Source organism: Sphingobium phenoxybenzoativorans, assembly GCF_018286635.1.
Classification (GTDB): Bacteria; Pseudomonadota; Alphaproteobacteria; order Sphingomonadales; family Sphingomonadaceae; genus Sphingobium; species Sphingobium phenoxybenzoativorans.
In genome coordinates this window covers 2,153,614-2,211,138 of sequence record NZ_CP073910.1, presented here as the reverse complement: position 1 = coordinate 2,211,138, position 57,525 = coordinate 2,153,614, and the positions used below count along the sequence as shown (strand labels likewise).

Here is a 57,525-nt window from a genome sequence, read left to right as displayed (position 1 = left end):
CCGACCAGAGGGGCGCATGCTCCTCGAGCCACTCTTCTCCCAGCTTTCGAAAAGTCGCTTCGGCACCGCGGATATCCTCCTGGCGCTGGCGCTTTCGCTCCCATCCGGGGTCTTTGCCGGAGAGGACCACTCGCTTCGCATCGTCGCGCGCGAGCCTCGCTGCGGCGAGGCCGAGATCGGGGTAGCGCCCGAGTGTGAGGACCTTCTCCCTTCCCTTGTGTCGATAGCGGTAGTGCCAGGTTTTTGTACCGAAGCTCGAAACCTGGAGGGAGAGGCCGTGGCCGTCGGTCAGTTTGTAGTCTTTGGAGGCTGGTTTTGCGTTCTTTACGTCGTTGATGTTGAGGCTCACGTTTATACGCTTTCTGGCGCCGTCTACCCCCTCATTTATACGCACGAGTCGTGCGTGCTCCTGACATCTTATGGTGGCATATGGTTGAACATCGGTCGGTAAACCCTTCTAATTGAAGGGTTTACCGATACCATATGGCGCCGATGAATTGAAGCGCTGGTGGGCCCGGCAGGACTCGAACCCGCAACCTAGCCGTTATGAGCGGCCAGCTCTAACCGTTGAGCTACAGGCCCCACCTGTGCAGCATACTGCCGGGCGGGCAGTAGCCGAGGGTCAGGCCGCTTGGCAAGCCGCTTGGTCACCGATTTGGGCGCGCGGCGGAACGGCTGCGAGAAACCGGGCCAAAGTGGCGGGGCGGACGCCGCGTTGGTCGAGATGCTCCAGAACAATCTCCCACCACTGGTAGAAGGCGCTAAGTTCGGCGGCATCACGCACATAGGGCGTATGTCCGGGTTCCAGCGTCGGCGAGTGAAAGCTGAGATTGATAACCCGCGTGCCGGTTTCGAGCAGCGCGTCGATCGCCTCGCAGGCATCGCGCGCCGGCACGCCCTCCGGCGTCAGGGGCACGCGGCTGAGCAACCGGGCGCGCGCCAGCGCGGCGCGCATCGGTCCCATTGCATGCGCCGCCCAATAGAGCGACTGCCCTGACCCGCGCAGCAGGCCGGTAAAGGCCGTGGACAGCGGTAACTCTATAAGATTGCGCTCCGGCCCCGCCCAGAAGGGACCAAGCGGCATGCCGTAGAAATCCGGGCCATGGTCGGCGGAATAATCAAAACGGCTCCGCACGGACGTATCCAGACGGAAACCCATTTCCTCCAGCAGCCGCGCCGTGTTCGGCCCGGCGCCATACCGGCCGGCGCGATAGGCGATGGGCGCCTGACCAAATGCAATATGAATGCGGTCCCGCAAGGCTTGCAGCTTCGCGCGCTCCACATCCTCCGGCAGGAACCCTGCGTAGCTGTTGGCCCGGTTCACATCCTCAACAAAGGGCGGATTGACCCATGGGTGAAGATGCGCGCCGATATCGGCCGATCCGTCCGACACCCACTCGCTCATCATCGCAACGACCGCTTCATTATCCAGCATTGGATAATCAGTGACATAAATCGGCTTTACACCGGCGGCCGCGAAATACGCCTGGCCCTGTTCCAACCCCTTCAGGGCCGTGACGGTATGCGCTGTGCGGCTGAAAGGCGCATCCCAGTCAAACTCCTCCTCGGTATCGACGAAAAGGAGGAAGCGCGTCCCGAAGGTGCGATCCAGTTCGATAATGTCTTCGGCTGCGGGCGGATGAAGCAGATTGCCGTCGGGGATATGTGAATGCATGCCAGAGTCGATACCGGCAAATGGTTGCCATTGCGTTTGCAAGGGCGCCCTGTCGTGCATGTCAGGAAATATCCGGCCCGTCGTCGGGAGCGACGGCCACTGCCGGCATGGCCAGCAAAAACCGTCCGCCGTCAATGTCCAGGCTGCCCGCGCTGCTGGCGGCCAGGCTGCGGATCAACCGCAGCGAAAAGCCAAGGCCGAGCAGCGGACCATCGGGCCAATCGCCATCGGGCCCATAGCCGGGATCGAGGAGTTGCACTTCATCCATCCCAGCCAGCGTCGAGGGACGATCCATCGCCAGGATGACGCGGCCGGACCCGCTATCCGGCTGGAACCAGCAGGAGCCGGTGATGGGTTCGCCTTCCGGCGCGACTGATATCAGCGTCCGCAGCAGATGCTGAACCATGCGCTCCGCCTGGATCGGATCAAGGCGCGCCTGGGGCAGCCCTTCGGCAACAGAAATGGTGATTGGGCGCGTTTCCTTGCCGCGATCGACCCGGAACCGGGTGGCTATCCGCGCGATCAGCAGCGCTGCATCAACCGGACGCGGCTCCACGACATCCTCGCCGCGCGAAACGCGCGCTGCAAGGTCAAGATCATCAAATGCAGAGAGCAGGCGGCGCGCGTCGCCCATTATCTGCGACGCCATGTCGCGATACTGCCTGCCCGCCGGGCCAAAAAGCTGTTGCTCGATGATTTCGGCAAAACCAAGGATCGCGTTGAGGGGGGTGCGCAGTTCATGCACCAGTTGCCGCACCGAATCCGCGGATAAGCCGCCCAGCGCCAGCTTGTCCCCATCGGACGTCGCAGGCACCTCATGCAGGTGTGGCCTGCGCGCCTGCCCCCGGAAGCCCTGGAACCGCCCGGTTTGCGAATCGAAGAAGGGAACGGCGGACAACCGCCATTCACCGGCCAGCACGCCATCCACGATCGTAAACCGGCCGTGCTGAAACCCGCTTCGGCGGGAAAATGCGCCGGATACATGCGCGTCGGGGCCGCTTCCGCCGGGCAAGGCGGGGTCGGCAATGCTCAAGCCGATCAGCGCCGCGCGGGGACCTTCATCCACCCAGGTAATTGCGCCGTTCAGATCCGTCTCAAAGCTGAACCGGCGTAGCGGCGCGGCTTCGGCCGGGCGCAACGCGGCGGGGGCGGCTTCGCCAGCCTTCTGCCTACTGGTGCTGGTATATTCTTCGATCCGGTCGACAAGACGGCGAATCTGGCTTTCGTCTTCGACCGGCGGCGCAGCGGGAGAAACGAGGGAAATATCTGGTTTGACCGCTGTCGGCGTAACCGGAACGGATTCCTCCACGCCTTCGCTGGTCAGCAGCAGGTCGGCCTGGCCAAACGCCTTCAGCGCCCGGACGGTTTCCGGCCCCAAATCTCTGCGGTTGCGAAGTATGCCGCGCGCCGTTGGTCCCAAAGTGGAGAGCAGGTCCGGCCAAATGTCGTCGGGCAGGCGCGCACGCGCCATCGCCGCAGCGCAGATAGACGGCCGGTCGTCAGCGAAAAAGCGGATGAGAGACGGCGAACGAAGCCGTGTCCCCAGCTCGACAACCGTGGATATGCGTTGCGTTTCAGTCACTTTGGAGCGGAGCGAATCAAGGCGGTCAAGCAACGCATCCCGTTCATTCGCGGGCATGGCGGGCTGGCCCGGCCGGTCATTTTGCGCCAGCAAATCCACGCACTGACGCCAAAGCGTTACCGCTCCGGGGCCGCTCCGTTTTTCTGCGGCCAGTACCGTCTGCATAAGATCATTGAAACGCACGCGAATCCCCGGTGAAAGCTTTTGATTTGATGCTTCCTTGCCAAGTGAATTAAGCTGCGCTGCGGTAAAGGGAAAGCGACGATGCGGTCCCAAAATCGGTCGTCGCATAGTGGGACAATTGCATTATAGTGCAATAATATTATGATGCTGGGCACATCTAGGAAAGGAAATTGTCGGCGAATGGCAGGTTCGAACATTGACGACATCGACATGCAAATTCTGGCAGAATTGCAGGATGATGGCCGGATGACAAATGTCGATCTTGCGAAGAAGGTCGGCCTTACCGCCCCACCCTGTTTGCGCCGGGTCAGGGCGCTGGAGGACAGCGGCACGATCCGCTCCTATCATGCCGACGTCGATGCAGCCTCTCTGGGCTTTACCATCACTGTATTCGCCATGGTCAGCCTGAAAAGTCAGGCGGAAGACGACCTGAAAGCATTTGAGGATCATGTCGCCGCGCTGCCTGAGGTGCGGGAATGCCATATGCTGAACGGAGAGATAGACTTCATTTTGAAGGTCGTTGCGCGCGACCTTCAAAGCTTCCAGCAATTTCTGACCTCGAAGCTCACTCCAGCGCCGAATGTGGTGAGCGTCAAAACGTCGCTCACCATTCGGACCTCAAAAAGCTCGCCCGGCGTACCGCTACGCTAGGCCAAGCATTTCAGGATGTCGGCGCGGACATGGCGGGCGTAAGGCCGGTTTTGGCCTGCGCCTGCTGATCCACCCAGACATTCCAGAAACCGGCGACATTCGTCCAGTTTCCGCCAGCCTGCGCCAGAGCCGCCTTCCCGCCCGGCAGATCGCCAGACCGCGCCAGCGCTACACCCAACCGGCCGTTGACCCGCGTGGGATCTACCCCACCCTTGGACAAGGCGAGGCGATACTGCTCCACCGCTTGCGGATATTGGCCCAGCGAGAAATAGACGTCACCCACTTCCAGCGCAGCCATGCCGTTCGATGCAGCCTTGGCCTTCTTGACCTGCGCCGGCAGGGCGGCGATCGTCTTGGGCGCCTTGACCTTCACGGTCTTTAGCAGCTTGGTGGTTTCCACCTCGGTAGCGTCCAGTTTGCCTGCCGTCCGGCCTGCGTCGATGACCGCCTTGGCTTCCGCATCATATCCGGCTGCCGACGCCAGCGTGGAATAGCTGCGATAGTCTCTCTCGCTTGCCATGGCTCCGGTCGCAGCCTGAAGGCGATACAGGTCAAGCTGCAGTTGCGGGTCGACACCGGGAGCAGTCAGATAATTGGCGAGGCAGGAACGCCAGTTGCCCTCGCTCGGATAGGCCCGGAGCTTGCGTTCGCACCATTTGGCGACTTCGCCCCAGCTACCCTGCTTGTACGCAACCCCGATCGCCCGGTCATACCAGGTGGCGGGCACCGGTTTGCCGGCCGCCTTCTGCTGTTCCATGGCCTGATCCACCAGCGCCAGCCCTTCAGTGGGCTTGCCCGATTTGATCAGGATATCGGCGAGCAGCACGGTGCTTTCGGTGGTGTTATACCCCATCTGCCGCGCATAGTTGATCTGCGCCAGCGCATCATTGAATACGCCCAGATAATAGGAATAATAAGCAGCCAGATAGCGCAGATACGGCTCCTGCCCCGCAGGAACGGCCTTGCTTTCCAATATGTCCGTCAGAGCCTTACGCTTGGCCTGCGGGTCACCACGCTTGGCGGCGACCTCCATGCGAAGCGCAGCCGCCGTGTAATTTTCCAGCGGGTTGGACGGCAGCAGCGCAGAAACCTGCGCCGCTGCTCCATTTACGTCGCCTGCATCAAGCGCCGCGCGCGCCTGACCCGCCGCAACCCGGAAACTTCCGGTCATCAGCGCATCGGTCGGCTTGTCACGCGCAGCGATGCCTTGCGTTGCCGGAACCATGGCCATCGCCGCCGCGATAACCAGGCCACCGCGGCGGACTAAGGCGCGCATCTCAAGCTGCCTGCTTGGTGGACAACCAGAGCAGCCAATATTCGGCGATCGACTTTCGCGCGCCAGTCGTCACCTGCTCGAACGCAGACTTCGCGCCAGCGGCGTCGCCCGACAGCGCCAGGGCGATACCAAGCCGGGTGTTGACTTCGCCCGCATCGACGGAACCCTTCTGCAGGGCGGTGCGATACAGCGAGATCGCCTTGGCATAGTCCTTATAGCCAAGATAGGCATCGGCAGTGGATGCCGCCGGCCGGCCAGTCGGTGCCTTGGCTGCGCTTGCCTCGCCTGCCGCCAGGGAAGCCTTGTCCTTGGCGATACCCTCGTTCGCCTGACCATAATAATCGGCGAACTTGGCAGGCGCGATCTTGCCCGCAGCGCGGCCTTCCTCAATCACGGACTTCACCTCGCCCAGCAAGCCGGACTTGCTGGCGATATCGATATATTCGCCATAGGCGCCTTCGCTCTGGAAGGAACCGGTCTGGCGCATCAGGCGCAACAGATCGAGATTCTCGCCACGCGTGATCGTCTTGTTCGTATCCTGGAAGGTGCGGAGCAAATTGCTCCAGTTCTTGCCCGAAGGATTGGCCATCAGGTTCTGCTTCGACCAATCGGCCGCGTCCGGCGACCCGGAAACATAGGCAATGGTGAAGCCGCGCTCCATCCAGGCCGCAGGAACCGGTTTGCCCGCCGCCTTCTCTACCTCGATCGCCTTCTTGAGCGGGGCCAGACCCTGCTGGGCAACCGGCTTGGACGCAGCATTCAACTGGCCCGTGCCGCCGCTGGCGACGATCGCCTTCTGGAAATAGCTCTCGGCCAGAAGCAGCGGAGAGGAGCTGCCTTCATATCCTGCGTCGGTGGCCTTCTGAAGATAGGGAATGGCGTCATCATAATCCTTCGCATCATAGGCGAGCTTGCCCGCGAAGAAATTGAACTTGGCTTCGTCCGGACCAGCGGTTCCCGTCGCCAGCATCTGCTTGATGCCATCGCGCTGCTTCGCGATGTCGTTGGTGCCGGTGCCGAGCTGCAGCACATAATATCCGACCATATATTTGTCGTCGGGGCTGGTCGCGGCCGCTTGCGCCTCGCCGAGAGCGGCGGCGAGGGCCGCATAATCCTTGGCCTGCGCGGCCTTATCAAGCGGCTGGGCCTTTTCCACAAAAGCCTTGCTGAAATTCCGCTTGGGCGCTGCGGGTTCCTTTTCCTTCTTCGCGGCGAATGCCGGCGTGGCGACTGTCGCAGAACCGGCGACGGCAAGCATCAGGCCGAGAACTACGGGGGAAACAAGACGCATGGTTAATCTCCTCTCAGGGCAGCGGACCGGCACCGTCCTGCTCCGGGGGTTGGAGCTAGGCAGTGGACGGTGAACAACTGTTGAACAGCCATATAGATGCGCAATTCCGGCCTGTCATAAGGAAGTGAACGGTCCATCGCTGCACAGCAACGGTTCGTCGGCAGCGTAACACATCAGCATTCTTTGCCCGTGCGCGCGCGTATGCGCGCGAGGGGTGACAGGGGTGTTTCGCTGGTCTAGGGGAAATGCAGCAACGCTTGCACCCTTAATCCAGATAAAGAGAATTGCCCTTGAGCACCGACGAGCTTCTCGCCGATCCTTCGGATATCAGCCCGATCAATATCGTCGACGAGATGAAGGCGAGCTATCTCGACTACGCCATGTCCGTCATCGTCAGCCGCGCCCTCCCGGACGTGCGCGATGGCCTGAAACCCGTCCATCGCCGCATCCTTTTCGCCGCGCAGGAATCGGGGTTCGTCTACAACCGTCCTTACCGCAAGTCGGCGCGCCTCGTGGGCGAGGTGATGGGTAAATATCACCCGCACGGCGACAGCTCGATTTACGACGCATTGGCCCGCATGACCCAGGACTGGTCGATGCGCGTGCCGCTTATCGACGGCCAGGGCAATTTCGGATCGATGGACCCCGATCCCCCTGCCGCAATGCGTTACACCGAAGCGCGCTTGGCGAAGGTGGCGAACGCGCTGCTTGACGATCTCGACAAGGATACCGTCGATTTCACGCCCAACTACGACGCATCGGAAAGCGAGCCTCAGGTTCTGCCCGCGCGCTTCCCGAACCTGCTGGTCAATGGCGCGGGCGGCATTGCCGTCGGCATGGCGACAAACATCCCGCCGCATAATCTGGGGGAGGTCATCCGCGCCTGCCTCGCCTATATCGACAATCCCGGCGTCACTGTGGACGACCTTATCGCCATCGTGCCCGGCCCCGATTTCCCGACATCGCCCCTGATCCTGGGCCAGTCCGGCGCGCGCAGCGCCTATCACACCGGCCGCGGCTCCATCATGATGCGCGCCCGGCATGAGGTTGAGGAAGGCCGCGGAGACCGGCGCTCCATCATACTTACCTCAATCCCCTATCAGGTCGGCAAGAACGGCCTTGTGGAAAAGATCGCGGAAGCCGCCAAGGAAAAGCGGATCGAGGGAATCAGCGACATTCGCGACGAATCGAACCGCGAAGGCGTTCGGATCGTCCTTGACCTGAAGCGGGATGCAACGCCCGATGTGGTGCTGAACCAGCTCTGGCGGAACACCCCCGCCCAGTCGAGCTTCCCGGCCAACATGCTCGCCATCCGCGGCGGCCGGCCGGAGCTGCTGAACCTGCGCGATATCATCGAGGCTTTCGTCAAGTTCCGCGAGGAAGTGATCACTCGCCGCACCAAGTTCGAGCTGAACAAGGCGCGTGAGCGGGCGCATATCTTGCTGGGCCTCGTCATCGCGGTCACCAATCTGGACGAGGTCGTTCGGATCATCCGGGGATCATCCAGTCCGGCCGAAGCGCGAGAAGCGCTGTTGAACCGCGAATGGCCGATCGCGGAGATCGCGCCCTATATCCGGCTGGTCGAGGCGATCGACACGGATGTTACTGGCGACAGCTATCGCCTCACCGAAATTCAGGTCCGCGCAATCCTCGACCTGCGGTTGCATCGCCTGACCGCTTTGGGCCGGGACGAGATCGGCAATGAACTGGCCGGACTCGCCACCGCCATCACCGAATATCTCGCCATTCTGGGCGATCGCGTGAAACTATACGCAGTCATGCGGGAGGAATTTGAGGCGATCGAGAAGGAGTTTGCCACGCCCCGCCGGTCGGAGATCGCTCCGGCAGCCGATGGCATCGATGACGAGGACCTGATCGAACGTGAGGACATGGTCGTCACTGTCACGCATCAGGGCTATATCAAGCGAACGCCGCTCGAAACCTTCCGGGCGCAGGCGCGTGGCGGCAAGGGCCGTTCGGGCATGGCCACCAAGGATGAGGATGCCGTCACCAACCTGTTCGTGACCAGCACCCACACGCCGGTCCTGTTCTTCTCCACCCATGGCAAGGCATACCGCATGAAGGTGTGGCGCCTGCCGGAGGGCGGGCCGGCCACGCGGGGCCGGCCAATGGTCAACCTTCTGCCGCTGGCGGCGGGAGAAACCATCTCCACCGTCCTCCCGCTTCCGGAGGACGAAGCCGAGTGGGCGAAGCTCCATATCATGTTCGCTACAGCCAGGGGTTCGGTGCGCCGCAACTCGATGGATGCCTTCACCAGTGTCCGTGCGGCGGGCAAGATCGCCATGAAATTTGACGAGGGCAGCGACGACCGGCTCATCGGCGTTGCGCTGCTCGATGAGACAAACGACGTGCTGCTCGCCACGCGTCAGGGCAAGGCGATCCGCTTCTCCGCAACGGATGTCCGGGAGTTCCAGAGCCGCGATTCGACCGGCGTACGCGGCGTGACGCTCAAGGACGGGGATGAGGTCATCTCGCTCTCGATCCTTGGCGGCTTCGACGCCACGCCGCAGGAGCGCGAGGATTATCTGCGCGCCGCACCGTGGAAGGAGAATGAGAACGTCCCGGCCCTTTCGCCCGAACGGATGAAGGAATTTGCCGATGCGGAGCAGTTCATCCTGACGGTCTGCGCCAATGGCTATGGCAAGCTCTCGTCCGCTTATGATTATCGGCGCACCAATCGTGGCGGTCAGGGCATCACCAATATTGACAACATCGCACGCAATGGCTCCGTCGTGGCGAGCTTTGCAGTCGTCCATGATGACCATCTGATGCTGGTCACAGACCAGGCCAAGCTGATCCGCATGGGCCTTTCCAGCATGCGTGTCATCAGCCGCAACTCGGCTGGCGTCCGCCTGTTCAATGTCGCCAATGACGAGCATGTGGTAAGCGCCGCCCGCATCGAGGAAAGCGACGACGCCGAGGAAGAAGCAACGACGGAAGCCTGATCGGTGGCAGAGCTGTTCGCCTACAAGATTCTGACGCGGGAGCAATTTGCCGCCCTGCGTACAGACGGCATATTCGCCGGAGCGCCGGTCGATCTGGCCGACGGCTACATCCATATGTCCACCCGCGCGCAGGCCGCCGAAACCGCTGCGAAGCATTTTGCCGGCCAGGATGATCTTGTTCTGGCGATGGTCGACCTCTCCTCCCTGGGCGACGGGGTGAAGTGGGAGGAATCGCGGGGCGGTCAGCTTTTTCCGCATCTTTACGGCGATTTGCCCCTCGCGGCCGTGACGACGCATGCTAGGCTGCGGATCGGCGCGGACGGGAAACATGAGTTCCCCGCCGGCTTCTGACGCCGTCCGGGAGGGGATCATGGCTGAATTTGAGATATTGGCGTCGGGATATCGTTTCGTCGAAGCCCCCCGCGTGGACGGCAATGATATTCTCTATTTCGCAGACCTGCTCGGCGGCGGCGTGCACCGCCGGGATTCGCAGGGCTGCAAACCCGTCCTGCCCGGCCGGATGTGGGTCGGCGGCGTTCTCATGAATGCGGACGGCCGCATCATCTGTTCAGGCAAGGGCGGTCTTGTCATTGCCAACCCCGACACCGGAGATGCCGCAGATCTTCTGACGGAAATCGACGGTGAGCCAATCATCGCCGTGAACGATATAGAGGCTGCATCGGACGGCGGACTCTATGGCGGCACTATCGACTTCACCGCCGCTTTTGAAACCCATCAGCCGCTTTCCCCCGGCAAGCTTTTCCACCTGTCGTCAAATGGACAGACGACCATATTCCGCGATGACGTCTTCGCCTCCAATGGCATCAGCTACAGCCCGGATCGCGGCACCCTCTATCATTCGGAGACATCCGTCGGCATTTGGGCATGGGATATCGGGCAGGACGCCATGCTCGCCAATGGCAGGATCATCATCGAAGTCGAGGACAGCGACGGGCTGGCCGTCGATACAGATGGCGGCATCTGGGTGGCCTGCTACCAAAGCGCAGAGGTGATCCGCTACATGCCGGGCGGTCAGGTGGACCGGCGCATTCCCTTGCCCTTCCCCAATATCATCAGCCTGGATTTCGGCGGTCCGGGCGATCGCTGGCTCTATGTTTCGACCGGCGGTCAAAATGCCGAGGGAGAGCCTGTGGGCGGCGTCATCCGGTTTGACACCGGTATCCGCGGCATCCGTTCCGCAACCGCGCGATTTGGCCAGACAATCTGACGCTTCATTCCGGCGCGTGGCACACCGCCTCGATATTCATCCCATCCGGGTCCAGAATGAACGCCGCATAATAATGGGCGTGATAATGCGGCCTGACGCCGGGCGCCCCGTGATCCTTGCCGCCCGCCGCCAGCCCTGCGGCGTGAAATGCGTCGACCAACGCCCGGCTTTCCACGGCAAAGGCGATATGCGTGCCTTCGCCGACCCGTTCATTGTCGCCGATCCAGAAATAGGGCTTGTCGGCATGGCCATATCCAAAGGCCGTTCCACCGCTCTCGGTGACCTCTCCGGCTATTTCCATGATCATGCGAATGCCAATCGCGCCAAGCAGGGCGTCGTAGAAACTGCGGGACCGGTTGGCATCGGCGACCGCAAAGCCGATATGGTCGATCATCTCAATTCTTTCCCTATGGCATGGAACTGTCCTACAGGGCCGGTTCTCGTCCGCATCATACATGCATAACCGGTGACTTTCGAAAATGACCCATGCTCTCCCCCAAGTCCATATTATCGGCGGAGGCCTGGCCGGGTCGGAAGCGGCATGGCAGCTCGCCCAGGCCGGCGTGCAGGTGCGCCTTTCGGAGATGCGCGGCGGCGGCGACATGACGCCCGCCCACCAGACCGATGGTCTCGCCGAAATGGTTTGCTCCAACAGCTTCCGTTCCGATGATGGAGATCGCAACGCGGTCGGCTTGCTCCATCGGGAGATGCGCGCGCTTGGATCGCTAATCATGCGTGAGGCGGACAAAGCGAAGGTTCCAGCCGGATCGGCTCTGGCAGTCGACCGCGACATATTCTCCGAAGGCGTAACCCGCGCCTTGATGGAGCATCCCAATGTCGAGATCGTCCGTGAGCGCATCGACACCCTGCCCGCCGAGGGGCTGACGATCGTGGCGACCGGACCGCTGACCGCCATGACTCTCGCCGGCAGCATCGGCGCGGCGACGGGCCTTGAGTCCCTCGCTTTCTTCGACGCAATCGCCCCCATCATCCACCGTGACAGCATAGATATGGACATTTGCTGGATGGCGAGCCGATGGGACAAGGTTGGGCCGGAAGGCGACGGCAAGGATTATATCAATTGCCCGATGAACCGGGAGCAATATGCCGCCTTTCACCAGGGATTGCTCGATGGCGAAAAGACGGAGTTCAAACAGTGGGAAAAGGACACGCCCTATTTTGAAGGGTGCATGCCGATTGAGGTGATGGCTGCGCGGGGTCTGGACACGTTGCGGTTCGGGCCGATGAAACCGGTCGGCCTGGACGACCCCCGCACTGGCCGCTGGCCGCACGCCGTGGTGCAGTTGCGGCAGGATAATGCCCTGGGCACGCTATGGAACATGGTCGGATTCCAGACCAAGCTGAAGCATGGGGCGCAGATCGCGTTGTTCCGCACCATTCCCGGACTGGAGAAGGCCGAATTTGCCCGGCTGGGCGGCCTGCACCGCAATACCTTCATCCAAAGCCCAAAGCTGCTCGACAATGAATTGCGCTTGAAAGCCGCCCCTCACATCCGCTTCGCCGGTCAGATCACGGGATGTGAGGGATATGTGGAGAGCAGCGCCGTTGGGCTGCTTGCCGGGCTATACGCCGCCGCCGAGCTGGCGGGCCGGAAAATCTCGTCGCCGCCATCCACAACAGCGCTTGGCGCGCTGCTGGGCCATATTACCGGTGGCGCAGAGGTGGAAAACTATCAGCCGATGAACGTGAATTTCGGCCTTTTCCCGCCAATGGACGATGTTCGTAAAAAGCAGCGGAAGGAAGCCATGACCTCGCGGGCAGGCGCTGCCCTGGCGGAATGGATCAAGCAAACCCCCATTAAGACGCCAGCCTAACAACCGCATTTCGGATCAGGTTTCGGCTTCGGCGCCGTCTTGGCGAACTCCGCTGGCGTGACCCGTCCGTTCCCGTCGCCGTCAGCAGCGGCAAAGCGTTCTCCGGTCGCAACGGCCCATTCCTCGAATGACAGCAGATTATTGCGATCGGTATCGAGCTGCCTGAACGCCTTGACCCGGCTGGCCATCATCTCGTTGCGCGTGATGATGCCGTCCCGGTCCCTGTCATAACGGTGGAAACGCCGTTCCTCGCGGCTCTCCGGCGTCGCGCTCGCCGGCATTGGCAGCGCTTCGCCAATGGCGTTCGGGTCTCCTACGGGGATCGTATCCGGCGCGGCCTTGTATGCGGCAACGGGTGGCGCGGATTCCTGCTCGACGGCCGCGCGGCCCTGCCACCAGAAAAGCCCGGCTGCGACCATCAATAATCCGGCCATGCCACCCGCCAGAATCCGGCTCATATGATTATCCCCCGAAGGATTTCTCATATGCCGCATGACAGAGAAAGCCAACGGTCACCGGCCAAACAAAGCAATCCGCACCAAATGGAAATACATGCCAGGCGTGAGCGATCCAGGCGCAGCCCTGTCCCGCAGGATATCGTGGCGGGCAAGACCGAGGGCGATCTTCTGCGCCTTCCATGCGCCAGGCCACGGCAGCCCCTTGGTAGCAGGCAGATAATCACGCGCCAGCACGATGGCCCGATCGACGGTCGCCCCGCTGGTCACATGCCCCGACAAGTCCCAAAGCGCCCAGACAGCGCCAGCATTTTGCAGCAGCGCCGATGGATCATCCGGCTCCCCGGCCAAGGCCGAAAATAGCCCGCCACCCCGCCGCTCCGCAAAGGCTCTGAGCGCTTCATCACCCGGCGTGTCCGGTCCGATCAGTTCCTCCCATCCATCGATCATGGCAAGGCATCCCTTGCCCGCAGCCATTCCGGCGGCGCGCCACGCATCAACCAGCGGATCGCCGCGCCCCTTTGCCTGCGCCGCGTCGGTAAGCACCTCATGCCACCAGGTCAGGCGCATCTGTCCGATCACCGGTTCTCTTGTCGTCCGCACAATATCCGCCAGTCGCGCATCAAAGGCCCAGATCAGGCGATGTCTTGCCGCATCCCGGCCGCCATAGGCCGACAGCAAGCGCGCCAGCGGCACAATCTCCAACCCATCCTCATCCATTCCCGCCGCCCGGAATCTCTGTCTTTAGGGTGGAATTAACCATGTCGCTGTAGGCGTCCTTAACTACTTCTGATGCATGGGAAGCGGTGGTTTCGCCCTGTGGGGGGGCGCCCAGGCTTTTGGGTGAGACTGTCTATGACGAAAAACGGTCACGTTTTGAAGGGATTCCTTGGCCGCCTGCTGCAAAGCCAGGCCGGCAACGTCCTTGCGATGGTCGCTGCAGGAGTCTTCCCCATGCTTGGCCTGCTCGGCGGCGGCATCGACATGAGCCGCATTTTTCTTGCCAAGAACCGGCTTCAGTTCGCGTGCGATTCCGGCGCTCTCGCCGGACGCAAGATGATGGGCGGCGGCGCGTGGTCGGCAAACAGCAACAAGGCCAACACCACGGCGGAAAATATCTTCAACGCCAACTTCGTCAGCGGGGCCTATGGCACCAGCGGCCTGACCAAGGCGTTTTCCGAAGATGCCGGCAATGTGACCGGCACGGCATCGGTTGTCGTTCCGATGATGATCATGAAAGTGTTCGGCTTCACGAACAAGACGATCAACGTCACCTGCTCGGCGGAAATGCGCATCCCGAACACGGACGTCATGTTCGTGCTCGACACCACCGGTTCGATGGGCAGCAAGGCCAACTCGTCGGATTCGATGACCAAGATCAACGGTCTTAAGCTCGCGGTGAAATGCTTCTATGAGGCGCTGGCAAAACTCGACATCAACGACGCGAACTGCGGCAGCACGCCATCGGGCGGCAACAGCGCGAATGTTCAGTTGCGCTTCGGCTTCGTCCCCTATTCGTCGAACGTGAATGTCGGTGGGCTGCTCAGCAACGACTGGATAGCCGATAATGCTGATTATCAGTCCCGTGAATCTAATCCTGACGGAGGTTGGGTTTACTACAGCGGAGATTCAACAACAACAACATACGCTTCAAATCAGAATAGTTGTAATCCACCTGCCAATACCAAAACAACGGTAGACAATTCTCCATCATCAGGATTTCGGACCACCAATGGTGATTGGTATAGTTGCACTTATAGCGGTTGGACAGGTAAATATACTGTCTATCAAAATCGTTACACTAATTATGTCGAGCAACCGACATACGCCTACACATATCGAAAAAAGACGTTTGATGTGAGCGCATTGAAAGCGGGCGGCTATAGTTGGAACAGTTCGGTCAACCTGCCGATCGGCTATGCCAATGCGATGACCTCCGTCGCCTGGGACGGCTGCATCGAGGAGCGCCAGACCTGGAAGAACAACGACGGCAACGCCACGGACGACTATAGCCCGGTTCCGGCATCCGCCTATGACATGGACATCGACATGGTGCCATCCACGGGGAACCCGGCGACGCAGTGGAAGCCGCTGCTGCCCAATGCTGTATGGGGCCGGTATAATAGTTCGGGCAACAACAGCTATGCGAACGTCACCTCGACGAGCGATCTGAGCCGCAACTACAGCTATGCCTGCCCCGTCGCATCGCGCAAGCTGCAGGAATATCCTACGGCGAACAACTTCAAAAACTATGTGAATTCGCTGAGCGCTAGCGGCAACACCTATCATGACATCGGTCTGGTGTGGGGCGCCCGCCTCATGTCTCCAACCGGCCTGTTCGCCAGTGAAAACGCCTTCACGCCGGAAGGCGGCCAGATCGAGCGCCATCTGATCTTCATGACGGACGGTGATACGGTCACGAGCAACACCGGCTATACCTCACAGGGCGTCGCCTGGTGGGATCGCCGGCAAACAACTGACTCCAGCGCGCCGTCAAACGGCATTCTCGACGATACCGTCAACGCCCGCACCACCGCGCTTTGCACGGCGATCAAGAACAAGAATATCACGCTGTGGGTGATTTCCTACGGCAGCGGGGTCAGTTCGGCCGCGCAGACGCGATTGCAGAACTGCGCATCGCCCGGCCGCTTCTATTCGGCGTCGGACAGCGCCTCTCTGATTGCCCAGTTCAAGGCGATCGCTGACGAAATCTCGCAACTGAGGCTGACAAACTGATGGCTATGCTCAATCGCCTGAAGCGCCTGCCAAAGGACGAACGCGGCCTCTATGTGACCGAGTTCGCACTGGTCGCGCCTGTGTTCCTCATCACGCTGCTCGGCACGTTCGATATGGCGCACGGCCTGTATATGCAGACGGAGCTGCAGGGCATCATCCAGAAGGCCGCGCGCGACCTCACCCTGGAATCGGGCACCGAAGCCGCGAAGCAGGCAGCCCTGGACGCCAGCGTGGAGGCGCGTCTCAAAAATCTGGCGAAGAATGCGACCGTCACTTTTTCGCGGCGCAATTACAAGGACTTCACAAAGGCGGCACAGGCTGTTGCTGAGCCTTATACCGACACCAACGCCAACGGGCGCTGCGACGCGGGCGAACCCTATCAGGATAACAATAACAACAGCGTCTGGGACAAGGACGGCGGTGACGACGGCCAGGGCGGCGCGAAGGACAATGTCGTCTACACCGTGTCGGTGTCCTATCCGCGCATGTTCAAGTTCAGCCTTATCGGCCTGCCGGCCACGACGACCATGCAGGCCAGCACCGTGCTCGCCAACCAGCCTTATGGCGAGCAATCTGAATATGCGGCCCCTACCGCAAGGAACTGCACATGATGGCGCGCCTTCCACTGTTCCCGCTCTCACAAATCCTGGCTAGGCTGCGCCGCGACACTAGCGGCCTTGCTTTTGTCGAGTTCGCGCTTTGCCTTCCCTTCGTGGTGACGGTGGCGATGGGCGGCGCGGAACTGACCAATTACACGACCACCAAGATGCGCCTCAGCCAGGTCGCCGTCCATATCGCCGACAACGCATCGCGCATCGGCACAGGCACGGTATTGTCGAGCAAGACCATCAGCGAGGCGCAGATCAACGATCTGCTCACCGGCGCCGGTTTGCAGGCGGGCAAGACCAATCTCTACACCAACGGCCGGGTCATTCTGTCCAGCCTGGAACCCGTGGCCAATCCCAATACGACTGACAGGTTCAGGATTCGCTGGCAGCGGTGCAGAGGATCAAAGACCTGGCCCTCCAGCTATGGCACAGCCGGACAGACCAATATGACCGGCATCGCGGTAAACGGGCAGACGCTGAAGGCGCCAGACGATGGCGCGGTGATGTTCGTTGAAATCGCCTACGACTATAAGCCGCTGATCTCGACGGCCTTCGTGCCGAAGTCCCTGATCAGGGAGGTTGCCGCCATGACCGTGCGCGACCAGCGCGACTATACCGGCGGGACTAACGGCGTCTACAATACGGAGAATGTCGTAGCGTCCACCTGCTGACCGGCGTCTACTGGCCAGGGCGCTCTGAAAGTCCGGGACGGCATGAACCGCCCCGGCATTCATTCATTTATAGCAGACCTGCTTGGCCGCCTTCACCACGCGGGCGGCGTCGATCAACGCCGCTTTCTCCAGATTGGCGGCGTAGGGCAGCGGCACATCCTCATTGGTGACGCGCAGGACCGGGGCGTCGAGATCGTCAAAGCCCTTCTCCATCACAACCGCGGCAATCTCGCTCGAAATCGAGCAAACCGGCCAGCCTTCCTCGACAACCACCATGCGGTTGGTCTTTTTCAGGCTTTCGAGCACGGTTGCCGTATCCAACGGTCGCAGGGTGCGCAGATCAATGACCTCCGCCTCGATCCCCTCGCCCGCCAGCGTTTCGGCAGCGTCGAGCGCCAGGCCCACGCCGATCGAATAGCTGACGATCGTCACGTCGCTACCGGCCCGCACGATCCGCGCCTTGCCGATCGGCAGCACATAATCGTCGACTTTCGGAATTTCGAAAGTGCGCCCGTAAACCAGCTCGTTTTCCAGGAACACGACCGGGTCTTCCGAGCGGATCGCTGCCTTCAGCAACCCCTTGGCGTCAGCGGCGTCATAGGGCGCGATCACGATAAGACCGGGAACGCTGGCATACCATGGCCCATAATTCTGGCTGTGCTGCGCACCCACCCGGCTGGCCGCGCCATTGGGCCCGCGGAATACAACCGGACACCGCATCTGTCCGCCGGACATATAATTGGTCTTTGCGGCCGAGTTGATGATGTGGTCGATCGCCTGCATGGCGAAATTGAATGTCATGAACTCAACGATAGGCTTCAAACCGCCCATCGCCGCGCCGGTGCCAACCCCAGCAAAGCCATATTCGGTGATCGGCGTGTCAATCACCCGCTTCGGCCCGAATTCTTCCAGCAGGCCCTGCGTGACTTTGTAAGCGCCCTGATATTCGGCGACTTCCTCGCCCATTACGAAAACGCGGTCATCGGCCCGCATTTCCTCCGCCATGGCGTCGCGGAGCGCCTCGCGCACAGTGACCTTCACATATTCCGTACCTGCCGGAATATCGGGGTCGGCCAATGCGGGCTTCGCCTTGCTCTCCAGCTTTGCCGTACCCGATTCCGCCTTTTTAGGCGCTTCTGCGTCTTCAGCCTTGGCGGGCGCAGCTTCGACGGCTGGCTCGGCCTTGGCTTCCGCCGGTTCCGGTGCGGCTGCTGGCGCAGCTTCCGCCCCGCCTTCACCCGCCATGGTTGCGATGACCGTGCCGACTTTCACGCCGTCGGTTCCTTCGGGCACCATGATCTTGCCGATCTTGCCCTCATCCACGGCTTCGAATTCCATCGTCGCCTTGTCGGTCTCGATCTCGGCGAGAATATCGCCGGATTTGACTTCGTCGCCTTCCTTGACCAGCCATTTGGCGAGCGTGCCTTCCTCCATGGTCGGGGAAAGCGCTGGCATCTTGATCTCGACACCCATCAATATTGCTCCACCAGCACGTCAGTATAGAGTTCGGAAGAATCAGGCTCCGGCGAGGATTCCGCAAAATCCGCCGCCTCGGCAACGATCTTGCGAATTTCCTGGTCGATCTTCTTCAACTCGTCCTCGGTCACGCCCGCAGCTTCCAGATGCTTCTTGGCGCCTTCGATGGGATCGGACTTGTCGCGCATTTCCTGCACTTCCTCGCGCGACCGGTATTTCGCCGGATCGGACATGGAATGGCCGCGATAACGGTAGGTCTTCATTTCCAGCAGGATGGGGCCTTTGCCGGCCTTTACCCAGGCCAGCGCTTCCTCGGTCGCGCCGCGCACGGCCAGCACATCCATGCCATTGACCTGCAGGCCGGGAATGCGGAAGCTTTCGCCACGCCGGTACAACTGATCCTCTGCGGAGGAACGATTGACCGACGTGCCCATGGCGTACTGATTATTCTCGATGACGAAGATGATCGGAAGCTTCCACAGCTCCGCCATGTTGAAGCTCTCATAGACCTGGCCCTGATTGGCCGCGCCATCGCCGAAATAGGCAACGCACACGCCGCCATCGTCGCGGTATTTATGCGCAAAACCCAGGCCCGTGCCCAGGCCAACCTGCGCGCCGACGATGCCATGGCCGCCGTAGAATTTATGCTCGACGGAGAACATGTGCATGGACCCGCCCTTGCCGCGGGAAATGCCGGCCGCGCGGCCGGTCAGTTCAGCCATGATCACCTTGGGATCGATGCCATAGGCCAGCATATGGCCATGGTCGCGATAGCCGGTGATCACGCTGTCCTTGCCTGGCTCCAGGGCGGACTGGATGCCAACGGCAACCGCCTCCTGCCCAATGTAGAGATGGCAGAATCCGCCAATGAAGCCCAGGCCGTAAAGTTGTCCGGCCTTTTCTTCAAAGCGGCGGATAAGCGTCATCTGCCGGTAGAATTCGAGCAATTCTTCCTTGCTCGCTTTGTAATCAACGGGGGTATCGGGCCGTTCCCGATTGTGATCGGCCGGTGCAGGAACAGCCGAAGCGTCCTTTGCCTTGTCGGCGCGCGACGTAGTGGTTTTTGCCAAAGGAAGAATCCTTCTCGCTTTGTCCGGGGAGGAGTGCCGGATATAGGATCAGTGTAAGGGACAATGCAACGGCAACCGCCACTCGGGCGGGCCAAAAAGCCAAATCTTTAAGCCGTTAATTCAGCGGAACGACCACTTCATCGGGATGATTGAGGCCAAGCTCGCGCCGGATGAGCTCATCGGCCATATCCGGGTCCGTCCTGCGCGGATCAAGCAGGTCGACCCGGTTCTTCAAACGGTTCCGGTCGGCCTTGACCACCGCGAGTTCCGCCTGGGCGTTGTGCAACTGGCGGGAATAATCCCCCCAGGCCAGCAATCCGCGCGGACCCAATATCGCGTAGCCCGCAAAGAGGAACAACAGCAGCACTGCCAACGCCGGCCCAAGGGCGGAGAAAAGCAGCATGCGAAGCTTTACGATATGAGCCATATCGCCTTGAATCACAGGCGATTCAGGGTTGCAAGGAAATATTGGTTAACTTGCGACCAAAGGCGCATCATTTGAAGATTGAGCGGCCTGCATAGACAGCAATGTCGCCCAGTTCTTCCTCGATGCGGATAAGCTGATTATATTTGGCAAGCCGGTCCGACCGGGCAAGGCTGCCGGTCTTGATCTGGCCGCAGTTGGTGGCGACGGCAAGGTCTGCGATGGTTGCATCCTCGGTTTCGCCCGATCGGTGCGACATCACCGCCGTATAGGAGGAGCGCTGCGCCAGGCTGACGGCAGCGAGCGTTTCGGTCAGCGAACCGATCTGGTTGACCTTGACCAGCAGGGAGTTGGCCAGCCCCTTCTCAATGCCCATGGCAAGGCGCTTGGGATTGGTGACGAACAGATCGTCGCCGACCAGTTGAACCTTGCCGCCAATCTTGTCGGTCAGCGCCTTCCAGCCTTCGAAATCATCCTCGCCCATGCCGTCCTCGATCGACTTGATCGGATAGTCGGCGCACAGCGCGGCCAGATAGTCGGCCATCTCGACCGGGCTGAGCGACAGGCTCTCGCCCGAAATCTCATATTTGCCGTTCTTGAAGAATTCCGTCGCCGCGCAATCAAGCGCCAGCATAACGTCATCGCCCGGCTTGTAGCCCGCCTTCTCGATCGACAGCATGATGAAGTCCAGCGCATCGCGGGTCGAGGCGATATTGGGCGCGAAACCACCCTCGTCGCCAACCGCCGTGGCCAGCCCCTTGTCGTGCAGGCCCTTCTTCAGCGTATGGAAAATCTCGGAACCGATCCGCACAGCGTCGGCGATGCTCTCCGCACCGACCGGCATGATCATGAATTCCTGGAAATCGATCGGATTGTCGGCATGTTCGCCGCCGTTGATGATATTCATCATGGGCACCGGCAGGACATGCGCGGACACGCCGCCAACATAGCGATAGAGCGGCAGGCCACGGGCATCCGCCGCCGCCTTCGCCGTGGCAAGGCTGACGCCCAGAATGGCGTTCGCGCCCAGGCGCGACTTATTCTCCGTGCCGTCGAGCGCGATCATCGCCGCATCGACATCGCCCTGATCCTCGGCGTCGAAACCGACAATGGCGTCGGCGATCTCCGTATTCACGGCCTCGACCGCTTTCAGCACGCCCTTGCCCAGATAGCGGGCCTTGTCGCCATCCCGGATCTCGACCGCTTCATAAGCGCCAGTCGAAGCGCCCGAAGGCACGGCGGCGCGGCCGAAACTGCCGTCTTCCAGCATCACGTCCACTTCAACCGTCGGATTACCGCGGCTGTCGAGAATCTGGCGGGCGTGGATGTCGAGAATGGCGGTCATCGAATTTCCTCAGCTTCTGACGCCGGCGCGGCGTTTTGTCGGCGTCCGCTTAGCCAGAGGCGGGCGATATGGCAATGGCGGCGGGACACGCAAACCAGATGCTCCCGAAATGCGACAGTATCGGGGTGCATTACGCACGCGGAACTGTTATTTGGCCCATGCATTGATGGCGCACAGATTGCAGGAGTTTACAGAAAATGGCCGATACTGCCGAGTCCACGCCCAAGGCGCCCCGTAAACCACGCAAGCCTCGCACGCCCAAGGCTGCGACGGCTGCGCAGGCTGCGGCCGTGAAGGCGGCACCGGTAAAGAAGGCCGCGGCCCGCAAGGCGGCTGCGCCCAAGACGGCCGCTCCCCGGAAACCGCGTGCGACGAAGGCGCGGACCGCAAAGGCAAGCACCGCCTGGAAGGCGCAGGCAGATCAGATCAAGGAACAGGCCGCCAAGACGGCGCGGTCGGCCGCTGGTTCCGCCAAGGACAAGACCGGCTCCGCGATGCAGGGCCTTGCCAAGCTGATCGCCGACACGGCTGGCACCGTCGATGCGAAACTCGGCCCGCAATATGGCGACTATGCGCGTTACGCCGCCGAAGCCGTTGCAGGCGCCGCCAAGTCGCTGGACGCCAAGGATGTTGATCAACTGGTTGGCGAAGCGCGCGATTTTGTTCGTAAAAGCCCTGCCGTCGCCATTGGCGCGGCCGCCGTGGTCGGCTTCGTGCTGATGCGGCTTGCCAAGGGTTCGGGTTCGGACAACGCCTGAATTTTTCCTGGCGGGACCAGTCGCCGTCTAACCGGGGCATGATTGCGAACCGTGACAGAAGCCAGAGAAACTTCATCTACCGGCCCGTTCGGAAAGAATGGCGCAGGGACGGCCCTGCCGCATGATCGGCCGGTGAAGGAAGAACCCTTGAAGGAGGTGTTGCGGCGGCTGGTCGATGACGGCCGGGCCTATGCCGACGCGGAAATCAACCGGCAGAAAATACGCGCGGCATTCATCGGGTCTGGCCTGCGAACGGTCGTCATTCTCGGCGCGGTCGCGCTGATACTGCTCTTTGGCACATTAGTGACGCTGATGATCGGGCTGGTGTTCGCGCTGGCGCCCTATCTAACCCCGCTGGGGGCGACGTTCGCTGTGTCGATCACCGCTCTGCTGATCGTGGCGATCCTCCTATACGCCGCGAAGCAGCGTCTCCGCCGCCTTTTCCCCGATAAGGACAGGCCATGAGCGATATGGATGATTATCGAAGGGCCAGCGCAGAAGCGGATGTTGCGCGCCAGCGCTTTCTTTCCACCTTTGGCATCGCTCGCGATCGTCTGTCGGCATCCCGCCTGAAATCGCGTGCGCAGGCGGCACTGGTTGAAGCGTTGCAGGATAGCGGAAAACAAGCCCGCTCCGTCGTGACACGCCATCGATTTGCCTTGGGCGGCGCATTGGCCGCTGTCATAGTTTTTGTCTTCCGCCGTCCGCTTACGGCACTTTTCAAGCGCGTATACGTTTTTGGGCGGGACAAATATCGCGAGAGAAAGCTTTCGGAGGATTAATCATGAGCAGCGACATTCACGATCAGCTTGGCCGCATTCGCGAATATGCCGACGGCAAAGCCGGAGCCGCAGTGGAAAGATTGAACGGCGCGCGGAAGGTGGCGGGCGATAGCTATGCGACCGCGCGTGACCAGGGCCTCAAGGCGGCAAGCGCCGCCAATCGCTTCATCGTCGAGCATCCGATTGCGGCCACTGCAGCGGCAGTTGCCGCGGGTGCGCTGATATCCCTGCTGTTCCCGCGCGGCCGTGCGGCGGCCAAGGCTGCTCCCGGCATAGCAACGGCTGTGGGCGCACGCGCTCTGGCGGCAGCGAAATCGGCCAAGGATGCGCTGGAGCAGAGCGAGGCCGCAGAAGCTGTCCGCGTCCGCGCCGGTGAAGCGGCGGCGGCGGCGCGCGCCAAGGCTGCGGAGCTGACCTCCACCGCCCGGACAGCGCTTGCCGATGCAGACATTCCCGCAACTGTCCGTTCGCGCGCAACCGAGGCGGCAGAGGCGGCGCGCGAGGCCATCGAGCGCGCGCGCCTGCCCGAACGCGCATCCCGCCTTGCGGAGAGTGCGGCGCATAAGGCCGGCGACGCGCTCATCGCTGCGGGCAAGGCGGTGAACCAGCGCTTGCCAAAGGCCTGACAGGCCCAAAGCATAAAGGAAAAGCCGGGATTTTCGCGCTACCGCCCCTTGGAAAGGGCGGATAGCGCTGCTAATGGCGGTCGCTCACTCCCCGTGAAAGGAATAGCGACGCCATGAGCAAAATGCATCTGGTGATGGGTGGCCGTGTGAAAGATCCGCAGGGCCTGGAATTTGAAGATCTGAACGCCATCGATTTCGTCGGCGTGTTTCCTGACTTCGCTACGGCGGAAAAGGCCTGGCGCGCCGCCGCGCAGCGCACCGTCGATGATGCGGAAATGAAGTATGTCGTTGTCCATCTGCACCGGCTGCTGGAGCCAGGCGCTTAACTGGCGCCCAAGCCGGCAAATCGATCAGACGCTTGCCGGCCTCTTGCGGAATCTCAGTCTCAGGGCGGGTTTTGTCAGGACCAGTCCGGCCATAAATCCGCCGATATGCGCGGCCACGGCAATATGGCCCAGATCGCCCGCAGCGCCGCGCATCGCCACACCGATCATCAACTGGATCGCCGCCCAACCCGCGGCAAGCCATAGAATACGCATCACATTTGCGGAAACAGGCCCGAACGCGCGGACATTCTGCTCGCTGTAGAGCAAGGCATAGGTGCCGAGCAGAGCCGAAATGCCGCCACTGGCGCCAATCATCGGATTATAGGCCTGCGGTTCCCAGAGCCATTGGGCCGCGGCGGCCGCATAGGCACCTATGGCATACAGCCCAAGCAGCAGTTTCGCGCCCATCACATGTTCGACATGCCGTCCACAGAACATCAGCATCAGCATGTTGAACGCAATATGCATCCAGCCCGCATGGACGAACATGGCGCTGAGCGGAGTCAGCCATACCGGCAACATCCCGGCCGACTCCGCGATCTGAGCAAAGGCGGCCGGATCTGTCGCGCGCAACGGGATGAAGCCCGCCATCAAAGCCGCGCTATCGGTATATCCGGTCAGAAATATGATGAGAAAGGCAAGGGTGGTAATGCCCGCCACCCAATCCGTCGCCCTGCCCCTTGGGATTTTCATCGCAGGGTCAGACGAACTCGATCTTATCGACCAGGTAGAACTTCTCGCCCGACGGCACCGTGACCTCCACCTCATCGCCGATCTGGCGACCGATGAGCGCGCGGCCCAGCGGGCTGTTATAGGAGATCATGCCCGATTTGGCGTCCGCCTCGGCCTGACCGACAAGCTGATAGGTGACCGGCTTGTCATCTTCGTCAAGCAGGGTCACGGTCGCGCCGAACACGACCTTATCGCCCGAAAGCTCCTTGGGATCGATGATCTGCGCACGGGACAGCTTGTCCTCCAGGTCGGCGATCGACGCTTCCACCTGGCCCTGACGTTCCTTGGCCGCGTGATATTCGGCATTTTCCGAAAGGTCGCCATGCGCGCGCGCTTCCTCGATCGCATCCACGATCAAGGGACGCTCTGCCTTCAGGTCACGAAGCTGCGCTGTCAGCTTCTCATAACCAACCATCAGCATGGGCATCTTTTCAACGGTCGCCATCGCGTTCCCCAATAGCCTTCTTCGTCAATAATTCTCTCTGGGCGCCCCGCTATCAAAGCGCCCCGCTGCCTCAATCACTCTTTGGGAGAGTTTAGTCTTGCGACAGGTGATAATAGGATTGGAGGGCGCGTACTTCAAGTGCATGTCCGCGTAACGCCTCAATGGCGTCAACGGCGGCGACGCTGGCGGCCGCCGTGGTGAAACTCGGCACCTTCTTTGTCAGCGCGCTGGCGCGGATGGACTGGCTGTCCTTCAAGGATTGCCATCCCTCCGTGGTGTTGAAAATCAGGTCGATGCCGCCATCGGTGATCCTGTCCACGATGTGCGGACGCCCCTGAGCCACCTTGTTGACGGTTTCGACGGGCAGCCCTTGTTCCTCCAGGTAGCGCGCCGTTCCGCCAGTCGCCACGATGGTAAAGCCCATATCCGCAATCTTGCGCGCGGCGGGCAGGATCACGGTCTTGTCGCTGTCCTTCACCGAGATGAATACGGATCCCTGCACCGGCAATATGGTGCCGGCCCCGATCTGCGCCTTGGCAAAGGCGGTGGAGAAATCCTGATCGATCCCCATGACTTCGCCGGTGCTTTTCATTTCCGGTGACAGGATCGGATCGATTCCGGGGAAACGGGCGAAGGGGAAAACCGCTTCCTTGACCGCCACATGCTGTATGGCGTTCCGGTCGATCTTCGGCAGGCTTTTCAGCTTCTCGCCGGCCATCACCCGCGCCGCGATCTTGGCGATGGGCGTACCGATGGCCTTGGCGACGAAGGGCACGGTGCGGCTCGCGCGCGGGTTGACCTCGATCAGATAGACCTGCCCGTCCTTCACCGCGAACTGGATGTTCATCAGTCCGCGCACTTCCAGCGCATGAGCAAGAACCTCCGCCTGCCGTTCGATCTCCGCCACGATCTCTACAGGAAGGCTGTAGGGCGGAAGCGAACAGGCGCTGTCGCCTGAATGGACGCCTGCCTCCTCGATATGCTGGAGGACGCCCGCAACGACAACATCGTCTCCGTCGCACAGCGCATCCACGTCCACCTCTATCGCGTCGCGCAGATACTGGTCGATCAACACCGGCGAGTCGCCGGACACCTGAACGGCGGTGGCGATATATTCCTCTAGCTGGGATTGCCCATCGACGATCTCCATCGCCCGGCCGCCAAGCACATAGCTGGGGCGCATCAGCACAGGATAACCGATCCGGTTGGCGACCGCGATGGCCTCCTCCCGGCTGCGGGCGATGCCGTTAGCAGGCTGCAGCAGGCCAAGCTTGTTGATGAGGGCCGCGAACCTTTCGCGATCTTCCGCCAGGTCGATGGCGTCGGGCGAGGTGCCAAGGATCGGGATACCCGCATCCTCCAGCGCCTGCGCCAGCTTGAGCGGCGTCTGGCCGCCAAACTGGACAATCACGCCAACCAGCGTGCCGTTCGACTTCTCGACCTCAAGGATCTCCAGCACGTCCTCTGCCGTCAGTGGCTCGAAATAAAGGCGGTCGGACGTGTCATAATCAGTAGACACCGTCTCCGGATTGCAGTTGACCATGATGGTCTCGTAACCCGCATCCTCCAGCGCGAAGCAGGCGTGGCAGCAGCAATAGTCGAACTCGATCCCCTGCCCGATCCGGTTCGGCCCGCCGCCCAGGATGACGACCTTCTTGCGGCCGGACGGCATCGCCTCATTTTCGGGTTCGCCGAAGCTGGGCGCCTCATAGGTCGAATACATATAGGGCGTGCGCGCCTCAAACTCTGCGGCGCAGGTGTCGATGCGCTTGAACACCGGACGGACGTTCAGCTTGTGGCGCAGCGCCCGCACTTCATCCTCGGTGATGCCACCGGTCATCGCCACCACGGCCTCGCGGATCAGGCCCGATCCGCGCGCCACGGCGCGCCGCATGCCGGGACGCAGATTGGCCGACTGCAGCGCCAGCCAGGCGAGCCGCTTGTCGGAGAAACCCATCGACTTCAGGCGACGCATGCCATCGGCATCCTGCGGCAGACCGTTGTCGATGACCTCCTGCTCCGCCTCGACAATCTCCTTGATCCGTTCCAGGAACCAGGGATCATATTTGGCAATGGCGTGCACTTCCTCGACGCTCAGCCCTTCCCGCAAAGCCTGGGCCGCGACAAGCAACCGGTCGGGCGTCGGCAGCGCCAGAGCGGCGATGATGTCGTCCTTGGGCGCACCGACCAGATGGTCGACCACATTGAAGCCCGACAGACCCGTCTCCAGTCCCCGCAGCGCCTTCTGCATGGACTCATGAATCGACCGGCCAATGGCCATCACCTCGCCGACCGACTTCATGGCGGTGCCCAGCAGCGGCTCGGCGCCCTTGAACTTCTCAAAGGCGAAGCGCGGGATCTTGGTCACGACATAGTCGATGGTCGGCTCGAAACTCGCAGGCGTCGCGCCGGTGATGTCATTCTCGATCTCGTCCAGCGTGTAGCCGACGGCCAGCTTCGCTGCGACCTTTGCAATAGGGAAACCCGTCGCCTTGGAGGCGAGCGCAGAGGACCGCGAAACGCGCGGATTCATCTCGATAACGACCAGGCGGCCATCGGCGGGGTTCACCGCAAACTGGACATTCGACCCGCCCGTCTCGACGCCGATCTCGCGCAGCACAGCGATGCTGGCGTTGCGCATGATCTGATATTCCTTGTCGGTCAGCGTCAGCGCCGGCGCGACGGTGATGGAATCGCCGGTATGGACGCCCATCGGATCGACATTCTCGATAGAGCAGATGATGATGCAATTGTCGTTCCGGTCCCGGACGACCTCCATCTCATATTCTTTCCAGCCGAGCAGCGATTCCTCGATCAGCACCTCGGTCGTGGGCGAAGCGTCGAGACCGGACAGCACGATCTTCTTGAACTCGTCGCGGTTGTAGGCGACGCCGCCGCCGGTGCCCCCCAGCGTGAAGCTGGGCCGGATGATCGCGGGCAGGCCAACGAAGTCCAGCGCGTCCATCGCTTCCTCGATGGTGTGGGCGATGCGCGACTTGGCGCTCTCCAGCCCGATCTTGTCCATCGCGTCGCGGAATTTCAGGCGATCCTCCGCCTTGTCGATGGCGGCGGCGTCCGCGCCGATCATCTGCACGCCATATGCCTCCAGCGTGCCGTCATGCCACAGCGCCAGCGCGGTGTTCAGCGCCGTCTGCCCGCCCATGGTCGGCAGCACCGCGTCCGGTCGCTCCTTGGCGATGATCTTGGCGACGATATCGGGCGTGATCGGCTCAATATAAGTCGCGTCGGCGAATTCCGGATCGGTCATGATCGTCGCCGGGTTGGAATTGACCAGGATGATCCGGTAGCCCTCCTCCTTAAGCGCCTTGACCGCCTGCGTGCCCGAATAATCGAACTCGCACGCCTGCCCGATAATGATCGGCCCCGCGCCGAGGATGAGGATGGAGGAGATGTCGGTTCTTTTAGGCATTAGAAATGGCTTTTCCCGAGCTGAATCAGCTTCTCAAAAGCTGCTTTATCAAGACGAATGGTTTGAGAGCATTTCCCAGGAATTTCACGCCCTGGCCGCCCATAAGTATCAATTTGAATGAGCTTTTCTCGACCGCAATCGATTAGACGCACCACGGCTTCGACATCTTCATGAGGTCGCGCATTATCCAATGGCTCAATCTTGAAATCGCGAACCGTCGCCATTGTTTAGCCTTTCGCTAGTCCCGCCACAAACCGCTCAAACAGATAAAAGCTGTCCTGCGGCCCCGGTGACGCTTCGGGGTGATATTGCACCGAGAAAGCCTTGCGGTCCGTCAGTTCCAGTCCGCAATTGCTGCCGTCAAACAGCGACACATGGGTCGCCTTCGCATTGGCGGGCAGCGTGTCGCTGTCGACCGCGAAGCCGTGGTTCATGCTGGTGATCTCCACCAGCCCATCTTCCAGCCGCTTGACCGGATGGTTGGCGCCGCGATGGCCCTGATGCATCTTGATCGTCTTTGCGCCAACCGCAAGGCCGAGAAGCTGGTGGCCAAGGCAGATGCCGAAGATCGGCAGGTCCGCCTCCAGCAGCTTTGCGATTACCGGCACCGCATATTCCCCCGTCGCCGCCGGGTCGCCCGGACCGTTGGACAGGAACACGCCGGCGGGCTTCAGCGCCATCACCTCGTCATAGGTCGCGGTTGCGGGCAGCACCGTCACCTTGGCGCCAGCCTTCACCAGATTGCGGAAGATATTGTTCTTCGCGCCATAATCGATCGCGACGACATGGGGGCGTTCATCCCCCGCCTCGCCAACGCCATAACCGAAGCCCAGCTTCCACGGGCCGTCCTTCCACGCGCGACTTTCCTTGGCCGTCACCTCTATGGCCAGGTCCATGCCCTCCAGCCCCGGCCAAGCCTTTGCCTTTTCCGTCAGCGCCGCGATATCGAAAGCGCCATCCGGGTCATGCACGATAACCGCATTGGGGGCGCCCTTCACGCGAATCATCCGGGTCAGCGCGCGGGTGTCGACGCCGGAGAGGCCGATGCGGCCCTGTTCCTTCATCCACTGGTCGAATGGCTCGACATTGCGGAAATTGCTCGGCTCGGTCACGTCCTGCCGCACCACACAGCCAAGCGCGAAGGGATTGTCCGCCTCCACATCGTCCAGATTGGTGCCGACATTGCCGATATGGGGAAAGGTGAAAGTCACGATCTGCCCGGCATAGCTGGGGTCGGTCATGACCTCCTGATATCCGGTCATCGCGGTGTTGAAGCACACTTCCCCCACCGCATCGCCCACCGCGCCGAAACCGCGGCCGAAGATTGCCGTGCCATCCGCCAGAACCAATACCCCCGTGGCTCCCTTGGGCACGGTCGGGGATTTGGCGTCTGCCATGGTCGGGGCGTCCTTTATGCTGTTTTTGCGGTGACCCGGTCTGCTACGGGTTAAACGGCCGGTCACCTATGCCCGCACGGCCGCAGGGTCAATGCTATTATCGAATCCAATTTCCGGTTATGTCTGTTCCTTTCCGGCAACAGAGGAGCTCCTTCGCCATGATTCGCGACGCCATAAAGGCCGCCCAGATCGCCTCGATGAAGGCGGGGGACAAGGAAAGGCTGGCCGCCGTGCGCCTGATCCTGGCGAAGCTGAAGGACAAGGATATTGAGCTGCGCACCGCCGCCCAGGTGCCGGAAGATGACGCGATCGTCGTCGACGTCCTTCAGAAGATGGCGAAGCAGCGCCGCGAATCGATCACCATGTTCGAAAGCGGCGGCCGCACGGAACTCGCCGCGAAGGAACAGGCGGAGTTGGACGTGATCGAAAGCTTCCTGCCCAGCCAGATGAGCGAGGCGGACACCAAGGCCGCGATCGAGGCGATTAAGGCGGAGGTCGGCGCGGCCAGCCCCAAGGATATGGGCAAGGTCATGGCCGTCCTGAAGGAGCGCCACGGCACTGTGATCGACATGAGCAAGGCGAGTGGCCTGGTGAAGGCGGCGTTGAGTTAAGCCTCCCCTTCCGCTTGCGGGAGGCTAGTGGGATCTTGGGCCAAATTGGTCACAAACCTCCGTTCGTCCCGAGCGAAGTCGAGGGATAAAGCGCCGCGCCCTCGTGTCTCGACTTCGCTCGACACGAACGAAGGTTGGGGCATAATCATCTTATGGTTTTTTGGGTCTACTTCCTCCGCTGCTCGGATGGTCGGTACTATACCGGCCATAGCGATGATCTGGACCGTAGGATCGGCGAGCATCAAACCGGTGGGTTCTGTGATTTCACATCTAAAAGGCTGCCAGTGACGCCCATGTGGACCGAGATGTTCGGTTCGCGGATCGAAGCTTTGGAAACTAAGCGACGCGTGAAGCCATGGTCCCGCGCTAAGAAGGAGGCGCTGATTCAAGGCGACTGGAAAGCCGTGTCTCACTACGCCAAACCGCCGCGCGAGCGTCCCTCGACTTTGCTCGGGACGACCGGGAGTAGCGTGTTTCCCTCCCCCCAAGGAAAGGGGGGATTATGAGTCTCACCCCCCAATGGCTCGACGAGTTGCGCGCCCGCACCACGCTTTCGACCCTGATCGGCAAGACCGTGAAGGTTCAAAAGGCGGGCCGCGAATATAAGGCCTGCTGCCCTTTCCATAATGAAAAGACGCCCAGCTTCACGATAAACGACGAGAAGGGCTTCTATCACTGCTTCGGTTGCGGTGCGCATGGGGATGCGATCCGCTGGATGACGGACCAGCGCGGCCTGCCCTTCATGGAGGCGGTGAAGGAGCTGGCCGCAGCGGCGGGGCTGGACGTGCCCGCCGCCGATCCACGCGCCGCCAAGCGCGCGGAACAGGCGCAGACCCTGCATGACGTGATGAGCGGCGCTCAGGACTGGTTCGTCGCGCAGCTTGACGGCATGGATGGCGGCGAGGCGCGCGATTATCTGAAACGGCGCGGCATTCGCCCCGAAACACAGAAGGCGTTCGGCTTCGGCTATTCCCCCGACTCGCGCGGTAAGCTCAAGGCGGCCCTCACCGCCCATGGCGAACCCCGCCTGATCGAACCCCGCTTGATCGAGGCCGGCCTGCTGATCGATCCCGCCGCCAGCGAGCCGGAAGGCAAGGCGGCCAGACGCGAAAGCTATGACCGTTTCCGCGGCCGTTTGATGATCCCCATCCGCGATGCGCGGGGCCGGGTCATTGCGTTCGGCGGCCGTATCCTTGGCGCGGGCGAACCCAAATATCTGAATTCCCCGGACACGCCGCTGTTTGACAAGGGCCGGACGCTCTACAATCTGGATCGCGCCTCGCCCGCCTCGCGCCAGACCGGCCGGGTCATCGTAGTCGAAGGCTATATGGACGTGATCGCCCTGTCCCAGGCCGGTTTTCCCGAAAGCGTCGCGCCGCTGGGTACAGCCCTGACCGAGCATCAGATCGAGCGGCTGTGGAAAATGGTCGAGGTGCCCGTCCTCTGCTTCGACGGCGATTCGGCGGGACAGAAGGCGGCGATCCGCGCGGCCATGCGCGCCCTGCCCCTGCTGCGCCCCGGCCACAGCCTCGGCTTTGCCACCCTGCCGCCGGGGCAGGACCCCGACGATCTTGTGCGCTCCTCCGGCCCCCAGGCATTTGAAGCGGTGCTCAGCGCCGCGGAGCCGCTGGTCGAACGGCTATGGGCTCATGAGGTCGCCGCCGGACCTCTCGATACGCCGGAACAGCGCGCTGGCCTCAAACAGCGGCTGAACGACATCACGGCCGCCATAGCCCACCCTGACATTCGCGCGCATTATACCCATATCTTCAGGGAACGGCATGACGCCCTGTTCTTCGCTCGACGCCCCTTCACGCCTCAGCCCCGCCGCAACGAAAGGCGGCCCGCCGATCGCCGCGGACCATGGAAACCGCCCATCGCGCCTGCAACCGATGAGGCCAAGACCATCAGCAATTCGGGACTGGAGGGCCTGCTCCTGCGGGGCGTTGTGGCCGGACTGCTGCGCTATCCGGTTGAAATACGCCATCATGCGGAGGAGCTTTCTCACCTCCGGATAGCCGATGCGCCCCTGGCCGCTCTCATGGAATTGCTGCTGAAATCGGCAATGCGCGAAGAAATTGTTGAAACGGAGGCCCTCCTTACCATATTGGGGCAAGGTGATCTGTATAATATGGCGAAAGGGCTGCTCCGGGCCGACGCGCTGACTTTCACCTTCACCCGAAAACAAGCTGAGCCGGATATCGCGCGTCGCGATCTCCGGGAAGCGATTCGGGTGATGGCGGCCGGGCCGGAGATCGAGGCGGCGTTGGAGCAAGCGACGCGGCGCATGATGGAACTGCTGGACGAGACAACGCTTCTGGAACAACAGAAGTGGCGTCAGATCAAGGCAGACCATGCGCAGCGGCTGGCAGATCTGATGCAGCCAGAGGATATGTTGTGACGCTTCCTTTCAGGGTGCGCGGTTTCAAGGCGAATACATGGCGAGCAAGGCGAACAAGGTTGTTGGTGCGGGTGCAGGCGACGGCGGTGATGAAGGCGGCGATGCGCCCCTGCTGGATCTCAATGAAGCTGCCGTTCGCAAGCTGATCACGCGCGCGAAGAAGCGCGGCTACATCACCTATGACGAGCTGAACGACGCCCTGCCGCAGGACCAGATGTCCTCCGAACAGATTGAGGACGTGATGTCCGCGCTCAATGACATGGGCGTCAACATCGTCGAGAATGAGGAAGCCGGCGAGGACGGCGAGGACCGGCGTGAGGATGAGGCCGACTCGGTCGATTCGTCTGACGAGGAGGAGGATGACGGCACTTCCCGCGCCGTTACCGAGAAGAAAAAGGAAACGGTCGATCGCACCGACGATCCCGTGCGCATGTATCTGCGCGAAATGGGCGCCGTCGAATTGCTCAGCCGCGAGGGCGAGATTGCCATCGCCAAGCGTATTGAGGCTGGTCGCGACACGATGATTCTGGGTCTGTGCGAAAGCCCGACCACATTCAACGCCATCATTGAATGGTCCACCGCCCTGAACAACGGCGAAATGCAACTGCGCGAGATCCTTGATCTCGATGCGATGCTTTCGAAGGACCCTGCCCCGGAAAGCCTGGAAGAAGGCGCCGAGGATGATGGCGAGATCAGCGAAAAAACGGCTGGCCCGTCCTTCAAGGAGGAAGAGGAGCCGGAAGAAGAATCCGCTGATTCCGATGAGGACGAGGATTCCATGACCGAGCGCCGGGCGCCGCGCGTGGATGATGATGAGGAGGAGGACAACACTCTCAGCCTCGCCCAGATGGAAGAACAGCTCAAGCCGATGGCGCTTGAGAAATTCGCGACCATCACGGAGATCTTCCGCGCCTTCTCCCGTGCGCAGGAGGCCCGCCTCACTGCGCTCGGCAATGGCGACGTGTTCCCGCAGAAGCAGGAAGACAAATATCAGGAACTGCGCGAGGAGCTGACCGCCCAGGTCGAGAGCGTCCAGTTCCATCAGCAGAAGATCGAATATCTCGTCGATCAGCTCTATGCCTATAACCGCCGCCTGACCGCGCTTGGCGGCCAGATGCTGCGTCTTGCCGAACGCAATAAGGTTCCGCGCAAGGACTTCCTGGACAATTACGTCAATCATGAACTTGACGAGGGCTGGCTGGAGAAGGTCGCCAAGATCGACAAGAAATGGGCTGCATTCGCTTCTGCGGAGGCCCGCGCCGTCGACCGCATCCGCGCCGAAGTGGGTGAGATCGCCCAGGCGACCGGCATGTCGCTAAGCGAATTCCGCCGCATCGTGAACATGGTGCAGAAGGGCGAGCGCGAGGCGCGCATCGCCAAGAAGGAAATGGTGGAGGCGAACCTTCGCCTCGTCATCTCCATCGCCAAGAAATATACCAACCGCGGCCTGCAATTCCTTGATCTTATTCAGGAAGGCAATATCGGCCTGATGAAGGCGGTGGATAAGTTCGAATATCGCCGCGGCTACAAGTTCAGCACCTATGCGACCTGGTGGATCAGGCAGGCGATCACGCGCTCGATCGCTGATCAGGCCCGGACGATCCGCATCCCGGTCCATATGATCGAAACGATCAACAAGCTGGTGCGCACGTCCCGCCAGTTCCTGCATGAGCAGGGCCGCGAACCGACGCCGGAGGAGATGGCCGAGCGCCTTTCCATGCCACTGGAGAAGGTGCGCAAGGTGATGAAGATCGCCAAGGAACCGATCTCCCTCGAAACGCCGATCGGCGACGAGGAGGATTCGCATCTTGGCGATTTCATCGAGGACAAGAATGCGATCATCCCGGTGGATGCCGCCATTCAGGCGAACCTCAAGGAAACCGTCACCCGCGTCCTTGCCAGCCTCACCCCGCGCGAGGAGCGTGTGCTGCGCATGCGCTTCGGCATCGGCATGAACACCGATCATACGCTTGAGGAAGTGGGCCAGCAGTTCAGCGTGACCCGCGAACGCATCCGTCAGATCGAGGCGAAGGCGCTGCGCAAGCTCAAACATCCGAGCCGCAGCCGCAAGATGCGCAGTTTCCTCGACCAGTAGGCGCATATCGGGCCGGACGGAGGCAGGGATCACCCCTTCGTCCGGGCTGAGCCTTTCATAGCTCTGTCCTATTGCGCCCAGCCGGTGCTACCTCCGCCAAATCTCAATTGGCGAGAGAATATTCTCCATGGCTGGCATCCCTGCAAATGGCCGCTCCGCCGCGCCTTCGCGCCGCCGGCGCAACTTCGGACTTTCGCAACTCACTCCAGACCCTAGCCTTGCCCAGACCTGGAAGCGCGGCTGCAACCCGCAACTTCCGCAACTTCGACTGTGCGGAAGAAAAATTGAAGCAATCCAACCCGTGATGCAGCTTCTCTCAACTGTTTGTGTGCCGTTTCGGAACATATTGCCCCACGGCCAAACGGATGAAGCAATAAATCCTTATTTATCAGCATATTATACACTCGTCCAATCCCGCTGCACTGCAACACAGGAATTGAGCGCTTAACCCGCTATTTACCCCCGGCGCATAGTCTGGCCGTTGAATTTCCCGCCCAGCGCAAACGGGCGGCCCAGCGGGGTTTGACAATGCAGGACGCGGCAACAATTGGCCGGATTGGCTCGATTTCGGATATTCTGGCGGCGCTCGTCGCTGCGGATGGCACCGGAAGTCACAGCTATCCCGCCGAAGCCCACCCCTCCATGCTCACCCGTTCGCTCGCCAATCTTGCCGACGCCACCCACTATCTGTGCATGCTGCATGGCCGCCAGCCGGGCGTAATTGACCATGCAGCCACCCGCACTACGGAGAATGCGGCGCGCGCCTGGCTGGTCCAGGCGGCTGACGGTTTTGCAACCGAACGCGCTTTTCTGACCCAGGTGACGGTTGCCGTCGGCCCCCTGCCCAGCACCACTGGCCAAAGCGATTCGGAAACGGCTGTGCTGCAACAGCGCCATGCGCTCGACATGCTGGCGCAATCGGACCGCCGCGGCTGCGCCATGGGCGCTGCGATAGCGCTCGTTCTCGACTGGCAGGCTGTACGCAACCTGCTCGACGTGGCCGCCATCCGCTCCGGCGTTGAACCGAAACCCTGCATGCTCCCGCTGGCGCCTGAAACGCTCGCCATCGCAGACGCGATCGCGATGGAGGATGAGGGCATCGCCCGCGCCATGCAGTTCGGCGCGCGTCAGATGCTGCGCCAGCACCGGGGCCTGTGGGACCTGCTCCAGGCGCGCGCATCGGTCCGCGCCAGGGTCTGAACGCCCTCACTCGCTCTCTTGCATCCCCCGGCTTGCATCCCCTGACGCGCTTCCCTAGTCCTGTTTGCATTGCAACACGGGAAACAGAAACAGCATGCGCTTTGAGGGCACCAGCGATTACGTCGTCACAGATGATCTGAAGGTGGCGGTCAACGCGGCCGTCCTGTTGCGCAGGCCGCTGCTCGTCAAGGGCGAACCCGGCACCGGAAAAACCGTTCTGGCGCAGGAAATCGCCAAGGCCGCCGGCGCCCCCCTGATAGAATGGAACGTCAAGTCGACGACGAAGGCGCATCAGGGCCTGTATGAATATGATGCGGTCGCCCGGCTGCGCGATGGCCAGCTTGGCGATGCGCGGGTTCACGACATCGCCAATTATATCCGCAAGGGTAAGCTTTGGGAGGCGTTTACGTCCCCCGCGCTGCCCGTCCTGCTGATCGATGAGATTGACAAGGCGGACATCGAGTTTCCGAACGACTTGTTGCAGGAACTCGATCGCATGGCTTTCCACGTCTATGAGACAGGCGAGACCATTCAGGCGGCCGAGCGTCCGATCGTCGTCATTACTTCGAACAATGAGAAGGACCTGCCGGACGCCTTCCTGCGCCGCTGTTTCTTCCACTATATCAAATTCCCTGACCGGGAGACGATGCAGAACATCGTCGATGTCCACTTCCCCGGCATTCAGAAAATCCTGGTCAGCAAGGCGCTCGATATCTTTTACGAGATACGGGACGTGCCCGGCCTGAAAAAGAAACCCTCGACCAGCGAACTGCTCGACTGGCTGAAACTGTTGCTGGCGGAGGACATGCCGCTGGATGTTCTGCAATCGCAGGACCCGGCCAAGGCGATCCCTCCTTTGCACGGCGCGCTTTTGAAGAATGAGCAGGACGTGATGATGTTCGAACGGCTCGCCTTCATGGCGCGCCGCAAGGTCTGACGGGGAGGTTCGGGACATGCCGCATGGAGCTGGATGCCTGTGCGGCGCTGTGCGGATCGCCATAGACGCCGAACCGATGGCTGCGCGCATGTGCTGGTGCCGTCTGTGCCAATATCTTGGCGGTGGCAGCGCCACGGTGAATGTGTGCTTCCCGTCGGACAAGGTCTCTACTCAGGGCGAAGTCAGATGGCATGAGAGCGTCGCGGACAGCGGCAACGCCATGCGCCGGGGCTTCTGCCCGGCCTGCGGCACGCCTTTGTTCAGCATCGCCGAATCGCGGCCACATCTCACTTTCATCCGTGCGGGGGCGCTGGACGATCCGGGCCTGATCGCTCCGCAGGCGGTGATCTGGACGCAGGCCGCTCCCCAATGGGCCTGCCTTGACCCTGAATTGCCTCATTATGAGGCCCAAATACCTCCGGTCGCCTGAAAGCGGGCATCCTTGCCCTTGCATAATGGGGAATCGCGTGTGATCCTCCCTCCATAACGCCGCGAAGACGGCGCGTCCTAAGGGGGAGGTGCCGAATGCGTCTTGCCGTTTTGTCTTTTCTTCTGGCGATGGCCCTTCCGGCCACTGCTTATGCCGTTGCGCCTGATGCCGATGAGGGCGCATGGCGCGTCGATGCGGATAGTCTGCGGGTAACGGCGGCGGGGATCGCCATTCCGCAATCGGCCGGCAATCTCAGCCTGATCAAGTCCGGCGAGATTTCCGATCAGGGCGCTGGTCTGGACAATTATGCGCAATTCGCGTCAGCCGATGGCGTAGTGCAGGCAACGGCATATATCTACATGCCCAGCTATGCCGATGCCGCCATATCATCCTACATGACCGACAAGGCGATCCATGAACGCTTCGGTCCGGATGCGCGCCGCACCGCCTTTGACGTGACATCCGCAGGACAGCACAGCAACACAGCGATCCGTTCCGTCTACAGCGGCGCCGATGGGCAGTTGGTGACCGAAGCGGCGTTCATTCACGCAGGGCGCTGGATGATCAAATTGCGCGTTACCGGACCAACCGAGCGCACGCAGGATGTCAATTCGGGCATGAACTCTCTCCTCGCCGGTCTCCGGTTTGAGGGCGACGCATCCCCTCGCCCGGCTATGGCCCGGCAAATCGCTTCATGCCCCATGGCTGACGGCCCGGGCGCACATGTTGTCGCAGACCGCTCCTCTGGCGCAGCCGGCATGACCGATCTGCCTTTCCCCAGGGATGGAGAGGATAATGTCTGCGTTCGCGGGACCGTTCAGGTCGGTGAGGCCAGCTACGACATGCTGCAGGCCGTTGGCGGCGGCGACGCTTCGCCGGTGCTGATCCCGCTGGACGACGCAGGCAAGATCATGCGGTTTGACCGGCTTCCGGCAGGCGGCGGATACCGGCTTTCCGTGCATCAGGTTGGCCGCACCGACGTCTACAGCGCCTATGATCGCCTGCCCACCACAAAACAAATCGCGGCGATCATAGATGGCAGCGATCGGAAGGGCGCGACGATGCTTCTCAGTGCGGCGCATGCTGCCGATGGCAGGGTAACGGTCAGCAAACAGGCGAACCGCTGAGCGCTTTGGGTCGGATAAGCTGGCGTCAGATCAGGTAGCCGACCTCGTAAAGCCCCCATCGCCGACCGCCGAATTCCAACGGCACGAATACGCTGCGTAGCGCCCTGTATCGCCCTTCGCCCAGATCCTGGCGATAGGTGAACAGAAAGAAATCGCCGTCGCTGTCGAGCGCCCGGCGGGTCTGCCCATCCATGAATATCTGCCGATTACGGGCATTTTCCAGATTCCATAGCCTGTCTCCCTGCCTTTGGGGCTGGCTGCGGGCGCTGATATGGGTCGGCAGGAAACCGTTCATGTCGACAAGGCAGCACCCGACGACGGCCGGGTCCAGCGCCGTACGACGGTCCAGCAGGGCGCGCAGACGCAGGTCCGCAAAGTCCACGAAATCCGTCAGATATTGGATCGGATCGCTTCCCGGCACTTTACGGTAGCGCGTGTCGAACAGGGCTTCGGCGGTAAGATGCCCGGAATCCAGCGCATCTCCGATCAGCGCCGCAACTTCCTCCGCGCCTTCCTCGGCCATTGCGATATATTTGCTGTTGCGGGTGCGTACGCCGCCATGGGCGACGCGGTTCAACATGGTGTTGGCCGTGCTTTCCAGTTCGTCGAGCCGGCCAAGCGCATGATTGACCTGCACCGCGCTTTCGCATGCCGACCGGCTGAACTCGTCCAGACCCGCGCGAAGGGACTCGACATCTTCCCCTGCTTCCTCGGTGCAACCGGCGATGGCGTGGGACCGCTGCTGAAATTGCGTCACCAGCGAGGATACTTCCGTCATCATCGTACGCATGTCGTCAATATGGATGCCCGCTTCCCGGCCACGCACGATGTTGGCCTCGACCCCGCTCATCAATCCGCGCGCATTGCTGTCCAGTTGATCGAGTTTTTCCCGAACGGATCGCGCGGATTCGCCCGCCTGGGCCGCAAGGCGCCGTATTTCATCGGCGACCACCGCAAAACCCTGGGTCGCCTCGCCGCCCCGCGCAGCCTCGATCGCGGCATTCACGCCTAGCATGCGCGTCTGGTGCGCGATCGCGCCAAGCTCGTCGGAAATACCGCCGACAGCCTCGATCACGGCCAGAAAATTGCGCAGATGCACTTCTAGGCCCGTCACATGCGCGATCAGCCCGGCAACTTCGTCAAGAGACAATGCTGCCGCGTCATTGCCTTCGGCGATGATGCGTTCCGCCTTCTGCGCGGTCACCCGCAGTTCGAGAGCCGCCACGCCGCTCTCCGCCTGATTGGCGGAGAGCGCCTCCATCTTGCTTTGCAGTCTGGCGAGATGCGCTGCGTCGGACTGTATCCGCTGGTCGATCTGCGCCAGAAAGCCGGCGGCCTCGCTGCATTGCAGCGATATCTCCGCCGACTGTTCCCCCAATTCGGCTAAAAGCTCTTGCTTTTCCAAGTGCGCCCCAAGCGAATGCCCCATAATGGATACTGCCCCATTAATGATGCATTGCAAGAATTAATGTTGCGTTGCAGTGACGCTGCGTTTCTGGCTTTTGCATGTGCTCACCGCTAGGCTGAGTTGATGACCGAACCGGCTTCGCTCTTTTCCCTCGGCATGACGCGCTTTGCGAAAGTGCGCAGGGACCTTGAAGCCGTCGTGGTTCAGGGTCGCATCGCTTCCGGCTGCTACGAATTTCTGCTTTTCGGTTTCAAACAGGGCTGGGCCTGCCTGTTTGGCGGATTGATGCTGGCGCTGTTGCTCGGCACGCATTTTTTCTACCCCGCCGATTTGCCGCTCCATCGCTATGATTTCCTGACCCTTGCGGCGGTCGGCATCCAGGCGCTCATGCTCCTGTTGCGGCTTGAAACGCTCCGCGAAGCGTGGGTGATCTGCACATTCCATGTCGTCGGCACGGTTATGGAACTGTTCAAGACCGCAGCCGGTTCGTGGATATATCCAGAGGCCAGCCTGCTGCATATCGGGCCGGTCCCGATGTTCTCCGGCTTCATGTATGCGGCGGTCGGCAGCTATATCGCCCGTATCTGGCGCATCTTCGACTTCCGCTTCACCGGCTATCCGCCGCGCTGGACCACCATCCTTCTGGCAGTCGCCATTTATGTGAACTTCTTCGCGCACCATTGGCTGCCGGATCTCAGGCTTGGCCTCTTTGCGTTCGCGATCTTTCTGTTCCGGCGCACGACGATATGGTTCACCCCGTTCCGCCGCGCCCGCGCCATGCCGCTGCTCGTTGGATTCTTCCTGGTTGCGCTGTTCATCTGGTTCGGAGAGAATATTGGCACCTTCGCCAACGCCTGGACCTATCCAGACCAGAAGGATGGATGGCACCTGGTGTCGATAGGAAAATTGGGTTCCTGGTATTTGCTGATGATCATTTCGTTCGTTCTCGTATCGCTGATACACGCCGCCGCTCCGCGCGAGGCCGGCATTAAGCCGGTATCGGCCTGATCGATGTTTCTCGACTTTCTCGACGAATTGCGCGCGGCCGGCATCCCTGCGGGGGTCAAGGAGCATCTGGTGCTGCTGGAAGCGCTTGAGCGCGACGTTATCGAACGGAATCCGGAGGAATTTTATTATCTCGCCCGCGCGACCTTCGTGAAGGATGAGAGCCTGATCGACCGCTTTGACCAGGTATTCGCTAAAGTGTTCAGGGGCCTGGAGGGCAATTATGGCGTGGCCACACAGGATATCCCGGAAGAATGGCTGAGGGCCGTTGCGGAAAAATTCCTGTCTCCAGAGGAAATGGAGAAGATCAAATCCCTGGGATCATGGGATGAGATCATGGACACGCTGAAAAAACGGCTTGAGGAGCAGCAGGGCCGGCATCAGGGCGGCAACAAGTGGATCGGCACCGGCGGCACCTCTCCTTTCGGCAATGGCGGCTACAATCCCGAAGGCGTCCGGATCGGCGGAGAAAGCACGCACAAACGCGCGATAAAGATGTGGGAACAGCGCGAGTTCCAGAATCTCGACAACAGCAAGGAACTGGGCACCCGCAACATCAAGATCGCGCTACGCCGCCTGCGCCGTTTCGCGCGGGAAGGCGCCGCAGACGAACTCGACCTGGACGAGACGATCCGCGGCACAGCGCGGCAGGGCTGGCTCGACATCCGCATGCGCCCGGAACGCCACAATGCCGTGAAGCTGCTGCTCTTCCTCGACGTCGGGGGGTCGATGGACCCCTTCATAACCTTGTGCGAGGAACTGTTTTCCGCTGCGACGGCGGAGTTCAAGAATCTCGAATTTTTCTACTTCCATAACTGCCTGTACGAAGGCGTGTGGAAGGATAATCGCCGCCGGTTCAACGAGCGGATGCTGACCTGGGACATTCTTCACAAATATGGCCATGACTATAAGGTCGTGTTTGTCGGCGACGCAGCCATGTCTCCCTATGAAATCACCCATCCCGGCGGGTCGGTCGAACATTTCAATGAGGAATCAGGCGTAACCTGGCTCAACCGGGTGACGAATACCTACCCCGCGACGGTATGGCTAAACCCCAGCGCGCAGGAGCATTGGGGCTATAGCCAGTCCACGCGCCTGATCCGGGAACTGCTGAACGACCGCATGTATCCGCTCACCCTCGCCGGGCTGGAAGCGGCGATGAAAGAACTTACCCGCAAGCGGTGATGGGTGGTTCGCTAATTTGGGTGGGAAGCGGACATATCCCCCATTTCGTCATCCCGGACTTGATCCGGGATCCATGAGCACAGGCGCTTGTGCAGTCACGCCAGCATGGAGCCAATAGATCCCGCATCACGTGCGGGATGACGAAGGGGTGGATACCTGCCTTAGCTCTCCTATGACTCGTCATTCCCGCGACCCGAAGGGCGACCGAAGGTCAACGCGGGAACCCATCTCCCCTCCTACGCCTTGCACGCCCAAGGCGCGTTGGGTCCCCGCCTTCGCGGGGATGACGAGAAGGGTGGATTTGAGACTGTCCGTTTTCGACCTAGTTTGGTGAATAGCGGTCTCAGACCAGCCGCGGCGACAGTTCCATCAATAGGGCTTGCGCTTCCTCGCGCTCATATTCCGAGATGTATTGCGAGCGGACAGCGACTGCGAGACAACGGAGTGCTGCTTTCGGGTTCTTCCGCACGCCGGAGCCTGTGAGATAGCACTTGGCCATTTCGAAATGGGCACTTCCGTCGCCGGCGGCGGCGACCCGCTGATACCATCGAAACATTAGTCTGATCCTGCCCTGCTCACGGTATAAAATGGCGATGTTCGTCGCTGAGGCGTGGCTCCCAAGGCGCCACGCCCTGCGGTATATTTTCATGGCCAGCGCTTTGTCTTCGGGCATGCCTTCACCGACATCATGCATGTAGCCGAGCGCATGAAGGCACATAAAGTCGCCTAGGTCTGCACCTTGTTCATAGCAACGCCGGGCATGGGCAAAGTCGCCCTTCTCCGCAGCGGCGGAAGCGATCTGAAGAAGGACGTCGGTATCGGGCACCTGCGGGTTATAGAACAGGCGAATGCGAAGAGGAACGACCGGAAGTGGTCGTTAGCCGTCATACTCTCTGAGGTCGCAAGGCACACGCATATCGATGCCCTGAACGCCTGTCCTACATCCCCCGCCCCATGCTCTACTCCCCCGCATGGAACAGTATCCAAAACCCGCTGACCAAAACCGCCTGCCCGGCACCGAACCGGGCCGCACCTGTGACTCACCCGCGACCCGGGAGAGACCAACATGCGACGCAACCGCGACGCAGGTGCGACGTAAGTGCGACGCAACCGGGACCTACATGAGACTCAAGTGCGACGCACATGCGACGCAAGTGAGACGCACATGGGACGTAAGTGCGACGCACATGGGACGTACATGCGACCTACATGGGACTTTAGTGAGACCTACATGCGACTTTCCGGGCAAAATCCGGTCAAAACGCATCAGAACCCGCAACTTCCGCAACTTCGTTGGATTTGCCGAATGAATGCGCGGATTCCGGCTCCACCACCGCCCCGTCAATGCGGCGCGAAAACAACGCCGCCCGTCATCGGCGCGGCCACGCCCGTCGTCCCCGGAAAACTGATCGGCAGGCCATGAAGTCGACGGACCGCCATATAGGCGAACCCCTCAGCCTCTACGCTGTCGCCATTCCAGCCAAGATCGTCGCCGGACGACACGGCTATGCCGGTCGCTTCCTCCAGCATCCGCATCATGGTGCCATTGTGCCGTCCACCCCCGGCAACGAAAATCGCCTTGGGCGGCTTTGGCAACAGGCGGATACCCCGCGCCACGGACTGCGCCGTAAAGGCGGTCAGCGTCGCAGCGCCATCGGCGAGACTGAGGCGGCGCACGGGATCGATCGTGAACTCCTCCCGGTCGATGCTCTTGGGCGGCGGCGCGTCAAACCAGGGGTTGTCGAGCATCGCGCCCAGCACGGCTTCGTCGACACGCCCGGACGCCGCGACAAGGCCGCCCTCGTCATAGGGCATATTCCCCTCCGCCTGCATCCAGTTGTCGATGAGCCCGCTCGCCATGCCGGTGTCGAAAGCAATCAGCGCGCCGTCAGCTCCGATGCCGTCAGCCCCGATAAACGTGACATTCGCCACGCCCCCCAGATTGAGGATCGCCACGGGTTTCGCCAGATCATAGGCCAATGCCTGATGATAGACAGGCAGCAACGGCGCCCCCTGCCCCCCTGCCGCCACGTCCGCGCTCCGCAGATCGCCGACAACCGTAATGCCGAATGCCCCCGCAAGGGCGGCTCCGTCCCCGATCTGCCAGGTCCAGCCACGATCGGGCTTGTGCGCCACCGTATGCCCGTGAAAGCCGATAACGCCGATCTCCTCCGCCATCCGCCCGCTCCGCCCCAACAGGTCGGCGACCGCCTGCACGTGCAGCTCGGTCAGTTCCTCCTGCACGGATGCGATCAGCGGCTCGAATCCCGGCGCGTCCATCGCCATCGCCCGCTGGCATGTCTCCGCCAGACGCATGCGGAATCCGTCCTCATACGCCATCGCATGAAAGGCGAGCGATTCGGCGATTCCCTCCCCATCCGTGCGAATCAACGCCGCGTCGATCCCGTCCCGCGATGTCCCAGACATCAAACCGATGGCCAACATGCTACCCAAGCGCAAATCCCCATGTTATGCGCCGCCCGCCATGACGACATTCACATCCGATCTTCTGCGCTTACTCGACACGCGCGGCTATATCCACCAGATCACCGACGCGGAGGCGCTGGACACTCTCGCGACGCGCCAGATCGTTCCCGGCTATATCGGGTTCGATCCCACCGCGCCGTCGCTGCATGTCGGCAGCCTCGTTCAGATCATGATGCTCCGCCGCATGCAGCAGGCGGGGCATAAGCCCATCGTGCTGATGGGCGGCGGCACCGGCAAGATTGGCGACCCCAGCTTCAAGGATGAGGCGCGCAAGCTGATGACGGGCGACGTGATCGCGTCAAACGTCGCCAGCATCAAGCGCGTTTTCGAGAAGTTCCTGACCTTTGGCGACGGCCCTTCCGACGCGATCATGCTCGACAATGCCGACTGGCTCGACAAGCTGGAATACATCCCCTTCCTGCGGGATATCGGGCAGCACTTCTCCGTCAACCGCATGCTGAGCTTCGACAGCGTAAAGACCCGGCTGGATCGGGAACAGTCGCTCAGCTTCCTCGAATTTAACTATATGATCCTCCAGGCTTATGATTTTCTGGAGCTTTCCCGCCGTTCGGGCTGCCGCCTGCAGATGGGCGGGTCGGATCAATGGGGCAATATCGTCAACGGCATCGAACTGTCGCGGCGGGTTGACGGGACGCAGGTGTTCGGCCTGACCACGCCCCTCATCACCACCGCTGATGGCGGCAAGATGGGCAAGACCATGAACGGAGCGGTCTGGCTCAATGCCGACGCCCTGCCGTCCTACGACTATTGGCAATTCTGGCGGAATACGCAGGATGGCGATGTGGGGCGCTTCCTGCGTCTGTTCACGGATCTGCCGCTGGATGAGATCGCCCGTCTGGAAAAGCTGGAAGGCGCAGAGATCAACGACGCCAAAAAGATTCTCGCTGACGCCGCCACTGCCCTCGCCCATGGGTCCGATGCGGCGGAGATTGCCGCCGAAACGGCGCGAAAAACCTTTGAGGAAGGCTCGTCCGACGCGAACCTCCCGACTGTCAGCCTGGGGGCTGAGGGGCTGACCGTGGTGCAGGCCAATGTGGCTCTGGGTTTCGCGGTTTCGAACAAGGAAGCCCGCAGAAAGCTGGCTGAAGGCGCCATCCGGGTCAACGGTTCGGTCGTGACCGATCCCGCCTTCACGCTCTCCGCAGGGGACAAAGTGAGCTTTGGCGCCAAAAAACATGGTTTGGTCACGAGCTGACGGAAGGCGGTGCGTTAACCACTTTCCATCACGCTGTTGCAGCATTCTTCCTGTAACCCTTTGGTTCGGGTTGAAAAAACAGGGTGGTGCAAGTGGTCGGACCAATGCGTGGCGCAGCGGCGAAGAATCCCAGTGAATTACGCCGGGCAGAGCGGGAATTGGTTGATTTCGGCACCAAGGCCGCCTTGCGCGGGCTCATGCACGAGATACGGGTGATCAACATCTCCGCTCTGGGCTTGATGGCGCGGATCGACGCCGATGTGCGCAAGGGCGATAAGCTGATTATAGAATTGCCGCATGTCCGCACCGTGGATGCAATTGTGCGCTGGGTAGAGGACGGCCGGATTGGGACGGAGTTCGTAAATCCAGTGGCTCAGGCCGACTATGCGCTGATGCTGGTATCTATACCGAAGCGCCAAACCGCCTGGTGAACTCCTCGTCATTGTCCTGAAGCTGCCGCCTGCGCGGCAACGCTTCCGGCATCTCCTTGCGCAGAAATTCCATAACCGCCTCACGCACCTCACAGCGCAGGTCGAATGCCACTGCGGCATTCCGCGCGCTCAACAAGCCGCGTAGCTCCAGCGCATCCGTGCGATGCTCGGTGACTTGTACGATCGCCACCCGCTTGTCCCATCGCGGATTGGCCTGCGTTACCTCCACAAACTTCCGGCGAATGCGGCCCACGTCGGCGGTGGGATCGACATGGAAAAACACTGTGCCCAACAGGTCGCTGGTCTGGGTTGTCCAGTTCTGGAAGGGCTTTTCCAGAAAATAGGAAACCGGCACGATCATCCGCCGATCGTCCCAGATGCGTATGATGACATAGGTCAGGCGGATATCCTCTACCCGTCCCCATTCCCCTTCCACGATAACCACGTCATCCAGCCGGATCGGCTCGGAGAAGGCCATCTGGATGCCAGCGATCAGGTTCTTCAGCGCGGGTTGCGCCGCTGCGCCCACGGCGAGGCCCGCAAGACCAGCCGACGCCATCAGCGTCACGCCGACCGTGCGAACGCCGGGAATGGCGATCAGCATCAGCGCGACGACGATAAAACCCGTCACAAACTGCATGATGCGGTAAAGGATGCGGACGCGCGTATGGCGCCTGCGCGCCTTCAGATTATCCTCAACGCTGATGTCGCTTTTCATTTCGACGATCTGCCGCCCCGCCTTCAGCAAACGCAGCGCCAGCCAACCAATCAGCAAGGCAAGAACCATCTTCGACCCGATGGACCAGATGCTCCCGACGCGCGGCCCAAGCGTTAGTGGCTGCAACCCCGCCGCCAGCGCCAGAAGCACGGCAAGCCAGCGCGTCGGCTGCCGGACCGCAGCCACGAGTATGTCGTCACTTTCGCTCTTGCCGCGGCGCGCGAGCCGGGTCGCTACGGCGAAAAATGCCCAGTGAATGACGAAGGCGATCGCGACGGACGCGCCGATCGACAGCGCGGCGGCGGGAGAGATGCCGGAGAAGCTCAGGTCAGTAACGGGATTGGCCATGACCGGCCAACGCAATATGACCCGGTTTGTTTCGCAGATGCAGCATTTCGTCGTGGAAAGGGCGCGCTATGGCAGATGTCGTCGCCTGTCCTACACGCAGCCGCATATGATAGCCGTCCACCCATGACCATAGACCAGACCAAGGCCCATAGGCTCACGATAAAGCAGGGAAAATTGCGCAATCGGACAATTAGAAAGCCGGCGCAGCTCTGCTCTGTTTGCGCGAAGTTGCGGGATCAATGGATACCCGCAACTTCCGCAACTTCGGTCCGCCGCGGGAGAGAAAAATCGCAGAAAAGCGGGCTTGTGCGGTTGGGCGCTGTGATCCGGGAAGGAAGCTGTTCGGCGGAAGGGCGGAACGCTAACCGCTCCGCAACAACCCCACCGCCGCATCCCGCTCAAATAGGTAAAGACAGGTCCTCGCCGCCTGCCCGCGCCCGGAATCCAGTCCGCCGTCCCTGTCGATCAGCAGCCGCGCATCGTCCCGCGCCAGATCGATCAGCGTTGCGATCTGCTCCGGGTTCGCCAGCCGGAACTGCGCTTCGCCTGACTGCCGCGTCCCAAGCAATTCTCCGGCGCCGCGCAATCTCAGATCTTCCTCGGCGATCCGGAAGCCGTCATTGGTCTCCCGCATCAAAGCCAGCCGCGCCCGCGATGTCTCGCCCAGCGCGCCACCGCGCAGCAGCAGGCAGACGGACGGCTTGTCGCCCCGCCCCACCCGGCCCCGCAACTGGTGCAACTGGGCCAGCCCGAACCGGTCAGCCCCCTCTATGATCATCAGAGTCGCATTCGGCACATCCACGCCGACCTCGATCACAGTGGTCGCCACCAACACCTTTGTCCGATTGCTGGCGAAGGCATCCATCACCATATCCTTCTCCGGCCCCTTCATCCGCCCGTGAACAAGTCCAATGGCATCGCCAAACCGCATGCGCAGGCTTTCCGCCCGCGCTTCGGCGGCCGCCTGATCGCTGTTCTCGCTTTCCTCCACCAGCGGGCACACCCAATAGGCCTGCCCGCCGGTTGCGATATGACGGCCGAGCGCTTCAACAACTTCGTCCAGGCGCGACGCCGAAAGGACTCTCGTTTCAATCGGCTGCCGGCCAGGCGGCATCTCGTCCAGCCGGGAGACCTCCATCTCGCCATAATAGGTCAGCGTCAGCGTGCGTGGAATCGGGGTCGCCGTCATCACCAGCAGGTGTGGGGTCAGTTCGGCCTTGGCCGTCAACATCATGCGCTGGGCGACGCCAAAGCGATGCTGTTCGTCAATTACGGCCAGCGCCAGGTTGCGATACTGTACCGCCTCCTGAAATATGGCGTGCGTGCCGACCAGGATGTGAATGCTGCCATCGGCCAGCCCCATCAGGGTCGCTTCCCGCGCCTTTCCTTTCTCCCGCCCCGTCAGAATGGCGATATTGACGGGCAAACCGGCCAACATCTTCTGCAGGGTGGCGAAATGCTGCCGGGCCAGAATCTCCGTCGGCGCCAGCATCGCCCCCTGGGCGCCCGCCTCGACTGCGTTCAGCAAGGCCATCAGCGCGACAAGGGTTTTGCCCGATCCGACATCTCCCTGCAGCAATCGAAGCATCGGCGTGGCCTGCACCATATCGCCCTCGATCTCGCCGATCGACCGCCGCTGGGCACCCGTCGGCGCAAAGGGCAGTTTCAGCAGGGATCGCAAACGCCCGTCGCCCTGTACCGGCATGCCCCGCCGTTTGCGGGACGATGCGCGCACCAGCATCAGCGCCAGTTGTCCGGCGAATATCTCGTCATAGGCAAGGCGCGCCTTTGCTGTCGCATCGGCCGGGTCCTTATGCGCCCGCGCCAGTGCTTCATGCCAACCGGGCCAGTCCCTGTGAGCAAGCACGCTCGGCTCGATCCATTCGGGCAGTTCTGGCGCGCGCTGCAACGCCTGGGCGGCCAGTTCCCGCATCCGGTTGTTGGTCAGCCCCTCCGACAGACCGTAAACCGGTTCCCGCTCCGGGATATCCTTCGCTTCATCGGTGGGCAGCACATGGTCCGGATGCACGATCTGCAAATCCTGCCCATACAGGTCGAGCTTTCCGGAAACGAAACGCGGCTCACCGATCGGCAGCAATTTGCGTGGCCAGCCACTATTCCGTCCGAAGAAGATCAGCGAAACATAATTGCCTTGGCTGTCCGTTGCATGGACCCGGAAAGGCGCGCGAGTGCCGCCGCTTGCCTTATACTCCACTGGCGTCAGCACAATGCCGATAATCCGTCCCGCGTCGGCCATATCCAGCGTGTCGGTCAGTTTCCGGTCGACCCAACTGATGGGCAGGTGAAACGCCACATCTACTGCCCGCGCCAATCCCAACCGCTCCAGCGGACGCGCCAAAGCCGGGCCGACCCCCTTCAGGGCCGAAATTTCGGCAAACAGCGGATTGAGTATGTCGGGTCGCATGGCTATCTCGCCACTATCGCAGCCCGCGGGGTCCATGCAAATGGCCGCGGGCCAATTTCTCGTGCCCGCTCCGGGCCAGCAAGGATGTTCATGGAAGACAATCCGCGCCTCCGCCGACTGCGCTTTCGCGCCTGGCATCGCGGCACGAAGGAAGCCGACCTGATGGTGGGCGGCTTTTTCAATCGTTACGGCACAGGCTGGGACGAAGCAGAAATCGCCTGGTTCGAGCTGTTTCTGGAGGAGCAGGATGTCGACATCATGGCCTGGGGTCTTGGCACCCAACCAGTGCCGGCGCAGTTTGAAGGGCCGATGATGGATGCCTTTCGAAAACTTGACTTCATCCAGATAGAACCATGAGCTTGCGCAAACGCCCGTGACCGACCTGCAGAAAATCATCAAGGCCAAGACACCGCTTACCTTGTCCGGCGTCCCGGCGGGGTTTCAGCCATGGGTGCTGGCGGACATTGCCCGCGCCGCTCCGGGCCGTACCGTATTCGTCGCGCCAGACGAACAATTGATGCAGGCCATTGCCGACACGGTTCATTGGTTCGCGCCGGAACTGGACGTCATCCGCATTCCTGCCTGGGACTGTCTTCCCTACGATCGCGCCTCGCCCTCTCTGCGCGCGGCGTCGGAGAGGCTGGCGGGGCTTCATGCGCTGCAGACCGCACAGCGCGGACCGCAACTCGTTCTTACGACGATCAACGCGCTCACCCAGCGCACCCTCACCCCTTTCCGTATCCGGCAGTTGGTGGCGCGGCTCGCGCCGGGTGAACGGATCGCAATCGACAAGCTGGCGCAACTGCTGCAGGCGAACGGCTATGTCCGCACCGATACGGTCCATGATGCGGGCGAATATGCCATTCGCGGCGGTATTGTTGATCTGTACCCCGGCGGTGAGCCGCAGCCATTGCGGCTCGACTTTTTCGGGGATGAAATTGAAACCGTTCGCCGCTTTGATCCGTCGACCCAGCGCACAACCGAAAATGTGGAAGGCTTTGTCCTGCTTCCGGCTTCGGAGGCCCTGCTCGATGAGGAAAGCATTAAGCGGTTTCGCAGCCGCTATCGCGAGACTTTTGGCGCAACCGCCACCGGAGACCCCCTTTATCAGGCAGTGAGTGAGGGCCGGCGGCTGGCGGGCATGGAGCATTGGTTGCCCTTGTTCGAGGAGCGGCTGGTGCCGATGTTCGAACATCTGGGCGAGCATACCGTCTATGTGCGCGATCATGGCGTAACAGGCGCAGCGGAAGCCCGTTTCGAGGCGATCAGGGATTATCACGCCAACCGGCTGGAGGCCCGGTCCGCCAACCCCGGAGCATATCGCCCGATCGACCCCGCCCTGCTTTACCTTGGCAGCGGCGAGTGGGAGGATGCTGTCCGCACCCACGCCATCCATATCACTTCGCCATTCCACGAGCCGGAAAGCGACAGGGTGCTCGACTTCAGCGTCGACAGCGCAAGGGATTTTGCGCCGGAACGCGCGCAGAACGTCAATATCTATGAGGCTGTGGCGAAGCATCTCGCTTCCCTGCGCCTCGGCACCAAAAAAATTGTCATAGCCAGCTATTCGGGGGGCGCGCGAGACCGCCTGACAGGTCTTCTTGCCGATCATGGCGTGAAGAAGATGGTGGAGGCCAACGGTTGGCAGCAGGCGCTGGGCGCCGCCGCCTCCGGGAATGTTGCCCTGGTCGTCCTGCCGCTCGATCACGGTTTCACGGCACCTGATGTCGCGCTGCTCACCGAACAGGATATGTTGGGCGACCGGCTCGTGCGCCGCGCCAAGCGCAAGAAAAGCGCTGACGCATTCCTGCAGGAATTGGCGACCCTCACTCCTGGCGATCTTGTCGTTCATGCGGACCACGGTATCGGCCGCTATGACGGCATCATGTCGATCCCGGTCGGCAATGCGCCGCACGACTGCGTGGCGCTTGGCTATGCGGGCGGCGACAAGCTCTATGTTCCCGTTGAAAATCTTGATGTTCTGTCCCGTTACGGCTCGGAAACGGACGGCGTCGCCCTGGACAAGCTGGGCGGAGAGGCGTGGCAGCGCCGCAAGGCGAAGATGCGCGAGCGCATCCGGGAGATCGCTGGAGAGTTGCTCAAGACGGCCGCAGCCAGAGCACTGCGCCCCGCACCGGTCGCCGAACCTGACGCCTCTGGATATCCAGCTTTTATCGATCGTTTCCCCTATCAGGAAACCGACGATCAGGACCGCGCCATTGCGGATGTCTTAAGCGACCTTGGCGAGGGCAAGCCGATGGACCGCCTGGTCTGCGGCGATGTCGGATTCGGCAAGACAGAGGTGGCCCTTCGCGCAGCCTTCGTCGCGGCGATGGCCGGGATGCAAGTCGCGCTCATCGGTCCGACCACCCTTCTCGCCCGCCAGCACTTCAACAATTTCGAGGAACGCTTCAAGGGCTTCCCGCTCAAGGTTGGACGGCTTTCCCGTCTTGTCCCGGCTGCCGAGGCGAAAGCAGTCAAAGAGGGATTGGCGGACGGCACGCTTGATATCGTTGTAGGCACCCACGCCTTGCTGACCAAGGGACTGGAGTTCAGACGCCTGGGCCTTGTCATCGTCGACGAGGAGCAGCGCTTCGGCGTTACCCACAAGGAACGGCTCAAGAGCCTGAAGACCGATGTCCATGTGCTGACGCTCACCGCCACGCCCATCCCCCGGACCCTGCAAATGGCGATGTCGGGCCTGCGCGAACTTTCCGTCATTCAGACCCCGCCGGTCGACCGCCTCGCCGTCCGTACCTATGTCATGCCGTGGGACGGGGTTGTTATCCGCGAAGCGCTGCTGCGGGAACATTATCGCGGTGGCCAGAGCTTCTTCGTTGTCCCCCGCATCGCCGACCTGCCCGACATCGAAGAATTTTTGCGGAACGAGGTGCCCGAAGTGCGGCCTATCGTCGCCCATGGACAAATGTCTGCCGGCGAAGTCGAGGAGCGCATGTCTGCCTTCTATGACAAGCGCTATGATGTGCTCCTCTCGACCACTATTGTTGAAAGCGGGCTTGATATCCCAAGCGCCAACACGCTCATCATCCACCGCGCTGACCGCTTCGGGCTTGCTCAGCTTTATCAGCTTCGCGGCCGGGTCGGCCGGTCGAAAACGCGCGCCTATGCGTACATGACCACACCGGCAGACCGCATCATCACAGAAACGGCGGAAAAGCGGCTAAAGGTACTCTCAGACCTCGACACGCTGGGCGCCGGGTTCCAACTCGCCAGCCACGATCTCGATATTCGCGGGGCGGGCAATCTGATCGGGGACGAGCAGTCGGGCCATATCCGCGAAGTCGGCTTCGAACTCTACCAGTCAATGCTGGAGGAGGCGATCATGGACGCCAAGGCGGGCGGCATTCTGCGTGACCGGGCGAAGGAAAGCTTCTCGCCGCAGATCACTGTCGATGCGCCAATCATGATTCCGGACGATTATGTCCCCGACCTCGACCTGCGCATGGGCCTTTATCGCCGCATCAACGAATTGGAGGATCGGCAGGGGATTGAGGCTTTTGCCGCAGAGTTGATCGACCGGTTCGGTAAACTTCCTGCACCGACCCAGAATTTGCTGAAGCTTATTGAGATCAAGCAGAACTGCCTGACAGCATCGGTCGCCAAGATCGATGTCGGCCCGAAAGGCGCGCTCGTTACCTTCCAGAACGACAGCTTCCCTAATCCGCCCGGACTCATCGCCTATGTCCAGAAACTTGAAGGCACGGCAAAACTACGTCCTGACAGCAAGTTGGTTATCACGCGCGGCTGGGGCGATTCCGCGTCGCGCCTCAATGGCGCGCTTCAACTGTCAAAGGGGCTGGCAAAAGTCGCCGCGCAATGAATAGCCGAACGAACCTTTTCTGTTTGACTCTTTGTGCATCGGGCAGACCTCCTATATCCTAATCACCGACAGAAGGGATTGGCCGCACCATGTTGAAAGAAAAAGCCAACCACCCAGATGCGATCCCTGCCGGAGAAACGCCAACTCCTGTCGAAGGCGTGCATCCCTATGCCGGTCCTGCGGGCGGCTGGGGAGCGCTGCGAGCGGTCGCGCGCACCATAAGGGATCAGATGGGCGCCAGTACGGATACCCGCGCCCTGCTACAAATGAACCAGCCAGAAGGGTTTGATTGCCCGGGCTGCGCATGGCCCGACCCGAAACACACCTCCTCCTTCGAGTTTTGCGAGAACGGCGCGAAGGCAGTGACATGGGAAGCTACGGTCAAACGGGTCGATCCAGACTTCTTTGCCCAGCATAGCGTTTCGGAGCTTTGGGAGTGGAATGACCATGCTCTGGAAGATGCAGGGCGGCTCACACATCCCCTCCGCTATGACGCCGCGACGGATCATTTCGTACCTGCGTCTTGGGAAGATGTCTTTTCCCGCGCAGGAACAGCCCTGCAGGCGCTGGAACATGCCGACCAGGCGGAATTTTACTGCTCCGGTCGCGCCTCCAACGAGGCGGCCTTCCTTTACCAGCTATTCGCGCGTGAGTTCGGGACCAACAATTTTCCCGACTGTTCCAACATGTGTCATGAGGCAACCAGCGTTGGCCTCCCCAAATCGATTGGTGTTGGCAAGGGCACTGTCACGCTCGAAGATTTCGACCATGCCGACGCGATTTTCTGTATCGGTCATAATCCGGGGACTAATCACCCCCGCATGCTGTCTACGCTGGCCGCGGCGTCCAAACGCGGCGTTCCGATCATTGTCGCCAACCCAATGCGCGAACGGGGGCTGGAACGGTTCAAATCGCCGCAGCACCCCTCCGAAATGCTCCTGCCCGGCGCAACACAGCTTGCGTCCGCCTATCACCAGGTAAAAATAGGCGGCGATTACGCAATGCTCTCCGGCATGATGAAGGCGTTGCTGGAAATGCATGACGCCAGCATGGCCAGCGGAGGTCCCGCCGTTCTTGATCTGCCTTTCATTGCTGACCACTGCACCGGTTTTGAAAAGCTTGAAGCATATCTGCGTGCGGCGTCCTGGGATTGGATCGAGCGCCAATCCGGCCTTGTGCGCGCCGCGATCGAAAGCATGGCCCAAATCTATGCCAAGGCAGAAAGGGTCATCATCTGCTACGGCATGGGTATCACCCAGCATAAGCATGGCACGGAGAATGTTCAGCAGATCGCCAATCTGCTTTTGCTGCGAGGCAATATTGGCAAGCGGGGAGCCGGTATCTGCCCCTTGCGCGGTCACAGCAATGTGCAGGGCGATCGCACGGTCGGCATCACCGAGTTGCCAAGTGACGCGATGCTGGACCGGCTTGATGCCGCGTTCGCAATCCAAAGCCCTCGGAAACATGGACATAACGCTGTGCAGGCTCTCGCGGCCATGCAGCGGGGCGAAGCGCACGCCCTCATATCCCTTGGAGGAAATCTGGCGGTGGCGATGCCTGACCCGGATGCTTGCTTTGCGGCCATTCGCAAGCTCGATCTGTCGGTCAATATCGTCACGAAGCTCAACCGCACCTGCCTGCTCACGGCCAAGGAAACGCTCATACTTCCATGTCTTGGAAGGACTGAGCAGGATATGCAGGCCGCCGGACCACAATGGGTCACGGTCGAGGATTCCATGTCCATGGTGCATGCATCACGGGGCAGGCTGAAACCGCCCGCACCTGATTTGAAATCGGAACCGTGCATTGTCGCGGGTCTGGCGAAGGCCACTTTGCCGGCGACACGTAGCGATTGGGACATGCTAACCGGGAACTACGATCGCATTCGTGACAAGATCGAGGCGGTTTTCCCTGACTTTCGCGATTTCAATCAGCGCGTTCGCACGCCAGGCGGGTTCAGGCTCACAATCGCGGCATCGGAACGGCGCTGGAATACTCCGGACGGCAAGGCGCATTTCATTGTGCACGACGTTCCATCACGAGATGCCGACAGCCTTCTCCTCACAACGATCCGCAGCCATGATCAATATAATACCACCATCTACGGCTTTAATGACCGCTATCGGGGCATTAGCGGCCGCCGCGACGTGATTTTTTGCAATCAGGATGATTTGGCCATGTTGGATCTCGCCCATGGCGATCTGGTCGATGTGGAATCCGAACCGGGTCGCGTCATGCAAGCAGTGACGGCGATCGCGCATCCCATAGCTCGCGGCTCCACGGCCGCCTATTACCCCGAAGCAAATTGCCTGATCCCCCTGGACGACTATGATGCGCAGAGTGGCACTCCAGCCTACAAGTCCATCCCGGTGACCATCCGGCGTAGCGCCTGACGCCGGCCATAATGACATCCTTCCCCATCACGGGTTTCCGCCGCATCACGCCAGATGGCGCATGCACGGCGGTCGAGCGTATTTTGGCGCAGGAAGTTCCGCTGGCTTTTGAATTCAACGGTATTGGCTACGCCGTGTTGATGGGCAGCCCAAGCGATATTGGCGACTTGATAACGGGGTTCGCCTATTCGGAACGGTTGATAACCCAATCGCAGGACATCCTCGGCTTCGATACTCACGAAACAGATCAGGGCATCTTGCTGCGCGTCCATCTCGCCGATGATTGCTCTCCCCATGTTCTGGACCGCGTTCGTCACCGGGTCGCAGACTCGTCCTGCGGCTTATGTGGGATTGAAAATCTGACCCAGGCGATGCGGCCCCTGCCCCGCATCCAGCAGACCGCACGGATCAAGGATTCAGCGTTTTTCCACGCTCTGAAGGATATTTATGCGAAGCAGCCGCTTAATCGCGCAACAGGCGCTATGCATGCTGCGGCATTGTGCTCAGCCGATGGGCAAGTGCTGCTCGTTCGGGAAGATGTCGGCCGTCATAATGCTTTCGACAAGCTGATCGGCGCGATGCTTGTGGCAGGGCGGCAGTGGGACGGGGGATTTGCCCTATTGTCGTCGCGCTGCTCCTACGATCTGGTTGAAAAAGCCGCATTGGCCCATTGCCCCCTGCTTGCCACCATATCCGCGCCGACAGACCTCGCTGTCCGTCGCGCGCAGGAGGCGGGCCTGGATCTGGTGGTGCTGGCCCGGGAAGACTCAATCCTCCGTATCGCCGCGCCGCCGAAACCTTAGATTTCGCCCTTCGCGGAAATTTAGACCAATTGTGCCAGTTGATCGCTGCTGATTGCAGGAGACCGCAAGAAACCCTGGTATATTTCGCACCCTTCGCGCGCGAGGAGCGATAGCTGCTGCTCGGTTTCCACACCCTCCGCGATGACGGTTAGCCCCAGGGATCTGGCCATCTGGATCACGCCGCGCACGATAATCCGGTCACGCGCCGATCCGGCAATATCCTGTGCCAGACCGCTATCGATCTTGAGATAATCGAGCGGCAGCGCCTTGAGGTAGGCAAGACTGGAATAGCCAGTGCCGAAATCATCGATAGCCACTCGCAAGCCCTCCGCCCGCATCTGGTTCAGCAGCACGGCCACGGCATCGATATCGTCCACAAGCCCACTCTCGGTGATCTCCACCGTCAGGCGCCCGCGCGGAAAACCGCTGCGGTCCACGAGGATAAGAAAATTTTCCAGAAAGTCCGGTTGGGAGATATCCGCCGCAGTAACATTGA

General features: G+C 61.2%; 52 protein-coding genes and 1 tRNA gene (2 of these 53 cut by a window edge). 29 read left to right on the top strand and 24 right to left on the bottom strand.

Going from position 1 to position 57,525, the window contains the following annotated elements:
• The 4 genes from KFK14_RS10695 to KFK14_RS10680 form a co-directional block, all read right to left on the bottom strand.
• Positions 1-349: the 5' portion of a tyrosine-type recombinase/integrase gene (locus tag KFK14_RS10695; protein WP_212610772.1), read on the bottom strand. It extends 206 nt beyond the left edge of the window; only the first 349 of its 555 coding nucleotides appear in the window; it begins with the start codon at positions 347-349; the stop codon falls past the left edge of the window.
• Between the two features lie 157 nt (positions 350-506).
• Positions 507-582: transfer RNA gene (locus tag KFK14_RS10690), tRNA-Ile, on the bottom strand.
• A 40-nt stretch (positions 583-622) separates the two neighbouring features.
• A complete protein-coding gene (locus tag KFK14_RS10685; protein ID WP_070151451.1) occupies positions 623-1,675 on the bottom strand; it encodes a polysaccharide deacetylase family protein in 1,053 nt (350 codons plus the stop codon).
• A 61-nt stretch (positions 1,676-1,736) separates the two neighbouring features.
• Positions 1,737-3,440 (bottom strand): sensor histidine kinase, encoded by a 1,704-nt coding sequence (locus KFK14_RS10680; protein WP_246524990.1) that lies wholly within the window; start codon positions 3,438-3,440, stop codon positions 1,737-1,739.
• A 180-nt stretch (positions 3,441-3,620) separates the two neighbouring features.
• Here KFK14_RS10680 and KFK14_RS10675 point away from each other — a divergent pair, with 180 nt between their 5' ends.
• Positions 3,621-4,091 (top strand): Lrp/AsnC family transcriptional regulator, encoded by a 471-nt coding sequence (locus KFK14_RS10675; RefSeq protein WP_070151359.1) that lies wholly within the window; start codon positions 3,621-3,623, stop codon positions 4,089-4,091.
• Between the two features lie 10 nt (positions 4,092-4,101).
• On the opposite strand, the gene KFK14_RS10670 is transcribed toward KFK14_RS10675, so the two are convergent.
• Both KFK14_RS10670 and KFK14_RS10665 read right to left on the bottom strand, forming a co-directional pair.
• Entirely contained in the window at positions 4,102-5,367 is a 1,266-nt protein-coding gene (locus KFK14_RS10670; RefSeq protein WP_212610770.1) for a tetratricopeptide repeat protein, read from the bottom strand.
• A 1-nt stretch (position 5,368) separates the two neighbouring features.
• Positions 5,369-6,658 carry a hypothetical protein gene (locus KFK14_RS10665; protein WP_070151355.1) on the bottom strand — a complete coding sequence of 430 codons (1,290 nt, stop codon included), beginning with the start codon at positions 6,656-6,658 and terminating at the stop codon, positions 5,369-5,371.
• Positions 6,659-6,948: 290 nt separating this feature from the next.
• Between KFK14_RS10665 and gyrA the strand changes: the two genes are divergently transcribed.
• From gyrA to KFK14_RS10650, 3 genes are read left to right on the top strand one after another with little or no spacing between them, the layout of a single operon-like run.
• The gene (gene gyrA / locus KFK14_RS10660) at positions 6,949-9,624 is read left to right on the top strand and encodes a DNA gyrase subunit A (protein ID WP_212610769.1); all 2,676 of its coding nucleotides are present in this window, start codon (positions 6,949-6,951) and stop codon (positions 9,622-9,624) included.
• A 3-nt stretch (positions 9,625-9,627) separates the two neighbouring features.
• Positions 9,628-9,975 (top strand): DUF952 domain-containing protein, encoded by a 348-nt coding sequence (locus KFK14_RS10655; RefSeq protein ID WP_212610768.1) that lies wholly within the window; start codon positions 9,628-9,630, stop codon positions 9,973-9,975.
• Between the two features lie 19 nt (positions 9,976-9,994).
• On the top strand, positions 9,995-10,852 hold the full coding sequence (locus KFK14_RS10650; protein WP_212610767.1) for an SMP-30/gluconolactonase/LRE family protein: 858 nt from the start codon (positions 9,995-9,997) through the stop codon (positions 10,850-10,852).
• Positions 10,853-10,856: 4 nt separating this feature from the next.
• Here KFK14_RS10650 and KFK14_RS10645 read toward each other — a convergent pair whose 3' ends face one another.
• Positions 10,857-11,246 carry a VOC family protein gene (locus KFK14_RS10645; protein WP_212610766.1) on the bottom strand — a complete coding sequence of 130 codons (390 nt, stop codon included), beginning with the start codon at positions 11,244-11,246 and terminating at the stop codon, positions 10,857-10,859.
• 85 nt (positions 11,247-11,331) lie between these two features.
• Between KFK14_RS10645 and trmFO the strand changes: the two genes are divergently transcribed.
• The gene (trmFO, locus tag KFK14_RS10640; RefSeq protein WP_212610765.1) at positions 11,332-12,687 is read left to right on the top strand and encodes a methylenetetrahydrofolate--tRNA-(uracil(54)-C(5))-methyltransferase (FADH(2)-oxidizing) TrmFO; all 1,356 of its coding nucleotides are present in this window, start codon (positions 11,332-11,334) and stop codon (positions 12,685-12,687) included.
• On the opposite strand, the gene KFK14_RS10635 is transcribed toward trmFO, so the two are convergent.
• Both KFK14_RS10635 and KFK14_RS10630 read right to left on the bottom strand, forming a co-directional pair.
• Positions 12,684-13,145, bottom strand: coding sequence for an EF-hand domain-containing protein (locus tag KFK14_RS10635; protein WP_212610764.1), 462 nt, complete (start codon positions 13,143-13,145; stop codon positions 12,684-12,686). The two genes, trmFO and KFK14_RS10635, sit on opposite strands and share 4 nt — an antisense overlap.
• A gap of 54 nt (positions 13,146-13,199) precedes the next feature.
• Positions 13,200-13,862, bottom strand: coding sequence for a hypothetical protein (locus KFK14_RS10630; protein ID WP_212610763.1), 663 nt, complete (start codon positions 13,860-13,862; stop codon positions 13,200-13,202).
• A 135-nt stretch (positions 13,863-13,997) separates the two neighbouring features.
• On the opposite strand from KFK14_RS10630, the gene KFK14_RS10625 reads away from it, so the two are divergent.
• The 3 genes from KFK14_RS10625 to KFK14_RS10615 are packed head-to-tail and all read left to right on the top strand — an operon-like array spanning position 13,998 to position 17,157.
• Positions 13,998-15,878 (top strand): pilus assembly protein, encoded by a 1,881-nt coding sequence (locus KFK14_RS10625; protein WP_212610762.1) that lies wholly within the window; start codon positions 13,998-14,000, stop codon positions 15,876-15,878.
• Positions 15,878-16,489, top strand: coding sequence for a TadE/TadG family type IV pilus assembly protein (locus KFK14_RS10620; RefSeq protein WP_246524989.1), 612 nt, complete (start codon positions 15,878-15,880; stop codon positions 16,487-16,489). Before KFK14_RS10625 ends, KFK14_RS10620 begins: the two co-directional genes overlap by 1 nt.
• The gene (locus tag KFK14_RS10615; protein ID WP_212610761.1) at positions 16,486-17,157 is read left to right on the top strand and encodes a TadE/TadG family type IV pilus assembly protein; all 672 of its coding nucleotides are present in this window, start codon (positions 16,486-16,488) and stop codon (positions 17,155-17,157) included. Before KFK14_RS10620 ends, KFK14_RS10615 begins: the two co-directional genes overlap by 4 nt.
• Before the next feature lie 63 nt (positions 17,158-17,220).
• Here KFK14_RS10615 and KFK14_RS10610 read toward each other — a convergent pair whose 3' ends face one another.
• The 4 genes from KFK14_RS10610 to eno form a co-directional block, all read right to left on the bottom strand.
• Positions 17,221-18,630, bottom strand: a complete 1,410-nt coding sequence (locus tag KFK14_RS10610) for a pyruvate dehydrogenase complex E1 component subunit beta (RefSeq protein WP_070151332.1) — start codon at positions 18,628-18,630, stop codon at positions 17,221-17,223.
• The gene (pdhA, locus tag KFK14_RS10605) at positions 18,630-19,703 is read right to left on the bottom strand and encodes a pyruvate dehydrogenase (acetyl-transferring) E1 component subunit alpha (RefSeq protein ID WP_070151330.1); all 1,074 of its coding nucleotides are present in this window, start codon (positions 19,701-19,703) and stop codon (positions 18,630-18,632) included. Before pdhA ends, KFK14_RS10610 begins: the two co-directional genes overlap by 1 nt.
• Before the next feature lie 115 nt (positions 19,704-19,818).
• Complete coding sequence (locus KFK14_RS10600) at positions 19,819-20,130, bottom strand: FtsB family cell division protein (protein ID WP_070151328.1); 312 nt, start codon at positions 20,128-20,130, stop codon at positions 19,819-19,821.
• Positions 20,131-20,197: 67 nt separating this feature from the next.
• Positions 20,198-21,472 carry a phosphopyruvate hydratase gene (gene eno / locus KFK14_RS10595; RefSeq protein ID WP_212610760.1) on the bottom strand — a complete coding sequence of 425 codons (1,275 nt, stop codon included), beginning with the start codon at positions 21,470-21,472 and terminating at the stop codon, positions 20,198-20,200.
• A 197-nt stretch (positions 21,473-21,669) separates the two neighbouring features.
• Between eno and KFK14_RS10590 the strand changes: the two genes are divergently transcribed.
• The 5 genes from KFK14_RS10590 (at position 21,670) to KFK14_RS10570 (ending at position 23,964) form a co-directional block, all read left to right on the top strand.
• A complete protein-coding gene (locus KFK14_RS10590) occupies positions 21,670-22,230 on the top strand; it encodes a hypothetical protein (RefSeq protein WP_212610759.1) in 561 nt (186 codons plus the stop codon).
• Positions 22,231-22,281: 51 nt separating this feature from the next.
• Positions 22,282-22,695, top strand: coding sequence for a phage holin family protein (locus tag KFK14_RS10585; protein ID WP_212610758.1), 414 nt, complete (start codon positions 22,282-22,284; stop codon positions 22,693-22,695).
• Entirely contained in the window at positions 22,692-23,012 is a 321-nt protein-coding gene (locus KFK14_RS10580; protein WP_212610757.1) for a hypothetical protein, read from the top strand. The genes KFK14_RS10585 and KFK14_RS10580 overlap by 4 nt, the downstream gene beginning before the upstream one ends.
• 2 nt (positions 23,013-23,014) lie before the next feature.
• Complete coding sequence (locus KFK14_RS10575) at positions 23,015-23,638, top strand: hypothetical protein (protein ID WP_212610756.1); 624 nt, start codon at positions 23,015-23,017, stop codon at positions 23,636-23,638.
• Positions 23,639-23,751: 113 nt separating this feature from the next.
• Positions 23,752-23,964, top strand: coding sequence for a DUF4170 domain-containing protein (locus KFK14_RS10570; RefSeq protein ID WP_070151316.1), 213 nt, complete (start codon positions 23,752-23,754; stop codon positions 23,962-23,964).
• A gap of 24 nt (positions 23,965-23,988) precedes the next feature.
• Here the strand turns inward: KFK14_RS10570 and KFK14_RS10565 are convergent, their stop codons facing one another.
• The 5 genes from KFK14_RS10565 to carA form a co-directional block, all read right to left on the bottom strand.
• Positions 23,989-24,657 carry a rhomboid family intramembrane serine protease gene (locus KFK14_RS10565; protein WP_212610755.1) on the bottom strand — a complete coding sequence of 223 codons (669 nt, stop codon included), beginning with the start codon at positions 24,655-24,657 and terminating at the stop codon, positions 23,989-23,991.
• Positions 24,658-24,664: 7 nt separating this feature from the next.
• Positions 24,665-25,141 (bottom strand): transcription elongation factor GreA, encoded by a 477-nt coding sequence (gene greA / locus KFK14_RS10560; protein WP_070151312.1) that lies wholly within the window; start codon positions 25,139-25,141, stop codon positions 24,665-24,667.
• Between the two features lie 91 nt (positions 25,142-25,232).
• A complete protein-coding gene (gene carB, locus KFK14_RS10555; RefSeq protein ID WP_212610754.1) occupies positions 25,233-28,571 on the bottom strand; it encodes a carbamoyl-phosphate synthase large subunit in 3,339 nt (1,112 codons plus the stop codon).
• Complete coding sequence (locus tag KFK14_RS10550; protein ID WP_212610753.1) at positions 28,571-28,795, bottom strand: hypothetical protein; 225 nt, start codon at positions 28,793-28,795, stop codon at positions 28,571-28,573. The genes carB and KFK14_RS10550 overlap by 1 nt, the downstream gene beginning before the upstream one ends.
• Positions 28,796-28,798: 3 nt before the next feature.
• On the bottom strand, positions 28,799-29,968 hold the full coding sequence (gene carA / locus KFK14_RS10545) for a glutamine-hydrolyzing carbamoyl-phosphate synthase small subunit (protein WP_212610752.1): 1,170 nt from the start codon (positions 29,966-29,968) through the stop codon (positions 28,799-28,801).
• Positions 29,969-30,126: 158 nt separating this feature from the next.
• Here carA and KFK14_RS10540 point away from each other — a divergent pair, with 158 nt between their 5' ends.
• From KFK14_RS10540 to KFK14_RS10505, 8 genes are all read left to right on the top strand, one after another.
• Positions 30,127-30,579: a GatB/YqeY domain-containing protein gene (locus KFK14_RS10540; protein ID WP_070151306.1), complete on the top strand. Its 453-nt coding sequence runs from the start codon at positions 30,127-30,129 to the stop codon at positions 30,577-30,579.
• 152 nt (positions 30,580-30,731) lie between these two features.
• On the top strand, positions 30,732-31,085 hold the full coding sequence (locus tag KFK14_RS10535; RefSeq protein WP_212610751.1) for a GIY-YIG nuclease family protein: 354 nt from the start codon (positions 30,732-30,734) through the stop codon (positions 31,083-31,085).
• Positions 31,082-32,980: a DNA primase gene (dnaG, locus tag KFK14_RS10530; protein ID WP_212610750.1), complete on the top strand. Its 1,899-nt coding sequence runs from the start codon at positions 31,082-31,084 to the stop codon at positions 32,978-32,980. The genes KFK14_RS10535 and dnaG overlap by 4 nt, the downstream gene beginning before the upstream one ends.
• Before the next feature lie 37 nt (positions 32,981-33,017).
• Positions 33,018-35,075 (top strand): RNA polymerase sigma factor RpoD, encoded by a 2,058-nt coding sequence (gene rpoD, locus KFK14_RS10525; RefSeq protein WP_070151299.1) that lies wholly within the window; start codon positions 33,018-33,020, stop codon positions 35,073-35,075.
• 528 nt (positions 35,076-35,603) lie between these two features.
• Positions 35,604-36,275: a DUF6975 family protein gene (locus tag KFK14_RS10520; RefSeq protein ID WP_070151297.1), complete on the top strand. Its 672-nt coding sequence runs from the start codon at positions 35,604-35,606 to the stop codon at positions 36,273-36,275.
• Positions 36,276-36,369: 94 nt separating this feature from the next.
• Positions 36,370-37,212: an AAA family ATPase gene (locus tag KFK14_RS10515; protein ID WP_070151294.1), complete on the top strand. Its 843-nt coding sequence runs from the start codon at positions 36,370-36,372 to the stop codon at positions 37,210-37,212.
• Positions 37,213-37,228: 16 nt separating this feature from the next.
• The gene (locus tag KFK14_RS10510) at positions 37,229-37,642 is read left to right on the top strand and encodes a GFA family protein (RefSeq protein ID WP_212610749.1); all 414 of its coding nucleotides are present in this window, start codon (positions 37,229-37,231) and stop codon (positions 37,640-37,642) included.
• 95 nt (positions 37,643-37,737) lie between these two features.
• Positions 37,738-38,769, top strand: coding sequence for a hypothetical protein (locus tag KFK14_RS10505; RefSeq protein ID WP_212610748.1), 1,032 nt, complete (start codon positions 37,738-37,740; stop codon positions 38,767-38,769).
• A gap of 25 nt (positions 38,770-38,794) precedes the next feature.
• Here the strand turns inward: KFK14_RS10505 and KFK14_RS10500 are convergent, their stop codons facing one another.
• A complete protein-coding gene (locus tag KFK14_RS10500) occupies positions 38,795-40,198 on the bottom strand; it encodes a methyl-accepting chemotaxis protein (protein WP_212610747.1) in 1,404 nt (467 codons plus the stop codon).
• Between the two features lie 102 nt (positions 40,199-40,300).
• Between KFK14_RS10500 and KFK14_RS10495 the strand changes: the two genes are divergently transcribed.
• Complete coding sequence (locus KFK14_RS10495) at positions 40,301-41,185, top strand: DUF817 domain-containing protein (RefSeq protein WP_212610746.1); 885 nt, start codon at positions 40,301-40,303, stop codon at positions 41,183-41,185.
• A gap of 3 nt (positions 41,186-41,188) precedes the next feature.
• Complete coding sequence (locus tag KFK14_RS10490; RefSeq protein WP_212610745.1) at positions 41,189-42,367, top strand: vWA domain-containing protein; 1,179 nt, start codon at positions 41,189-41,191, stop codon at positions 42,365-42,367.
• Positions 42,368-42,710: 343 nt separating this feature from the next.
• On the opposite strand, the gene KFK14_RS10485 is transcribed toward KFK14_RS10490, so the two are convergent.
• A complete protein-coding gene (locus KFK14_RS10485) occupies positions 42,711-43,193 on the bottom strand; it encodes a tetratricopeptide repeat protein (protein ID WP_212610744.1) in 483 nt (160 codons plus the stop codon).
• A gap of 515 nt (positions 43,194-43,708) precedes the next feature.
• Positions 43,709-44,812 carry an anhydro-N-acetylmuramic acid kinase gene (locus KFK14_RS10480; protein ID WP_212611120.1) on the bottom strand — a complete coding sequence of 368 codons (1,104 nt, stop codon included), beginning with the start codon at positions 44,810-44,812 and terminating at the stop codon, positions 43,709-43,711.
• Positions 44,813-44,852: 40 nt separating this feature from the next.
• Here KFK14_RS10480 and tyrS point away from each other — a divergent pair, with 40 nt between their 5' ends.
• Together tyrS and KFK14_RS10470 are read left to right on the top strand one after the other, a co-directional pair.
• On the top strand, positions 44,853-46,070 hold the full coding sequence (tyrS, locus tag KFK14_RS10475) for a tyrosine--tRNA ligase (RefSeq protein WP_212610743.1): 1,218 nt from the start codon (positions 44,853-44,855) through the stop codon (positions 46,068-46,070).
• A gap of 92 nt (positions 46,071-46,162) precedes the next feature.
• On the top strand, positions 46,163-46,501 hold the full coding sequence (locus tag KFK14_RS10470; protein ID WP_139139127.1) for a PilZ domain-containing protein: 339 nt from the start codon (positions 46,163-46,165) through the stop codon (positions 46,499-46,501).
• On the opposite strand, the gene KFK14_RS10465 is transcribed toward KFK14_RS10470, so the two are convergent.
• Both KFK14_RS10465 and recG read right to left on the bottom strand, forming a co-directional pair.
• Positions 46,473-47,567 carry a mechanosensitive ion channel family protein gene (locus KFK14_RS10465; protein WP_212610742.1) on the bottom strand — a complete coding sequence of 365 codons (1,095 nt, stop codon included), beginning with the start codon at positions 47,565-47,567 and terminating at the stop codon, positions 46,473-46,475. The genes KFK14_RS10470 and KFK14_RS10465 overlap by 29 nt on opposite strands.
• A gap of 361 nt (positions 47,568-47,928) precedes the next feature.
• Positions 47,929-49,992, bottom strand: coding sequence for an ATP-dependent DNA helicase RecG (gene recG / locus KFK14_RS10460; RefSeq protein ID WP_212610741.1), 2,064 nt, complete (start codon positions 49,990-49,992; stop codon positions 47,929-47,931).
• A 90-nt stretch (positions 49,993-50,082) separates the two neighbouring features.
• Between recG and KFK14_RS10455 the strand changes: the two genes are divergently transcribed.
• From KFK14_RS10455 to fdhD, 4 genes are all read left to right on the top strand, one after another.
• Positions 50,083-50,349: an FAD assembly factor SdhE gene (locus tag KFK14_RS10455; RefSeq protein ID WP_070151442.1), complete on the top strand. Its 267-nt coding sequence runs from the start codon at positions 50,083-50,085 to the stop codon at positions 50,347-50,349.
• A gap of 16 nt (positions 50,350-50,365) precedes the next feature.
• Positions 50,366-53,833, top strand: a complete 3,468-nt coding sequence (mfd, locus tag KFK14_RS10450) for a transcription-repair coupling factor (protein ID WP_212610740.1) — start codon at positions 50,366-50,368, stop codon at positions 53,831-53,833.
• An 89-nt stretch (positions 53,834-53,922) separates the two neighbouring features.
• Positions 53,923-56,226 carry an FdhF/YdeP family oxidoreductase gene (locus KFK14_RS10445; RefSeq protein ID WP_212610739.1) on the top strand — a complete coding sequence of 768 codons (2,304 nt, stop codon included), beginning with the start codon at positions 53,923-53,925 and terminating at the stop codon, positions 56,224-56,226.
• Positions 56,227-56,237: 11 nt separating this feature from the next.
• The gene (gene fdhD, locus KFK14_RS10440; protein ID WP_212610738.1) at positions 56,238-57,029 is read left to right on the top strand and encodes a formate dehydrogenase accessory sulfurtransferase FdhD; all 792 of its coding nucleotides are present in this window, start codon (positions 56,238-56,240) and stop codon (positions 57,027-57,029) included.
• 20 nt (positions 57,030-57,049) lie between these two features.
• Here the strand turns inward: fdhD and KFK14_RS10435 are convergent, their stop codons facing one another.
• Positions 57,050-57,525: the final stretch of a putative bifunctional diguanylate cyclase/phosphodiesterase gene (locus KFK14_RS10435; RefSeq protein WP_212610737.1), read on the bottom strand. Its footprint extends 1,429 nt past the window's final position; 476 of the gene's 1,905 nt are visible here — the last part of the coding sequence; the start codon falls outside the window, past its right edge — the gene reads right to left on this strand; it ends in the stop codon at positions 57,050-57,052.

Excerpts from the sequence above, each read along its gene's own strand:
- KFK14_RS10635 (WP_212610764.1), bottom strand. The coding sequence starts at position 13,145 with ATGAGCCGGATTCTGGCGGGTGGCATGGCCGGATTATTGATGGTCGCA.
- recG (WP_212610741.1), bottom strand. The coding sequence starts at position 49,992 with ATGCGACCCGACATACTCAATCCGCTGTTTGCCGAAATTTCGGCCCTG.
- KFK14_RS10515 (WP_070151294.1), top strand. The coding sequence starts at position 36,370 with ATGCGCTTTGAGGGCACCAGCGATTACGTCGTCACAGATGATCTGAAG.
- KFK14_RS10505 (WP_212610748.1), top strand. The coding sequence starts at position 37,738 with ATGCGTCTTGCCGTTTTGTCTTTTCTTCTGGCGATGGCCCTTCCGGCC.
- KFK14_RS10445 (WP_212610739.1), top strand. The coding sequence starts at position 53,923 with ATGTTGAAAGAAAAAGCCAACCACCCAGATGCGATCCCTGCCGGAGAA.
- KFK14_RS10675 (WP_070151359.1), top strand. The coding sequence starts at position 3,621 with ATGGCAGGTTCGAACATTGACGACATCGACATGCAAATTCTGGCAGAA.
- KFK14_RS10565 (WP_212610755.1), bottom strand. The coding sequence starts at position 24,657 with ATGAAAATCCCAAGGGGCAGGGCGACGGATTGGGTGGCGGGCATTACC.
- KFK14_RS10665 (WP_070151355.1), bottom strand. The coding sequence starts at position 6,658 with ATGCGTCTTGTTTCCCCCGTAGTTCTCGGCCTGATGCTTGCCGTCGCC.
- KFK14_RS10620 (WP_246524989.1), top strand. The coding sequence starts at position 15,878 with ATGGCTATGCTCAATCGCCTGAAGCGCCTGCCAAAGGACGAACGCGGC.
- KFK14_RS10490 (WP_212610745.1), top strand. The coding sequence starts at position 41,189 with ATGTTTCTCGACTTTCTCGACGAATTGCGCGCGGCCGGCATCCCTGCG.
- tyrS (WP_212610743.1), top strand. The coding sequence starts at position 44,853 with ATGACGACATTCACATCCGATCTTCTGCGCTTACTCGACACGCGCGGC.
- fdhD (WP_212610738.1), top strand. The coding sequence starts at position 56,238 with ATGACATCCTTCCCCATCACGGGTTTCCGCCGCATCACGCCAGATGGC.
- KFK14_RS10685 (WP_070151451.1), bottom strand. The coding sequence starts at position 1,675 with ATGCATTCACATATCCCCGACGGCAATCTGCTTCATCCGCCCGCAGCC.
- greA (WP_070151312.1), bottom strand. The coding sequence starts at position 25,141 with ATGGCGACCGTTGAAAAGATGCCCATGCTGATGGTTGGTTATGAGAAG.
- trmFO (WP_212610765.1), top strand. The coding sequence starts at position 11,332 with ATGACCCATGCTCTCCCCCAAGTCCATATTATCGGCGGAGGCCTGGCC.
- KFK14_RS10650 (WP_212610767.1), top strand. The coding sequence starts at position 9,995 with ATGGCTGAATTTGAGATATTGGCGTCGGGATATCGTTTCGTCGAAGCC.
- dnaG (WP_212610750.1), top strand. The coding sequence starts at position 31,082 with ATGAGTCTCACCCCCCAATGGCTCGACGAGTTGCGCGCCCGCACCACG.
- KFK14_RS10575 (WP_212610756.1), top strand. The coding sequence starts at position 23,015 with ATGAGCAGCGACATTCACGATCAGCTTGGCCGCATTCGCGAATATGCC.
- eno (WP_212610760.1), bottom strand. The coding sequence starts at position 21,472 with ATGACCGCCATTCTCGACATCCACGCCCGCCAGATTCTCGACAGCCGC.
- KFK14_RS10610 (WP_070151332.1), bottom strand. The coding sequence starts at position 18,630 with ATGGGTGTCGAGATCAAGATGCCAGCGCTTTCCCCGACCATGGAGGAA.
- KFK14_RS10550 (WP_212610753.1), bottom strand. The coding sequence starts at position 28,795 with ATGGCGACGGTTCGCGATTTCAAGATTGAGCCATTGGATAATGCGCGA.
- KFK14_RS10615 (WP_212610761.1), top strand. The coding sequence starts at position 16,486 with ATGATGGCGCGCCTTCCACTGTTCCCGCTCTCACAAATCCTGGCTAGG.
- rpoD (WP_070151299.1), top strand. The coding sequence starts at position 33,018 with ATGGCGAGCAAGGCGAACAAGGTTGTTGGTGCGGGTGCAGGCGACGGC.
- carA (WP_212610752.1), bottom strand. The coding sequence starts at position 29,968 with ATGGCAGACGCCAAATCCCCGACCGTGCCCAAGGGAGCCACGGGGGTA.
- KFK14_RS10570 (WP_070151316.1), top strand. The coding sequence starts at position 23,752 with ATGAGCAAAATGCATCTGGTGATGGGTGGCCGTGTGAAAGATCCGCAG.
- carB (WP_212610754.1), bottom strand. The coding sequence starts at position 28,571 with ATGCCTAAAAGAACCGACATCTCCTCCATCCTCATCCTCGGCGCGGGG.
- KFK14_RS10465 (WP_212610742.1), bottom strand. The coding sequence starts at position 47,567 with ATGGCCAATCCCGTTACTGACCTGAGCTTCTCCGGCATCTCTCCCGCC.
- KFK14_RS10455 (WP_070151442.1), top strand. The coding sequence starts at position 50,083 with ATGGAAGACAATCCGCGCCTCCGCCGACTGCGCTTTCGCGCCTGGCAT.
- KFK14_RS10670 (WP_212610770.1), bottom strand. The coding sequence starts at position 5,367 with ATGCGCGCCTTAGTCCGCCGCGGTGGCCTGGTTATCGCGGCGGCGATG.
- KFK14_RS10520 (WP_070151297.1), top strand. The coding sequence starts at position 35,604 with ATGCAGGACGCGGCAACAATTGGCCGGATTGGCTCGATTTCGGATATT.
- KFK14_RS10495 (WP_212610746.1), top strand. The coding sequence starts at position 40,301 with ATGACCGAACCGGCTTCGCTCTTTTCCCTCGGCATGACGCGCTTTGCG.
- KFK14_RS10510 (WP_212610749.1), top strand. The coding sequence starts at position 37,229 with ATGCCGCATGGAGCTGGATGCCTGTGCGGCGCTGTGCGGATCGCCATA.
- KFK14_RS10600 (WP_070151328.1), bottom strand. The coding sequence starts at position 20,130 with ATGGCTCATATCGTAAAGCTTCGCATGCTGCTTTTCTCCGCCCTTGGG.
- KFK14_RS10645 (WP_212610766.1), bottom strand. The coding sequence starts at position 11,246 with ATGATCGACCATATCGGCTTTGCGGTCGCCGATGCCAACCGGTCCCGC.
- KFK14_RS10500 (WP_212610747.1), bottom strand. The coding sequence starts at position 40,198 with ATGGGGCATTCGCTTGGGGCGCACTTGGAAAAGCAAGAGCTTTTAGCC.
- KFK14_RS10535 (WP_212610751.1), top strand. The coding sequence starts at position 30,732 with ATGGTTTTTTGGGTCTACTTCCTCCGCTGCTCGGATGGTCGGTACTAT.
- KFK14_RS10590 (WP_212610759.1), top strand. The coding sequence starts at position 21,670 with ATGGCCGATACTGCCGAGTCCACGCCCAAGGCGCCCCGTAAACCACGC.
- KFK14_RS10540 (WP_070151306.1), top strand. The coding sequence starts at position 30,127 with ATGATTCGCGACGCCATAAAGGCCGCCCAGATCGCCTCGATGAAGGCG.
- KFK14_RS10580 (WP_212610757.1), top strand. The coding sequence starts at position 22,692 with ATGAGCGATATGGATGATTATCGAAGGGCCAGCGCAGAAGCGGATGTT.
- KFK14_RS10625 (WP_212610762.1), top strand. The coding sequence starts at position 13,998 with ATGACGAAAAACGGTCACGTTTTGAAGGGATTCCTTGGCCGCCTGCTG.
- KFK14_RS10630 (WP_212610763.1), bottom strand. The coding sequence starts at position 13,862 with ATGGATGAGGATGGGTTGGAGATTGTGCCGCTGGCGCGCTTGCTGTCG.
- KFK14_RS10480 (WP_212611120.1), bottom strand. The coding sequence starts at position 44,812 with ATGTTGGCCATCGGTTTGATGTCTGGGACATCGCGGGACGGGATCGAC.